At 61.4% G+C, this 56803-nt stretch carries 54 protein-coding genes and 1 pseudogene (1 of these 55 running past the window's edge); 23 read left to right on the top strand and 32 right to left on the bottom strand.

Annotated elements, in window-relative coordinates:
- Nucleotides 1-44, bottom strand: the 5' portion of a protein-coding gene (locus GYH35_RS26270) for a nitrilase-related carbon-nitrogen hydrolase (RefSeq protein WP_161829952.1). The gene continues 697 nt to the left of window position 1, outside the view; the window shows 44 of its 741 coding nt (coding positions 1-44); its start codon is at nucleotides 42-44; the stop codon falls past the left edge of the window.
- A 72-nt stretch (nucleotides 45-116) separates the two neighbouring features.
- On the bottom strand, nucleotides 117-1280 hold the full coding sequence (locus GYH35_RS26265) for a cytochrome c peroxidase (protein WP_161829951.1): 1164 nt from the start codon (nucleotides 1278-1280) through the stop codon (nucleotides 117-119).
- 157 nt (nucleotides 1281-1437) lie between these two features.
- Between GYH35_RS26265 and GYH35_RS26260 the strand changes: the two genes are divergently transcribed.
- The gene (locus tag GYH35_RS26260; RefSeq protein ID WP_161829950.1) at nucleotides 1438-1893 is read left to right on the top strand and encodes a putative toxin-antitoxin system toxin component, PIN family; all 456 of its coding nucleotides are present in this window, start codon (nucleotides 1438-1440) and stop codon (nucleotides 1891-1893) included.
- Between the two features lie 96 nt (nucleotides 1894-1989).
- On the opposite strand, the gene GYH35_RS26255 is transcribed toward GYH35_RS26260, so the two are convergent.
- Nucleotides 1990-4674 (bottom strand): kelch repeat-containing protein, encoded by a 2685-nt coding sequence (locus GYH35_RS26255; RefSeq protein ID WP_161829949.1) that lies wholly within the window; start codon nucleotides 4672-4674, stop codon nucleotides 1990-1992.
- Nucleotides 4675-4842: 168 nt separating this feature from the next.
- A complete protein-coding gene (locus GYH35_RS26250; RefSeq protein ID WP_161829948.1) occupies nucleotides 4843-6210 on the bottom strand; it encodes an MFS transporter in 1368 nt (455 codons plus the stop codon).
- A gap of 79 nt (nucleotides 6211-6289) precedes the next feature.
- On the opposite strand from GYH35_RS26250, the gene GYH35_RS26245 reads away from it, so the two are divergent.
- A complete protein-coding gene (locus tag GYH35_RS26245) occupies nucleotides 6290-7195 on the top strand; it encodes a LysR substrate-binding domain-containing protein (RefSeq protein WP_202624719.1) in 906 nt (301 codons plus the stop codon).
- A 102-nt stretch (nucleotides 7196-7297) separates the two neighbouring features.
- On the top strand, nucleotides 7298-8035 hold the full coding sequence (locus GYH35_RS26240) for an SDR family NAD(P)-dependent oxidoreductase (protein WP_161813189.1): 738 nt from the start codon (nucleotides 7298-7300) through the stop codon (nucleotides 8033-8035).
- 25 nt (nucleotides 8036-8060) lie between these two features.
- Here GYH35_RS26240 and GYH35_RS26235 read toward each other — a convergent pair whose 3' ends face one another.
- From GYH35_RS26235 to GYH35_RS26215, 5 genes are read right to left on the bottom strand one after another with little or no spacing between them, the layout of a single operon-like run.
- A complete protein-coding gene (locus tag GYH35_RS26235; RefSeq protein ID WP_161829947.1) occupies nucleotides 8061-11183 on the bottom strand; it encodes a response regulator in 3123 nt (1040 codons plus the stop codon).
- Nucleotides 11184-11197: 14 nt separating this feature from the next.
- On the bottom strand, nucleotides 11198-12376 hold the full coding sequence (locus GYH35_RS26230; protein ID WP_161829946.1) for a porin family protein: 1179 nt from the start codon (nucleotides 12374-12376) through the stop codon (nucleotides 11198-11200).
- A complete protein-coding gene (locus GYH35_RS26225) occupies nucleotides 12369-12869 on the bottom strand; it encodes a type 2 periplasmic-binding domain-containing protein (RefSeq protein ID WP_202624717.1) in 501 nt (166 codons plus the stop codon). Before GYH35_RS26225 ends, GYH35_RS26230 begins: the two co-directional genes overlap by 8 nt.
- A gap of 9 nt (nucleotides 12870-12878) precedes the next feature.
- Nucleotides 12879-13268 carry a response regulator gene (locus tag GYH35_RS26220; RefSeq protein WP_161813186.1) on the bottom strand — a complete coding sequence of 130 codons (390 nt, stop codon included), beginning with the start codon at nucleotides 13266-13268 and terminating at the stop codon, nucleotides 12879-12881.
- Nucleotides 13269-13276: 8 nt separating this feature from the next.
- The gene (locus GYH35_RS26215) at nucleotides 13277-14449 is read right to left on the bottom strand and encodes a sensor histidine kinase (RefSeq protein WP_161829945.1); all 1173 of its coding nucleotides are present in this window, start codon (nucleotides 14447-14449) and stop codon (nucleotides 13277-13279) included.
- Between the two features lie 267 nt (nucleotides 14450-14716).
- On the opposite strand from GYH35_RS26215, the gene GYH35_RS26210 reads away from it, so the two are divergent.
- From GYH35_RS26210 to GYH35_RS26200, 3 genes are read left to right on the top strand one after another with little or no spacing between them, the layout of a single operon-like run.
- Nucleotides 14717-17374: an MHYT domain-containing protein gene (locus GYH35_RS26210; protein WP_161813184.1), complete on the top strand. Its 2658-nt coding sequence runs from the start codon at nucleotides 14717-14719 to the stop codon at nucleotides 17372-17374.
- Nucleotides 17371-17817: a response regulator gene (locus GYH35_RS26205; protein ID WP_161813183.1), complete on the top strand. Its 447-nt coding sequence runs from the start codon at nucleotides 17371-17373 to the stop codon at nucleotides 17815-17817. The genes GYH35_RS26210 and GYH35_RS26205 overlap by 4 nt, the downstream gene beginning before the upstream one ends.
- Nucleotides 17810-18700: a GGDEF domain-containing response regulator gene (locus GYH35_RS26200; RefSeq protein WP_161813182.1), complete on the top strand. Its 891-nt coding sequence runs from the start codon at nucleotides 17810-17812 to the stop codon at nucleotides 18698-18700. Before GYH35_RS26205 ends, GYH35_RS26200 begins: the two co-directional genes overlap by 8 nt.
- 6 nt (nucleotides 18701-18706) lie before the next feature.
- On the opposite strand, the gene GYH35_RS26195 is transcribed toward GYH35_RS26200, so the two are convergent.
- From GYH35_RS26195 to GYH35_RS26180, 4 genes are all read right to left on the bottom strand, one after another.
- On the bottom strand, nucleotides 18707-19261 hold the full coding sequence (locus GYH35_RS26195) for a mechanosensitive ion channel family protein (RefSeq protein WP_161813181.1): 555 nt from the start codon (nucleotides 19259-19261) through the stop codon (nucleotides 18707-18709).
- A gap of 121 nt (nucleotides 19262-19382) precedes the next feature.
- Complete coding sequence (locus GYH35_RS26190) at nucleotides 19383-20438, bottom strand: pectate lyase (RefSeq protein WP_161829944.1); 1056 nt, start codon at nucleotides 20436-20438, stop codon at nucleotides 19383-19385.
- 189 nt (nucleotides 20439-20627) lie between these two features.
- Entirely contained in the window at nucleotides 20628-20966 is a 339-nt protein-coding gene (locus GYH35_RS26185; protein ID WP_161829943.1) for an antibiotic biosynthesis monooxygenase family protein, read from the bottom strand.
- Nucleotides 20963-21268: an NIPSNAP family protein gene (locus tag GYH35_RS26180; protein WP_161813178.1), complete on the bottom strand. Its 306-nt coding sequence runs from the start codon at nucleotides 21266-21268 to the stop codon at nucleotides 20963-20965. The genes GYH35_RS26185 and GYH35_RS26180 overlap by 4 nt, the downstream gene beginning before the upstream one ends.
- A 75-nt stretch (nucleotides 21269-21343) precedes the next feature.
- Here GYH35_RS26180 and GYH35_RS26175 point away from each other — a divergent pair, with 75 nt between their 5' ends.
- The 7 genes from GYH35_RS26175 to GYH35_RS26145 all read left to right on the top strand — a co-directional run bounded on the left by GYH35_RS26175 (nucleotide 21344) and on the right by GYH35_RS26145 (nucleotide 28123).
- Entirely contained in the window at nucleotides 21344-22021 is a 678-nt protein-coding gene (locus GYH35_RS26175) for an ArsR/SmtB family transcription factor (protein WP_161813177.1), read from the top strand.
- 13 nt (nucleotides 22022-22034) lie between these two features.
- Nucleotides 22035-22772, top strand: a complete 738-nt coding sequence (locus tag GYH35_RS26170) for an NADPH-dependent F420 reductase (protein ID WP_202624715.1) — start codon at nucleotides 22035-22037, stop codon at nucleotides 22770-22772.
- A 91-nt stretch (nucleotides 22773-22863) separates the two neighbouring features.
- On the top strand, nucleotides 22864-23589 hold the full coding sequence (aqpZ, locus tag GYH35_RS26165) for an aquaporin Z (RefSeq protein WP_161813176.1): 726 nt from the start codon (nucleotides 22864-22866) through the stop codon (nucleotides 23587-23589).
- An 81-nt stretch (nucleotides 23590-23670) separates the two neighbouring features.
- The gene (locus tag GYH35_RS26160) at nucleotides 23671-25692 is read left to right on the top strand and encodes a M13 family metallopeptidase (RefSeq protein ID WP_161829942.1); all 2022 of its coding nucleotides are present in this window, start codon (nucleotides 23671-23673) and stop codon (nucleotides 25690-25692) included.
- Between the two features lie 24 nt (nucleotides 25693-25716).
- Entirely contained in the window at nucleotides 25717-26745 is a 1029-nt protein-coding gene (locus tag GYH35_RS26155) for an AraC family transcriptional regulator (protein ID WP_161829941.1), read from the top strand.
- A 143-nt stretch (nucleotides 26746-26888) separates the two neighbouring features.
- Nucleotides 26889-27575, top strand: a complete 687-nt coding sequence (locus tag GYH35_RS26150) for a class I SAM-dependent methyltransferase (RefSeq protein WP_161829940.1) — start codon at nucleotides 26889-26891, stop codon at nucleotides 27573-27575.
- A 26-nt stretch (nucleotides 27576-27601) separates the two neighbouring features.
- Nucleotides 27602-28123: a hypothetical protein gene (locus GYH35_RS26145; RefSeq protein ID WP_161829939.1), complete on the top strand. Its 522-nt coding sequence runs from the start codon at nucleotides 27602-27604 to the stop codon at nucleotides 28121-28123.
- Nucleotides 28124-28191: 68 nt separating this feature from the next.
- On the opposite strand, the gene GYH35_RS26140 is transcribed toward GYH35_RS26145, so the two are convergent.
- The 3 genes from GYH35_RS26140 to GYH35_RS26130 form a co-directional block, all read right to left on the bottom strand.
- Entirely contained in the window at nucleotides 28192-28521 is a 330-nt protein-coding gene (locus GYH35_RS26140; RefSeq protein ID WP_161813171.1) for a hypothetical protein, read from the bottom strand.
- Nucleotides 28522-28554: 33 nt separating this feature from the next.
- The gene (locus tag GYH35_RS26135; protein ID WP_161829938.1) at nucleotides 28555-29088 is read right to left on the bottom strand and encodes a hypothetical protein; all 534 of its coding nucleotides are present in this window, start codon (nucleotides 29086-29088) and stop codon (nucleotides 28555-28557) included.
- A gap of 210 nt (nucleotides 29089-29298) precedes the next feature.
- On the bottom strand, nucleotides 29299-29661 hold the full coding sequence (locus GYH35_RS26130; RefSeq protein ID WP_161829937.1) for an HD domain-containing protein: 363 nt from the start codon (nucleotides 29659-29661) through the stop codon (nucleotides 29299-29301).
- A gap of 265 nt (nucleotides 29662-29926) precedes the next feature.
- On the opposite strand from GYH35_RS26130, the gene GYH35_RS26125 reads away from it, so the two are divergent.
- The gene (locus GYH35_RS26125) at nucleotides 29927-31942 is read left to right on the top strand and encodes an LTA synthase family protein (RefSeq protein WP_202624713.1); all 2016 of its coding nucleotides are present in this window, start codon (nucleotides 29927-29929) and stop codon (nucleotides 31940-31942) included.
- Between the two features lie 19 nt (nucleotides 31943-31961).
- On the opposite strand, the gene GYH35_RS26120 is transcribed toward GYH35_RS26125, so the two are convergent.
- From GYH35_RS26120 to GYH35_RS26110, 3 genes are all read right to left on the bottom strand, one after another.
- The gene (locus GYH35_RS26120; protein WP_161829936.1) at nucleotides 31962-32705 is read right to left on the bottom strand and encodes a hypothetical protein; all 744 of its coding nucleotides are present in this window, start codon (nucleotides 32703-32705) and stop codon (nucleotides 31962-31964) included.
- A 157-nt stretch (nucleotides 32706-32862) separates the two neighbouring features.
- A complete protein-coding gene (locus GYH35_RS26115) occupies nucleotides 32863-33765 on the bottom strand; it encodes a hypothetical protein (protein ID WP_161829935.1) in 903 nt (300 codons plus the stop codon).
- Between the two features lie 117 nt (nucleotides 33766-33882).
- Nucleotides 33883-35568: a bifunctional protein-serine/threonine kinase/phosphatase gene (locus tag GYH35_RS26110; protein WP_407700229.1), complete on the bottom strand. Its 1686-nt coding sequence runs from the start codon at nucleotides 35566-35568 to the stop codon at nucleotides 33883-33885.
- Between the two features lie 130 nt (nucleotides 35569-35698).
- On the opposite strand from GYH35_RS26110, the gene GYH35_RS26105 reads away from it, so the two are divergent.
- The gene (locus GYH35_RS26105; RefSeq protein ID WP_161829933.1) at nucleotides 35699-36913 is read left to right on the top strand and encodes a nitrate/nitrite transporter; all 1215 of its coding nucleotides are present in this window, start codon (nucleotides 35699-35701) and stop codon (nucleotides 36911-36913) included.
- Nucleotides 36914-36921: 8 nt separating this feature from the next.
- On the opposite strand, the gene GYH35_RS26100 is transcribed toward GYH35_RS26105, so the two are convergent.
- The 4 genes from GYH35_RS26100 to GYH35_RS26085 all read right to left on the bottom strand — a co-directional run bounded on the left by GYH35_RS26100 (nucleotide 36922) and on the right by GYH35_RS26085 (nucleotide 40142).
- The gene (locus tag GYH35_RS26100) at nucleotides 36922-37578 is read right to left on the bottom strand and encodes an outer membrane beta-barrel protein (RefSeq protein ID WP_161829932.1); all 657 of its coding nucleotides are present in this window, start codon (nucleotides 37576-37578) and stop codon (nucleotides 36922-36924) included.
- A 114-nt stretch (nucleotides 37579-37692) separates the two neighbouring features.
- The gene (gene gdhA, locus GYH35_RS26095; protein WP_161813164.1) at nucleotides 37693-39036 is read right to left on the bottom strand and encodes an NADP-specific glutamate dehydrogenase; all 1344 of its coding nucleotides are present in this window, start codon (nucleotides 39034-39036) and stop codon (nucleotides 37693-37695) included.
- Nucleotides 39037-39121: 85 nt separating this feature from the next.
- Complete coding sequence (locus GYH35_RS26090; RefSeq protein WP_161813163.1) at nucleotides 39122-39670, bottom strand: GNAT family N-acetyltransferase; 549 nt, start codon at nucleotides 39668-39670, stop codon at nucleotides 39122-39124.
- Nucleotides 39671-39680: 10 nt separating this feature from the next.
- A complete protein-coding gene (locus GYH35_RS26085; RefSeq protein WP_161829931.1) occupies nucleotides 39681-40142 on the bottom strand; it encodes a nucleoside deaminase in 462 nt (153 codons plus the stop codon).
- A 122-nt stretch (nucleotides 40143-40264) separates the two neighbouring features.
- On the opposite strand from GYH35_RS26085, the gene GYH35_RS26080 reads away from it, so the two are divergent.
- Together GYH35_RS26080 and GYH35_RS26075 are read left to right on the top strand one after the other, a co-directional pair.
- Nucleotides 40265-40744, top strand: coding sequence for a YbhB/YbcL family Raf kinase inhibitor-like protein (locus GYH35_RS26080; protein ID WP_161813161.1), 480 nt, complete (start codon nucleotides 40265-40267; stop codon nucleotides 40742-40744).
- A 161-nt stretch (nucleotides 40745-40905) separates the two neighbouring features.
- On the top strand, nucleotides 40906-41883 hold the full coding sequence (locus tag GYH35_RS26075; RefSeq protein WP_161829930.1) for a nitrilase family protein: 978 nt from the start codon (nucleotides 40906-40908) through the stop codon (nucleotides 41881-41883).
- A 49-nt stretch (nucleotides 41884-41932) separates the two neighbouring features.
- Here GYH35_RS26075 and GYH35_RS34675 read toward each other — a convergent pair whose 3' ends face one another.
- From GYH35_RS34675 to GYH35_RS26055, 4 genes are all read right to left on the bottom strand, one after another.
- Nucleotides 41933-42430: a DUF2846 domain-containing protein gene (locus GYH35_RS34675; protein ID WP_202624709.1), complete on the bottom strand. Its 498-nt coding sequence runs from the start codon at nucleotides 42428-42430 to the stop codon at nucleotides 41933-41935.
- A 7-nt stretch (nucleotides 42431-42437) separates the two neighbouring features.
- Nucleotides 42438-43064: a hypothetical protein gene (locus GYH35_RS26065; protein WP_161829929.1), complete on the bottom strand. Its 627-nt coding sequence runs from the start codon at nucleotides 43062-43064 to the stop codon at nucleotides 42438-42440.
- A 93-nt stretch (nucleotides 43065-43157) separates the two neighbouring features.
- Nucleotides 43158-45899, bottom strand: coding sequence for a rhomboid family intramembrane serine protease (locus tag GYH35_RS26060; protein ID WP_161829928.1), 2742 nt, complete (start codon nucleotides 45897-45899; stop codon nucleotides 43158-43160).
- Nucleotides 45900-46000: 101 nt separating this feature from the next.
- Complete coding sequence (locus GYH35_RS26055; protein ID WP_161829927.1) at nucleotides 46001-47155, bottom strand: tetratricopeptide repeat protein; 1155 nt, start codon at nucleotides 47153-47155, stop codon at nucleotides 46001-46003.
- A gap of 127 nt (nucleotides 47156-47282) precedes the next feature.
- On the opposite strand from GYH35_RS26055, the gene GYH35_RS26050 reads away from it, so the two are divergent.
- Entirely contained in the window at nucleotides 47283-47771 is a 489-nt protein-coding gene (locus tag GYH35_RS26050) for a hypothetical protein (protein ID WP_161829926.1), read from the top strand.
- On the opposite strand, the gene GYH35_RS26045 is transcribed toward GYH35_RS26050, so the two are convergent.
- The gene (locus GYH35_RS26045) at nucleotides 47761-48153 is read right to left on the bottom strand and encodes a hypothetical protein (protein WP_161829925.1); all 393 of its coding nucleotides are present in this window, start codon (nucleotides 48151-48153) and stop codon (nucleotides 47761-47763) included. The genes GYH35_RS26050 and GYH35_RS26045 overlap by 11 nt on opposite strands.
- Nucleotides 48154-48210: 57 nt before the next feature.
- Here GYH35_RS26045 and GYH35_RS26040 point away from each other — a divergent pair, with 57 nt between their 5' ends.
- The gene (locus GYH35_RS26040) at nucleotides 48211-50139 is read left to right on the top strand and encodes a hypothetical protein (protein WP_161829924.1); all 1929 of its coding nucleotides are present in this window, start codon (nucleotides 48211-48213) and stop codon (nucleotides 50137-50139) included.
- A gap of 114 nt (nucleotides 50140-50253) precedes the next feature.
- Here the strand turns inward: GYH35_RS26040 and GYH35_RS26035 are convergent, their stop codons facing one another.
- Both GYH35_RS26035 and vapB read right to left on the bottom strand, forming a co-directional pair.
- Nucleotides 50254-50637, bottom strand: coding sequence for a type II toxin-antitoxin system VapC family toxin (locus GYH35_RS26035; RefSeq protein ID WP_202624707.1), 384 nt, complete (start codon nucleotides 50635-50637; stop codon nucleotides 50254-50256).
- A gap of 8 nt (nucleotides 50638-50645) precedes the next feature.
- Nucleotides 50646-50954, bottom strand: a complete 309-nt coding sequence (gene vapB / locus GYH35_RS26030) for a type II toxin-antitoxin system VapB family antitoxin (RefSeq protein ID WP_202624705.1) — start codon at nucleotides 50952-50954, stop codon at nucleotides 50646-50648.
- 443 nt (nucleotides 50955-51397) lie between these two features.
- Between vapB and GYH35_RS26025 the strand changes: the two genes are divergently transcribed.
- From GYH35_RS26025 to GYH35_RS26015, 3 genes are all read left to right on the top strand, one after another.
- A complete protein-coding gene (locus GYH35_RS26025; RefSeq protein ID WP_161813152.1) occupies nucleotides 51398-52993 on the top strand; it encodes an N-6 DNA methylase in 1596 nt (531 codons plus the stop codon).
- Nucleotides 52990-53271, top strand: a complete 282-nt coding sequence (locus tag GYH35_RS26020; protein WP_161813151.1) for a hypothetical protein — start codon at nucleotides 52990-52992, stop codon at nucleotides 53269-53271. The genes GYH35_RS26025 and GYH35_RS26020 overlap by 4 nt, the downstream gene beginning before the upstream one ends.
- A 123-nt stretch (nucleotides 53272-53394) precedes the next feature.
- A complete protein-coding gene (locus GYH35_RS26015) occupies nucleotides 53395-54084 on the top strand; it encodes a hypothetical protein (RefSeq protein WP_161829923.1) in 690 nt (229 codons plus the stop codon).
- Between the two features lie 64 nt (nucleotides 54085-54148).
- On the opposite strand, the pseudogene GYH35_RS35520 reads toward GYH35_RS26015, so the two are convergent.
- Nucleotides 54149-54256, bottom strand: a pseudogene (locus GYH35_RS35520) (peptide-methionine (S)-S-oxide reductase MsrA); the annotation flags it as partial.
- Between the two features lie 240 nt (nucleotides 54257-54496).
- Between GYH35_RS35520 and GYH35_RS26010 the strand changes: the two are divergent.
- Complete coding sequence (locus GYH35_RS26010; RefSeq protein ID WP_161829922.1) at nucleotides 54497-56047, top strand: endonuclease NucS domain-containing protein; 1551 nt, start codon at nucleotides 54497-54499, stop codon at nucleotides 56045-56047.
- 94 nt (nucleotides 56048-56141) lie between these two features.
- Here the strand turns inward: GYH35_RS26010 and msrA are convergent.
- A partial coding sequence (gene msrA / locus GYH35_RS26005) for a peptide-methionine (S)-S-oxide reductase MsrA (RefSeq protein ID WP_407700228.1) occupies nucleotides 56142-56803 on the bottom strand: 662 nt, incomplete at its 5' end.

Here is a 56803-nt window from a genome sequence, read left to right as displayed (position 1 = left end):
AACGACTTGCGCTGGTCCGGCAACTCACAGACGGTGATTTTCATGGCGCACCCCTGTCAGAAAGGCCCGTTACGAAAAGACGGGCCACTGCCGGCCTTTGTTCCAGCCGGCGCTGCCTATTGCATCAACTTCATATAGGCGATCATGTCCTTCTGATCCTGCTCGGTGAGCGTCAGGCCGAGCACCGAGAAGAAACGAGCGTACTGCTGCATGACCTCTTCGAGCGTCTTCGCTGAGTTGTCGTGGAAGTAAGGTGCGGTGCGCGTCACTCCCCACAACGACGGAATCTTGAAAGCATTCAAGCTTTCGAAATCGGTGGAGCCAGTAATCAGCGCGCGGCCGGGATCGGGGCTCGACACGGTCGTGGTCGTGCCATCGGGGTTGGTAAACACGAAGTCATAAACCGGATTGCCGGCGATATTCACTTCGGACACACCGACGCTCTGGAACCGGCCGCCGCGCGCGAACGGCGGGAAGGGCCCGAACTCATTGGTCTCGTTGAGCATGGGACCGCTGTGACAGTTGGCGCACAGTCCCGACTTGAAATCGCCTTCCAGCGGCACGTCGAGGAAGAAGCGTCGGCCGCGAGTCTCGGCTGCCGTGCGCGGGGTGGGCAACTTCGGCTTGATGCCGAAATAGGCGTACTTGAATGTCGTCAGCGAACTGAAGAACTGAGGCGTGTGCTGATACGCGGCGATCAGCTCCAGGTCGCGCTGCTTCGGTTCACGACGCACTTGTGCGTGATCGAATATCGCGCCGCGAGCCTGTGCGATCAGATCGGGCTGCCGGCCGTCGTGCATCAGCACGGGATCGAGCGCCGGTGTATTCAACGTCGACGGCGCACCGCGTCTCACCACGACGCTGCGTGCTTCAGGATCGTTCGCCAGGCGGACGTTGTCCGGCAGCGGGATTCGCACAAGGAACGTTGCGTCGGCGAGCATCCGCTCGGTCCCATGACCCGCGCCGTCATCGCTGCCGTCGGCAAGGAATAGCGGATCCTTTCGATTGCGATCGTAGCGTTTGCGCGCATCGGCCGGCGACACGGTGCCTGTCTCGGGGCTGTGGCAAGTGAGACAGGTGCGGCCGTTGCCCCCGAAGGTCTCGCGTTCGAACAACTGGCGCGCCTTCAGGAAATCCAGCGGCCCGCGAAAGAACTCGAGGCCCGCGGCGTCGTGGGCGGAGATGTCTGCTACGCTTTCGGCCGGCTCGCTTGCGATGGCAAGCGCCGGCAACAGAGCCAGCGCCAACGCGAATTGCCTGGACTTGGAACGAGCCAGCATTACTTTCTCCTTGTGAAAACAGAGGTGGGACTGATGACGACGCGCGGCAGTATCGTGATTCGCCGGGCAGGGCGAATCGTCCGGAAGACGCACTCGCAGAGCCATGCCCGTTTGGGCAGACAAGCGGGTAACTATCGATAGGTGCTCGACCAATCACATGAGACTAGTGCTCGACACCAACATCGTTCTCGACTGGCTCGTCTTCGAGGACGCACGCTTGTCCGAATTGCAGCGAGCTTGGGATGAGCAACGATTGGAGCTCATTACTCACGTGCCGGCGCTGGAGGAACTGTGCCGAGTGCTCACGTACCCGCAGTTCAAACTGTCAGAAGGTGAGCAACGAGCTGTGTTGGAGATCTACGGATCGCGCGTTCGCGTGACGCCATTGCCTGACGGGGTGACGATGGAGCGCCTGGGAATGCCCACGGGCTTTCCTCGCTGCAAGGACTGCGATGACGATCACTTCCTCGCCCTCGCCTACCATCATCATGCCGACGCCATCGTCAGCAAGGATCGGGCGGTTCTCGATCTTGCGAAGCGAGCACGAAAGTTTGGTGTGACGGTGCTTAGCCCGCTGCAGTTGGCGGCGCGGCTTAGTGAGGCGAAGGTTTAGCTGCTCGTGTCGCGACCCTCGTCGCCGCAGGCTTCTTTCCTGCGGCGACGTAGGGCGAAACTGATCCTCAAGCTAGCGGTAGACCACGGTTGGTTCTCACCAGTACAGCTCCGAAGAGCTCAGCGGTGTGCCCCCGCTGCCACCTGTTATGAGAACGGCGCCGTCGGTAAGCAGCGTTGCCTGATGCCGAGAACGGGCAGTGTGCAGACTCGGCCGCGCAGACCAAGTCCCAGTCGCAGGATCGTAGATCTCGACAGCACTCAATAGTCCCGCTGTCCCGAGCCCGCCCACGAGCAGCACAGTTCCATTTGGCAGCAGTGTCGCTGAACTGTCACTGCGCGCCCATGACGTGCTACCGGTCGGAGACCACGTGTTCGACACGGGGTCGTAGATTGAGGCGGCAGAAGTGCGTCCGTTCGAAACGTCGCCTCCTGCCACGAGCACCGTCCCGTTGGGCAGCAGCGTGGCGGTGTGAGCGGTGACAGCGTCGCTCAGGCTTGCCGCCGCCGACCAGGCACCCGTCGCAGGATCGTAGATCTCCGCCGTCGCGGTAAGGGCGCGCCCACCGCCACTGGCGTGCCAGCCACCTACCACCAGCACCGTTCCATTCGGCAGCAAGGTTGCAGAGTGTTGGCAGCGGGCTGTTGCCATGGTGCCGGCCGATGACCAGGTATTGTTGACTGGATCATAGAGTGCCGCGCTTGCAAGGGTTGTGGGGTTCATGCCGCCGGCTACCAGCACTTTGCCATTGGCGAGCACGGTAGCCGTATGGCACGCCCGGGCCTCGCTCATCGGTGGCGCTGCGGTCCAGCTGTTTTGCACGGGATCGTAAAGGTCCACTGTGTTCGTAAAAGACATCAGATCCAATTCGCCGCCTGCCACCAGAACCCTGCCATCCGGTAACAGAGTCGCTGTATGGTAGCCGTGTCGTGAAGGCATATTTGCGGCCGGCGACCACGTTCGCGTCAGCGGGTTATAGATCTCCGCGCTGGTTTGTGGCGCACCGGCGTAAGCGTTGCTGTTGCCAGTCGCGAGTACAGCGCCGCTGGGCAACAGCGTGGCGGCATGGCCCGATCGGCCCCCTGCGAGAGTTCCGGCCACCGTCCATTCGTTCGTCACGATCGCGAGCGGGACGGTCTCGGTGAGGGAGTCGACAGTGGCCTCGATCGTAGTCGTGCCCAGCGATACTCCGTCGATCACACCCGAATGCGGGTCGATCGTCGCGACAGACGGTGCGCCCGAAGCCCAAGTTGCGAGACTCGTGACATTCACTGTCGTGCCGTCCGAGTAGGTTGCGTTGAGCGTCGGTTTCAGGCCGATCCCGACGCCCGTGCGCAGCGGGTTCGGGCTGAGCGCCAAGGTGATCGGCACCGCTGCTGTCACGTTCAACGTGGCGCTACCTGAAATCACGCCGGACTCCGCGACGATCGAGGTTGAGCCGACCCCCAGTGTTTGCGCGAGACCGGTTGGACTGATCGTCGCCACACTGTGTGCGCTGGAGGTCCACGAGGCGCTGCCAGTCAGGTCGATCTGCCTGCCGTCGCTGAAGGTGCCCATGGCAGTGAATTGTTGGGTCAGTCCTTTCGGGATGTCTCCGGTAGTCGAAGGAGCGATCGTGATCGCCAGCAGGCCGCTGACGAATGATACACGCGCGAGCTTGGTGGCCCCGCTGGTCAAGTACACGGTCTGCACGCCGTCGGGGAACGGGCCCGGGCCCGGCGACACCGTCAGTGCGTCGCCGCTGTTCACCGTCACGGCGGTCGTTACCGGTGTGCCGTTGATTGTGAATTCCCCCGCGGTGGAGGAAACAGACAGGCCGGCGATCTGATCCACCACCTCGGCGGGTATAGAGAAGATCGACGACGGACCGGCGTCGGCGATGTGGTACTCGAAGTTGCCGACGATGCCGTCTCCGTCTTGATCGACCCAGGCTGCAATATCAGAGGGCTGGAAATCCACGCCGAGCTGCGCATAACGCTGATTCAGATTGGCGGCGACAGCCGCGGTGTTCAAATCGCGACCCGCCGTTGCGAGCGCCGCGATGGTGGTCAGGTCCGTCAACCTGCCATTGGCGCCCAGGTCGGTTTGAAAGTTGCTGATCAGTGCGCTCAGCTCGCCGGCCTGATTGCCATTGACGAATACGCTGGAGATGGCCGCGAGAATGCGATCGCCATCCGAGCTACCGCGCAGGTCGAGCGTTCCGAACGGTTCATAGCTGCCCGCCGGAATGCCGAAGGCCGTCAACACTTCATGCTCCGCCTGAGAGCGCGCGGCGGCGAACGTCATTTGATTGTCCACGATCAGCTTCTTGATTCGCTGATAGGCCAAGGTGGTCAGAATATTGACGTTGACCGTGGTGTCGATCGACAGCTCGCTGTAGCCGTTGAGCGTGACCGGGCCGGAGGAAACGACGCCTTGAACCTCATCGAAGTAGTAGCCCGTGGCATTGATGCCCAGGTACTGGCTGGTGAACGCGGAGGTGGGCGAAAACGCGCCGAGGTCGGAGGTGACCTGATACGAATACTGCTTGCCGGTGGGAGAAAGGCTCGAGTCGAGCTCTTGGATGGTGACCGTCGACCCTGTGATCAGCGGCCCCTTCTCAGCAACGCCTCCGCTCGCGGTGTACGTGATGGGCGCCGGTTGCGGTGGGCTCGGATTCGGCGGGCTGGGACTTTGTGGGCTCGGATTCGGCGAACCACCGCCGCCCCCGCCCCCGCCGCAAGCACCTACCAACAGAGACGAAGCCGCAACCAGTGCGGCAAGCATGCGTCGAAAATTCACTTGAGATATCCGTCTCTGATTGTTTATTTGCCCGGCAGGCAACCTATCGTCTCAGTGTCGATTTGCCGGGTCAAGGCTGCGGCTCGGTTAGAAACATCTCAACAGCAGCGAGGAGCTGACGCCGGACTGCATTATGCGGGGCCGGGAGTCATGGCGGCCCCGTTCTTGTCATAACCGAGTTGACGGATCGGGCGAGTCACGTGCTTTGAATGACGCCACCACTCCGAGCGCCGTCAGCGTCAGCAGCGCCCCTATAGCCCATAGCATCCCATCGACGAACTCCGCACGCGCCTGCGCCGTTAGCCCGAGGTGATCGACCACGCGCAAATCGCCCGCGGCGATCTCGCTGAGCACTTCATTCGTGACACCGATGTGCGAAGCAAGCGCTGCCTTCACGACGTAAAGCACCACAGCGCCTGGAATGATCGCCGCGAGAATGTCGCCAAGTAAGCGGACGACGTTGAACGCACCGGCCGCCAGGCCGGCCTGCTCCGCCGGCACTGCCGTCAGGCCGATGTAATCGACCAGTCCGTACAGCGCGCCAGCGCCGCTGCCACACACTACAAGTCCGATGACCTCGAGCGTTCGCGATGTCGCTCCAGTCCATGCGATATGCATGCACCACAGGCCGGCCGCAATCATGAGGAAACCGCCGATCAACACCGCACTGATCTTGAAGATCAGGACGAGCCGACTGACGACGACCGGCATGATCAACGCAGGCAACAGCAACGCGAGCATCAGCCCGCCAACACTGCGGGGGTCGAGCCCGTCCACTGCCTGCATATGCAGCGGAGCGTAAATAAACAACGCCACCCAGACCGTCGTAAACAACAGGCACAAGAGACAACTGAGCATGAACGATCGGTTCTCGAGCAGCGCGCGCATCGGCACGTGAGCTCGTTGCGATCTGGGGCGACTGGCCAACGCGCCCGGCGAGCAACACACCACCGCGAGCGCCGCGATCATCACCGGAATCGGCAGAGCCAGCGCGGCACGCCAGCCGAACCAACTGCTGGCCGCGCCGGCCAGCAACGCGCCCAACGCGAGGCCGATGCCACCGCTGGATCCCAGATATCCAAACGCTCGCTTGCGATCCGCCTCGTTCGAGAACGCCAAGGTAAGTGCCGCCGGGGCGGTTGCCGTCAACAATGCCGCGCCGATGCCTTGAAATGCGCGACCAGCCATCAGCCACGTCACATCCCCCGCCAGCACCGCGACCGCGGCGCCGACAACGAACACGACCGCACCCCAAACAAACAATGGCCGTTGACCGCTGCGATCCGACCACGCGCCAAACGGCAGCAGCAACAATGCATAGCTGACGATGAAGCTGTTCAGCACCCATTGCAGCTGGTCGATGCCCAGCTGCAGCTCGCTTTGAACACCCGCCAGCGCGATGCTCGCCGTGGTGATGGTCATGGCGATGCCGCCCATCGTCGCGCAGGCGGCAATGAGCGTCGCGATCTTGGCTCGATCGCGATTGCAGGGCGCCTGATCCGCAACAGCGGTATCCGGAGAGCTCGGGAATGTCATAGGCTCTGCAGCCTAACGAACCGCTTTCGACGCAACGAGGACCGGACTGCAACGCCTCGTTGCAAAAACAGGACGCCCCATGACGATTGACGATTTAAACGATCTGTACTTGTTCGCACGCGTCGTCGAAGCCGGCGGCTTCGCGGCAGCGGAACGCGACACTGGCATCCCTAAATCGCGACTCAGTCGCCGTATCGCCGCGCTGGAAAAGCAGCTCGGTGTCCGGCTCATTCATCGCTCGGCGCACGCGTTCAATGTTACGGACGTGGGCCAAAGCGTTTACAAGCACGCTCGCGCCATGGCGGACGAAGCGCAGTCAGCGGTCGCAACCGTGGCGGATTCGCTCAACGAGCCGAGCGGACTGGTGCGCATGAGCTCGTCCATTCTGACGGCGGAGTTGTATCTCGCCGGCTGGCTGGGCGAGTTCATGAGCCGCTATCCGAAGGTGCGCGTGTCGCTGGAGCTGTCGAACCGGTTCGTCGATTTGCTGGCGGAGCGCATCGACCTGGCGATCCGCTTTTCCACCGAGCCGCTGGCGTCGGCCGATGTGGTCGCACGCCCGCTCGGCCTGGCGCGCATGGTGCTGGTCGCGAGCCCGGCCTTGCTCGAAAAATATGGAGTTCCCGCCGAGATCTCCGACCTGGCGAAGCTGCCTGCGTTAGGACAAGGCACGCTCGAAGCGGTGCGCCCGTGGTCGTTCAAGGGGCCGCACGGCGAAGTAGTTCTGCATCATCCGGAACCGCGCCTGGTCGTAGAGAACATCATCGCACTTCGCGAGGCGGCGATACGCGGAGCCGGCGTGATTCAACTTCCTTGGGATGCATGCAAAGCTCAACTCGAGAGCGGCGAACTGCGTGTCGTGCTCGACCAGTATCCGTCCATCGGCACTGGCGTGTATGGGCTCTATCCGAGCCGTGTCGGAATGCCAGCGGCCGTACGCGCCCTGCTGAGCTTCCTCGAAGAACGCTTTCGCTCGGTCTACTGAAGACCGGCGTTGCAAATCTGGAACGCGCCGATGCGCTGGCGCAGCTACCAGCTCGGCGACCTCGTCCTTAACGTTGTGCCATCCGAAACTTGGAGGCACAACATGAATCTCGCAGGACAAGTCGCGATAGTAACCGGCGGATCGCGCGGCATCGGCGCAGCCGTGGCGCGCCGACTGGCGAAAGACGGCGCCGCTGTCGCGCTGATCTATCAATCGAACCGCGAACAGGCGGCCGAAGTCGCTGCCGACATCCGCAAGCAAGGCGGGCGCGCAGCGATTTTCCAAGCCAATGTGATCGATGAGCACGCCGTGAACACGGCCGTACAACAAGCCGTCGCCGAGTTTGGGCCGGTCAACGTGCTAGCACACATCGCCGGCGTATTCGATGCCGCGCCGGTTGGAAACATCACGCGCGAGCTGTTCGATCAGCAGTTCCTGGTCAACACCTGGAGCGTAATCACGACGACTCAGGCGGTGCTGCCCCACTTCTCATCCAACGGTGGCAGCATCATCAATGTGTCGACCAGCCTGGTTCACGAGCCGCGCGACGGCACGGCCGTGTACTCGGCGAGTAAAGCAGCGCTGGAAACGCTCACATTTGGCTTCGCCAGTGAGCTGGGTGCTCGAGGCATTCGTGTCAACGCCGTGGCTCCGGCCATCACGCGCACGGACATGACCGCCGATATTCCCCAGCCGCATCTCGACCATGAGCGCTCGTTGACGCCGCTAGGCCGCCTGGCGGAGCCGGACGATATCGCCGATGTCGTCGCCTTCCTGGCGTCGCGCGATTCGCGCTGGGTCACAGGCCGGACGCTGCTGACGGACGGCGGACGAATGTAACAACGGCTACGAGAATCCGGCGCGACTACTTCGCGCCTGATTCGGCGAGCTTCTTGCGCAGACTGTCGATCGACGCAACCAGCTGGCGATACGTTTGTTCGGCGGACGAAACTTTATCGGCGACTCGAGACAGATCGCCCGCCGCGCCCAGGTCTTCCAGTTCCTGAAACATTCGCGCCAGCGCGTCGGCGCCGACGGTCGCGGCGTTGGCCTTGAGGCTGTGAGCGCTGCGACGGAGCGCTTTCGCGTCGCCATCCGTGAGCGCTCGGCGCAGCGCGTCCAGGAGTCGAGGTGCGCTATCGACCATCGCACCCAACACCAGGCTCGCGCCTATCGCGCCGGCTGCCGAGACCAGACGGTCAACGGCGCCCTGACGGAAGTCCATCAACGACAGATTGTTTGCTGCTACGGGGGCCGTGGTAGCCGTGGCTTCGACAGGCACCTGTTGGCGCATCAGGACTTTCGCCAGCTCGTCGAGTTGCACAGGTTTGCTGATGTAATCGTCCATGCCCGCGGCGAGACACAGCTCGCGATCGCCCGTCAACGCGTTGGCCGTCATCGCGACGATGCGTGGCTGTCGCTCCTTCGGCAACCGCTCGCGAATCTGCCGAGTCGCATCGAGACCGTCCAGTTCGGGCATCAACACATCCATGAGGATGAGGTCGTACGGCAACCGCATCGCAGCCTCCACCGCTTCGACGCCGTTCGATACGACATCCGCCGTCTGCGACAACCGTTCCAATAGCAGCTGCGCCATGCGCTGATTCACGACGTTGTCTTCGGCCAGCAGGATGCGCATCGGTCCCTGCAGCTGGGAATGATCGGCGGCCCATTGGAAGTTCAGCTGATACGGCAGTGTGGCAGCCGCTCCAGTCAGCACAGCGGCGAGCGCATCGAAAAGATGTGACTGATGCAAAGGCTTGGTCAGCACGGCCTGAATGTGCGATCCCGCCGCGCGCGCGGCTTCATGCTCCGGGCCATGACTGGCCAGCAGCAGAATCTTCATCGAATGCGCGGCATCCAGCGCGGCAATTTCCCTGGCGAGCTGGGCGCCATCCATCGTTGACAAGGTGTAATCGATGAGCGCCACGTCGAACCGCTCGCCGTTGCGAATCAGATCCAAGGCCTGCTCGGGCGAGGAAACATCCGCAACAGGCATGCCCCACGAGTCGCAGTACTGACGCAATACCCCGCGAGTCGTTTCGTTTTCTTTCACGATGAGCACGCGACGCCCCGTCAGTTGCTCCGGATCCATCGCACCGGGCCGGGTCGGCATGAGATCGGCAGACGCGGCTTCGAGCGGCAGCGTCACGATGAAGGTCGAGCCGACCCCAACGGTGCTCTCCACCTGGATGTCGCCGTTCATGGCCTCGGCCAGCCGTTTGCAAATCGCGAGCCCGAGCCCCGTGCCGCCGTAGACGCGAGTCGTGGAGACATCGACCTGGCTGAACACTTCGAACAACCGGTGCCGGCGCTCCGCCGGAATGCCAATGCCTGTATCTCGGATTGCGAGTCGCACGACGTAACGACCGCTCCGCTCCTGCACGCCGCCGATCTCGGCGACGACTTCGCCGTGCGCGGTGAACTTCACCGCATTCGACAGCAGATTGACCAGGATCTGACGAATGCGCGCCGCGTCGCCGACGAAATAATTGGGCAGCTGCGGATCGTAGTCGTACGCCAGTTCCAGGCCCTTTTCCTGGGCACGACTGGCCAGCAGATCCAACGACTCCTCCACACATACGCGCAGATTGAATCCCTGCTGCTCCAGCTCGAGACGCCCCGCTTCGATCTTCGAGAAGTCCAGAATGTCGTTGATCAGATCGAGCAGCACACCGCCGCTCAAGCGCGCCATTTCGACGTACTCGCGCTGGCGCTCGTCGAGTCGCGTGTCCTTGAGCAGACTGGTGGCGCCGATGATGGCGTTCAGCGGCGTGCGAATCTCGTGGCTCATGGTCGCGAGGAAGCTCGATTTCGCCGCGCTCGCCGACTCCGCTTGATTCAAACGTTCCAGCCTGGTGGCCAGCAGCGCTGCACTGTGGCGGAGGACATCGACCTCATCCGAGAAGCGCGAATCGATTCGATCCTCGCCCAACAGCCCGCGCGCCTCCGCGAACCTTTGTTCCGCGACCACAGGCAGTGCTCGCGTGACACGGACCAGTCGACGCAACACCGGCCAGGCCACGAGCAGCAACGCCAGCGAGGACAGCGTCAGACCGACGGCAATCGCCAGCGTCATCCTGCCGGTATCCGCGCGAATACGCGCCTGCGCCGCTGTGTCGTCGACGATGAACAGAGCCTCGGGACCACGGCTATTGCCGACCAGGCGCGCCGGCAATGTATGTATCTGCACGAGATAACTGCGCTCGTCCGCGACTTTCGTCACCCTGGCGTTCGGCGCCGGCGCCGATTGCTCATAGTTCAACTCGTTCAGCACGGGCGCCAGCGTCGGAGCATTCGTGAGCACGCGCAGATGCCGTCCCCACAGCTGCGGCAAGGACTCGTCTCTGGAAGTGTCGCCGGTCTCCATCAGCGCGACATCGGCGCCGGCGACACGCCGGAACACTTGCAGCTGATCCGACGCAAGCTGACTGACGATCACCGAGATCTCGCGGCCGTCGCGATCGAACGCCGGCACGAAAGCGTGCAGCACACACTCCCGGACGCAGGTGAGCCGGGTCAGCGGCCGATGGGTCTCCCGTAGATCGCGCAGAATGTCCGCAATCTTGAAAGGCTGCGCGGCTCCCGAGCCACTGCCGAGCCACTGAGCAATCGGCTTGCCCTCCGCGGTGTAGTACTCGATCCGAGTCAGCGCCGACAGCAAACCCGCCGTCGGCGACAGATCGGCCAGGTCGCTCGACTGCAGCTCGCGGGTGCTGGTCACTGCCGCCATGTTGGTGGCAAGACGGGTCAGCTCGTCGCCGGCGCGCTCCAGCAAAGCGTCCAGCGCCATGCCGAAGCGATCCATCTCCTCCTGGCGATTGCGCTCGTTCTGTTCCTGCAGACTGTGGTAGCCGAGGTAACCCAGAAAGGGATACGTCGTGCCGAGCAGGATGATCAACAGCAGCAGCGCCTTCCACATCAAGCTCAGGCGCGGCCGCATGCGCCGGGACGATTCGGGGGGTGGCGGCGCCGGGGCGGTGGCCATTGGATGCACGCCGCTCAGAATTTATAACCCGCCATCAACATGAGCATGGACCAGCGTTGATCGCGCACCGGCGGCGGATTCTCCAGCGGCTGCAGCGTTGCCGTGCCGTTGATCCAGTGGTGCTCGGCCCAGAAGCCCCAATGTTCGCCGGGGCGCCAGTTGACGCCGACCGTGAAGTCATGACTGAACCGCGAGCGGCGGTCGACGCCGGGATTGGCCGCCGCGAAGTCATGGCCGCTGCGATCGTGACGATCGCTGTAGAAGCCGTCCATTCTCGCCATCAGCGTCCAGTCGGAGCGCACACGATACTCGGCCTGGAGATATCCGCTATCCGCCGCAACACGTTGATGCAAGAACGGAGCGCCCATGAATGTCAGCCGGTTGTCATTGTCGACCAGCACGTACTCGGCGGTGACAGTGAAGCGCTCGGCGTTGTAACGCGCCGAGAAAACATTCAGGTCCACATCGAAGCGGCCGACCAGATCGATCTCCGGCGCGGTCGACAAACGGAACTGGCCGGAGAAACGGCTATAGGCGAGCTGCCACTTGCCGCCGTCGATGGAATCCATGATCTGAACGTTCCAGGAATCGCCGATTCGAAGATCGAAGGGCACGGTCAAGGAGACCAGCAAGCGCTCGTCGGACTTGCGCACGTCCCGCTCGGCATTGAGAGTCCCCGTGAACGACAGCTCATGCACCCCGATGACGGCGCCTCCATAAACCTGCGCGCCCGGCGATGTGAAGATCAGGCTCCGTTGATTCTGATTGTCGCTGTAGACGGAAGGCAGCAGGATGCTCGGCCGCGTGAACACCACGTCGCGCGTCTCATTATAGAAGCCAAGAGCGTTCTTCACTTTGCCGGCTCGCAAGCCCGCCTGGATGCTCGCCTCCGAGACCAGGCGATAGTCGGCCACGGCGTAGTCCAATCGCAATGAGCCATCGTCGCTGATGCCCGCATCGCGGATCGCCGCCTGGGCTGCGAACGTCAAGTTCGGCTGCACTTGCACCGCTGCATTGATGCCCGCCTCGTAGTAGTCGAAGCTGCCGTCGGTGCTGTCGCCAAAGAAATCGTTGTGCCGACTCAGCACGAAGCCTTGGGCCGCGTAGCCGTGCACTTGATAGTCGATAGCGGCCGCCGAGCCGCTGAAACAAATCGCGGCGAATACGGCTGCGATGCGCAATGGGTTACTCATGGGCGGGCGCCGCCAGCAGCACGATTTGCCAGCGCGGCGGCATCGGGCGAGCTCGCGACGAGGTCTCGCGCTTACGCACGAATCCGATCGCGCCGGGCGTGGAGCGCACCAGCTCGATCATCTCGCTTTCCGAGCGCACCACGGTCGGAGCAAAGCCGGTGCCAGTGAAAACCATGCGATCCCAGGCCCGACGCAACACGTAGGAGTACATGCCGAGGCGTTCTCGATAGAACCGATCGCTGAGCGGATTGTCATCGGGCAGCACGAACACGCGAACCGGCGTGCCATCCGGCCATTCGCGCACTCGCATCGTGAACACGGCACGCAACAGGCTGCGGTCCAATGTTATTTCCGCCAGCGAGGGACTGACGATGACGTCGACCGCGAACGAGTTGTTCTGAGGACTCGCCGCGGACGACACGAGCAACAGCAGCGCCACCGCGAGATAGCGCAGGCGTTGCAGCATCGATGTGGTGTGGACGGTGAATTTCACGAAAACGCTCTATCCCTGAGAAACGCGCATCCCGGGGTCCAGATGCTGGCCGATGGTGGCGGCGAATGAGGCTGGATCGACCGGCTTGACGAGGCAGCCGTCAAAGTCCGCAGCCAGCGCCTGCCGCTGCTCCTGACTCATCGAGGCCGCGGTGAACGCCAGCACCGGCACTTTGCGCCATTCACTGCTCGCTCGCAGTGCCTGCACCAGTTGCGGACCTTCGATCACGGGTAAGTCCAGGTCACAAAGAATCAGCTGCGCAGTGTTCTCCAGCGCCAGGCGCATGCCATTGCCGCCATCGGTCGCGCTGCTGACGATGTAGCCGGCGTCGCGCAGCAGATACTCGGCCAGCGCCAGGCTCATTTCATTGTCTTCGATGATGAGGATGTGCGCGCTCATGGAAAACGTCATGCGGGCAGCGTGAAACGAAACTCCGCGCCGCGGCCTTTCTCGGCCTCGACCCAGATCGTGCCGCCATGCCGCTCGATCAGCCGCTTCGCCAGGGCCAGCCCCATCCCAAGCCCTTCGAACTCCTCTTCGGTGTGCATGCGCTGAAAGAATCCGAACAAGCGGCGCGCGTACTTGGGATCGAAGCCCACGCCGTTGTCCTTGATGGAGTAAACCATGTGATGCCCTTGGCGCTTGCCGCTCACCTCGATGCGCGGCTGCGCTGCGTGACGGGTGAACTTGAACGCGTTCGCCAACAGGTTGTGCCACACGAGACGCAACAGCTCGAAATCCGCATCGGCCGCGGGCAGCTCTTCGAGCACCACTTCGACCTGACGATCGGGCGCCGCGGCCCGCAGCTCTGCGACGATCTTGCCGATCATTGCCGCGATATCCACATTCTGTCGATGCAGCGGATGCTGGCTGATGGTATCGAACCGCGTGAGCAGCTCGGCCCGCAACGCAAGCTTCGCCGCGCCGGTGCCAATATGATTGAGCAGACCCGCCGCCCGCGCCGGCAAGTGCTCGGCATGATCTGTCACGAGAATCTTCGACATCTGCTCGAGCATCCGCAGCGGCGCGCGGAAATCATGAGAGATGACATGCGCATGCTGCTCGAGCGCGACTTTGCTACGCCGCAGTTCGTCACGCAGTTCCGCCGAGCTTGCCTCGAGCAAAGTGATCAGCACCCCGCCGATGCCGCCCGAGTCGTCGGGCACCGGCACGAAACAAAACGTCGTCACCGTCGGCTCGCTGCCCCCGTCACGATCGAATGAGACCGATTGATTCTCCAGCCGCGCCGGCTCGCCGCGAGCAGCTCGCTCGAAACAGGCATGCATCGCTGGCCACGACTGCGCCCAGCTGTGGGCGAAGTCCACGCCGAGCGCGTCGGCACGGATGAGCGACACCTGCGAATAGGCGTCGTTATAAATCTGCGTACGTTGCCCGCCCCATGCAATGCATGCGGGCGCGGGGAAGCCGAGACAGATGCCGAGTGCGGTTCGCAAACTCAGCGGCCACTTCTCGATCGTCCCCAACGCATGGCCTGTCCAGTCTTTTGCGTTGATCGCCTCATCCATCGCGCTCCCCGAAATCATCGGGCGCGCAACGGCGCGATCTTCCAGCCGCTTCATCGTGACACTCGCTGTTGCTGCTCACGTGTCGCAGCAACGACGACGTGGGGTCGGATCATCGGAGATTCGTTGCGGTGTGTCTAGTTGCAAACGCCGAGGGCGATGCGCGGTCAACGGCGCAAACCGTGGTTAATACCTACGCGCGGGTCCTTTGCGTTCTGACTATGACAAATACAAAATCGCGACGGACCGAGGGTTGGTTGCGGCGACAAACGGGGTCTATCCCAAGTCAAATCAAAGCCGCAACGACAAACAGAAGGACCGACCATGTCGTCATCTGCAACGGCACTGAGCGGCTCGTACGATTATTTGCTGGTCGCTCTTTCCGTCGTCATCGCGATCCTGGCCTCCTACGCCGCGCTCGATTTCGCCGCGCGAGTCACGGCCGCGCGGGGCTCGATGCGGCTACTGCGCCTCACCGGCGGCGCAGTCTCGATGGGCGTGGGCATCTGGTCCATGCACTACGTCGGCATGCTGGCCTTCCAGCTGCCGATCCCGGTGCGTTATGACTGGCCGACGGTGCTGCTGTCGCTGCTCGCTGCCATGCTGGCCTCGGCGGTGGCGTTATTCGTCGTAAGCCGGCAGCGAATGGGCGTGCCCCGCGCCGTGCTCGGCAGCATCTTGATGGGCAGCGGCATCGCCACCATGCACTACGTCGGCATGGAAGCGATGCGCATGGCCGCCTATCACACCTATTCCCCGGGCCTGGTCGGGCTCTCGGTGCTGCTGGCCATCGTCATCTCCTTCGTGGCGCTGTGGCTCACATTCCATCTGCGCACCGATGCCACTGCCTGGAGCAAGAAGAAGCTCATCGCGGCGCTGGTCATGGGCGCGGCGATTCCAGTCATGCACTACACCGGCATGGCGGCAGTGACTTTCACGCCGTCCACGATGCATTTTCACGATCTTTCGCATGCAGTGAGCGTGTCGGCGCTAGGCACCGTCGGCATCGTGTTCGTCACGCTACTGGTGCTCGGCATGGTCCCGCTGACCAACCTGAAGATCGATATGCTGTCGCACACGCGCCAGCTGACGGTGCGTCATTTCCTGTTTCTGGGAGTGCTCGGCCTGCTGGCCGTGCTGGGCGCGGTACTGGTCGAGCAGGAGGGGCGACAGCTCCGGCAACACGCGCGCCTGATCAGCACCGCCGGGCAACAGAGCATCTTGAGTCAGGAGCTCACCAAGGAAGTGCTGCTGCTTGCCACTCTGCCCGAGGGAGCGGCCAGGGAGCCGGTCATCGCTCGCATCAAGGAAGCCGTGCGCAAATGGCGCAGTTCGCACGAAGCGTTGAAACAAAGCGATCCCGTTTTCGGCGCCTCGGGCACGAACAGCGCTGAAGTGATGCAAATGTTCGGCTGGCTCGACGCGCCTTATCGCGCCATGCTCGAGTCGCTGCGCAGTCTCACAACGGCCGGCAATTCACGGGCGGCCATGGACGGTTCCAAGCTGGTCGAACAGATCCTGGCGCACGAACAATCCTATCTGAGGATCATGAGCGAGATCGCGCGCCAGTACGAGCGCGAATCCCTCGCCCGTCAGAATCTGCGGGATCGAGTCTATGTCGGCCTGATCATCTGTCTGCTCGGCGTCTTGATCCTGCAAGGATTCGTGGTGTTGCGGCCCGCGCTGGTGCGCATCGAGCACGGCATCGGCGAGTTGGAACAGACGACCCAGGCGCTGCATCGGCAGGTGTCGTTCAAGGAGTTGCTGCAGTCGGTGGCGGTCGCGGCTAACGAAGCAACCTCCATCGAGGCGGCCATGCAGTTCGCGCTGGATCGAATCTGCGCACACACCGGCTGGCCGGTGGGACACGTCTATTTCTATACGCCGGGCTCGGGCAAGGAATTGGTCTCCAGCTCGCTATGGCACATCGAGCGCGACGAGCGGTTCGCTTCGCTTTGCGACGCGACCCAAAGCACTCGCTTGTATAGCGGCATGGGCGTGCCGGGGCGCGTGGTCAAGAGCGGCAAGCCGGCCTGGATCCGCGACTTGCTGGTGGAAAGCGAGTTCACGGAGAAGATGGCTGCCGCGGATCTCGACGTACGCGGCGCCTTCGGCTTTCCGGTGTTGGTCCAGGGCGAAGTGGTCGCGGTGCTGGAGTTCTTCTCGCACAAGGTCGAGGAGCCGGACGAAGAGTTGCTGAACGTGATGGCCAATGTCGGTGCGCAACTCGGCCAGGTTGTCGAGCGCACCCGCGCTCAGCAGCAGATCGCACGCAATGCCGAGGATCTGGCGCGCTCGAACGCCGAGCTCGAGCAATTCGCGTACGTGGCTTCGCATGACCTGCAGGAGCCGTTGCGCATGGTCGCGAGCTTCACTCAGCTGCTCGCTCGAAAGTATCAGGGCAAGCTGGATTCCGACGCGGACGAATACATCCGCTATGCCGTCGACGGCGCGCAGCGGATGCAGACACTCATTCTCGATCTGCTGTCGTACGCAAAACTGTCGATGAAAGGCCAGTCGCCTCAACCCATCGATGCGGCTTCGCTCTGCGCCAGCGCCATCAATCAGCTGCGCCAGTCCATCCAGGACAAGAACGCCGTCGTCACTGTCGATCCGCTGCCGACGGTGCTCGGCTACAGCACTCAGCTCACTCAGCTGTTCCAGAATCTCATCGGCAACGCGCTCAAGTACTGCAACCGGCCGCGGCCCGAAGTGCACGTCAGCGCCACGTCCGCGGGCGATCACTGGGTCTTCTCGGTTCGCGACAACGGCATCGGCATCGAACCGCAGTATTTCGAGCGCATCTTTCAAATGTTCAAGCGGCTGCACACGCGCGAGCAATACTCCGGCACCGGCATCGGGCTCGCGCTATGTCACAAGATCGTGGCACGGCATCGCGGCCGCATCTGGGTGGAATCCCAACCCGGCTTCGGCTCCAACTTCCAATTCACCATCCCGCGCGCAGAAGGTGCGATCACATGATCACCAGAGCCATCGAAATCCTGCTCGTGGAGGACAACCCGGGCGACGCACGGCTGACCCTGGAAGCATTCAAGGAAGGCAAGGTCATCAACAACGTCACCGTCGTGCGCGACGGCGTGGAGGCCATGGCATACCTGCGCAGACAGCAGCCGTACAGCGAGGCGAAGCATCCGGACATCATCCTCCTGGATCTCAACCTGCCGAGGAAGGACGGGCGCGAAGTGCTGGCCGAGATCAAATCGGACGAACATCTGCGGCAGATTCCGGTCGTCGTGCTGACGACTTCCACGGCGGAGGAGGACATCGCACGCGCATACAGCAGCCACGCCAATTGTTACATCAGCAAGCCGGTGGACCTGGAACAGTTCCTGCGGGTCGCAAGCTCGATCGAAAGCTTCTGGCTCAACTTCGTCAAACTGCCGCACGGAGCAGTCGATGTTTGACCGGCCGATCCGTTTATTACTGGTCGAGGACAATCCGGGCGACGCCCTGTTGTTCACCGAAACCATCAAGGAAACACGCGCCTTTCAATTCGAAGTAGCTCATCGCGCCTGCGTCGACCACGCGCTGGCGTTTCTCGCCCAGGGCACGCCGGACATGATCGTTCTCGACCTGGGCCTGCCCGATGCCGGCGGCGTGGAGGCCGTCCGCAAAGTCCAGCTCGCCGCGCCCGCAGTGCCGTTGGTCGTGCTGACCGGGCTCGATGACGAAGCATCCGCCATTCAGGCGCTGCATGCGGGAGCTCAGGACTATCTGATCAAAGGTCAGCTGAACACCAGTCTGTTGGTGCGAGCGCTGCGCTACGCGCTCGAGCGTCATGGGCTGCAGATGGCGCTGCGTAAGGAATCGACGATCGATGAGCTCACCGGCCTGGCCAATCGCCGCGGCTTTCTGATGCTTGCCGAACAGCACGCCATGCTGGCGAGACGCACCGGCGAGCATTTCGTCGTCGCGTTCATCGACATGGACCGGTTGAAGCCCATCAACGATACGCTGGGCCATCAAGCCGGCGATGCGGCCATCGCCGAGATCGCCGAGGTGCTGCGAATTTGCTTCAGAGGCTCGGACATCCTCGGCCGTCTCGGCGGCGATGAATTCGCCGTATTGCTGCCGGCGACGGCGGAAAACAGCGAAACATCGATTCGCCAGCGTCTGACCGAGGAACTGCAGACCCGCAATGCCAGACCCGAGCGGCGCTATGCCCTGTGCATCAGCGTCGGCATCGTCGCCACCGATCCGCAACACACCTTATCCGTCGAAGAGATGCTCGCTCAGGCGGATGCGCTGATGTATGTGGAAAAGCAGCGAGGACGAGCGGGCCGCTGAAGCGCATCAGCCGCCCGGGCGAAAGCGCCGCACGGCGCGCTGGAAGAACAGGCTGTTCGGGATCTGCAACGTCGGACCGGGCTGGCCGTCGTCGGCGCCGTCTTCCTGCAGCGTCGTGTAGATCAGATTGATATCGATGACGCGGCCCTTCAGACCCAGCTTCTCGCCGTTCTCCAGCACCTCGATGCGATCGTAGAGCCGGAACGGACGCGTGGCGAAGATCAGCACCGAACAGAAAAGGTTGGAGAGCACGCTCCACACGGCGAAGAACGCCACCGCGGCCACGGCAGCAAAACCCGTGAAGGCCGCCCACAGCACCGAAGCGGACACGCCCAGCCGTTCCAGCACGAGCAGCAGCGCCGCGCCGTAAATCAGAAAGGCCGAGATCCGCCGCCCGATGGTGAGCATCTCGGCCGGCACATTGTGCTCGCCCAGCCGACGCATCACCCGCCGCGCCAGCCGCTGCAGCAGCAACGCGACCAGAACGATCAACAACACCTGGAAAACAGGAACGATCTCGCCCAGCCATTCCCGGCCCCACGACGGCCAGTGCTCACTCATCGCTCGAAACTACCTTCACAACTTGAACGTGCCCGCGAATCGCGGGACCGTGAAGAATACGACAGCAAGGCCGGCCCCGCATCATTGCGTGACCGGCCGGCTGCTTCGAGCGGCGAGGTAGCTACGGGATCGGGCAGGATCCCGCGCAGGCGCTCGTATTCATCTGACTCGGCGGCAACAGCGTGACGTCACCCTGGCCGACCTGGCAGTTCGGCGTGTTGAACTCCACACCGAGCGCCGAAGTGCTGCCCTGCCCCTTCACGACGCCCTTGTACACCTGACAGATCTTGGTCTTGCTGGTGCCGCTGTTGTTCAACGTCAGGTTGCGGATGGTCGCGACATCGCCGAAGTTGCTGTTGATGCCGACGATCGTCGACACGTCGCGCGTGATCACATTGTTGACGAAGATGCGCCGCGGCCCGCCATTGCCCGTGCAATCGCCACACGAGCGCACCAGCTTGCCGGCATTGGCGACAAAGAAGTTGCTGATGCGCATCTCGCCGCGGCCGTTGAACTGGAATGTTTTATCCGAGCCCTTGTAGGCAGCACCGCAAGTGATGTTCATGACCGTCCCGGCGGGGCCGAGCGCCGTCGCGGCATCCTCGCCAATGTCTTCCCACCACACGCGCTCCAGCGTGCAGTTGCCGAGACAATGAATGCCGTCCGCCGCGAGCGGCCCAATGATCACATTCCTGATCGTGCCGCCCTCTTGAACGTCGAACACCGCGGGCTGCCCTTCGCTCTGGCTGCCGCCCGATAAGTTGTAACGTTTGTTTCCACCATCGAAGACCGTTCCCGCCGGCACCACATGGGTCGCGGTGAGCTGCACGGTTTCGGTGTAGGTGGGCATCGCGCAACCCGGGTAGTAACCGAGATTCGGCGTCGGCGGGTCAGTCGGCGGCGGATCGGTCGGCACCGTGCCGGCAGGCACCGAGCACTCGTTCACACCGCCCCCGATCCGACCACCGAACGTCGCCTCCGAACAGACGAAGCTGCCGCTCAACACTTTATAAAAGAACTGATCGGCGCGGCCGAACGCGACATTGGTCGATGCCGGCACCGAGCATGGCTTGTTCTCGCTGCATATGGTGGTGTAACCGCTCGGCCGATTCGCGGCAGTTACGACCGTGCTCAGCGCCATTGCCCCTAAAGCAAACAAAGCGTATCCGTACTTCATAGCACTTCCCCCTGGGAACGAATCCTTCCACCCAAGACGTTGTGACGTCTGCATTGTTTGTAATGCCCACGCCTGCGAAGAAATTGCCTCGCGAGCGTAGACACCGGTGTCATTATGCTGCCGCGAGCGGCGCGATCACAATCGTTGTCAGGGATATATAGATTCAAACAGGGACGGATCGAAGCGCGTTCAGCTGCCGCGCGAATCGTCCGGCGCTTCATCTCTATTGTGCATGCCATAGTCACGCACAACTGCCGCTACGCGCAGCCGATAGTCGGCAAAGATCGACTCGCGACCGGCGGCCTGCGCAGAACGGTGGGGCGGCAGGTTACGCCATTGGCGGACTGCTTCTTCATCGCGCCAGAAGGACAGCGACAGGATGCGACCGGAATCGCTGAGGCTTTGAAATCGTTCGATCGAAATGAAGCCATCGATGCCGTCGAGCAAGGGGCGCAGGCTGGCCGCCGTGTCCAGATAGGCAGTCATCTGCCCGGGCGCCGGCACGACTTCGAAGATCACCGCAATCATTTTTCGACGCTCTCCAGAAACGTTCGCTCTTCGCGCAGGATGAAACGGCGCTGCTGCGCGAACTCGAAGTTGGCGCAGCCTTCGGGATCGGCCTTCAACCGTGCTCGATAGGTTTCATACGAGGCCAGGCTGTCGAAGCCAATCAATCCCCAGGCAACGTAGTTCGTGCCTTCGTGCGGCAGGAAGTAGCCCAGGAGATTGCCGCCGCAGCGAGGGATGATGCGCCCCCAGTTCTCTGCGTACTCTCGGAAGGCGGCGCGTTGGAACGGGTCGATTTCGTAGCGAATAAAGCAGGTGATCATAGTGCTCTAGCCTTCTACCGTGGCAGCGCTACGATAGTGCTCCAGCGTCGAGGACGCTTCGATCGGGATCGAACCATGTACGAAGGACCCAACATTGCGCGGGTCGCCGCCGTCATCGGCGAGCGCGGAAGGGCTCAGGTTCTCGGTGCGCTCATGGACGGTCGCGCGCTGACCGCCACGGAGCTTGCCGATGCAGTCGGCGTAACTCGCTCGACCATGAGTTCCCATTTATCCCGACTGCAACAGGCTCAACTGATCGCCGCCGAGAGTCAGGGCCGCCATCGTTACTTCCGGATCGCCAACGCCGACGTCGCGGAGTTGCTGGAAGGAATGATGGGCCTGGCGCAACTCACCTCGCCGCAGCAAACATTTGGTCCGCGCGACCCGGCGCTTCGCAAAGCGCGATTGTGTTACGACCATCTGGCGGGCGAGCTCGGCGTCCTCATCTATGACGGACTGGAACGACAGGGCAGCTTCGTGCATCGGAGCGACGGCCTGACGATGAACGATTCGGGCTGGTCGCTCCTGAGCAAGCTTGGAATGTCCGTCGCACGCCTGCCGCAGACGCGCCGTCCGCTATGCCGGGCCTGTGTGGATTGGAGCGAACGACGCCATCATCTGGCTGGCGCGCTCGGCGCTGCGCTGGCCGCCCGGTTGATGGAGCTACGCTGGGCAAAACGTGTGCCCCACTCACGGGCTCTGCACGTGACCGCTCAGGGTGAAAAATCCATTCGTGAGATATTTGCTCGCTGAACAGGAGCCCGCCATGAACCTATCCGGTATCGACGCCAGCCGCCGGCGGTTGTTGAAGCTCGCGGCTGCGGCCGCCCTGGTTGGATCCGGAGCCCTGCCTGCTCATGCGGCCGTTGTAACGAACAAGCGCATCGGCGTCATCGGCTCCGGCAAGGTCGGCAGCGCCCTCGGCGGCAGCTGGATCAAGAGTGGACACGAGGTGATGTTCTCATCGCGCCATCTCGATCACGACAAACAACTCGCGGCCAGCCTCGGCGCCAAAGCCCGCGCCGGCTCGCCGGCCGAAGCCGTTGCCTTCGGCCACGCTGTATTGATCGCCGTTCCCTATGGCGCCCTGCCGGAACTGGCTAAAAGCCTCGGTAGCGCACTCCAGGGCAGAATCGCGATCGATGCCTGCAATCCCTTCCCTGCCCGGGACGGCGAGATTGCGAATCGTGCTCGCGAGCAAGGCGCCGGCCTCACCTCCGCCGAATTGCTGCCAGGCGCCCGCCTGGTTCGCGCGTTCAACGCCATTGGCGCCGCTCGCATGGCCACCGCTATCGAATCGCCCGGCAAGGTGGGCATGCCCATGGCCGGCAATGACGAACAAGCCATCGCCCTCGCCAAGCAACTGATCCGCGATGTGGGTTTCGAGCCCGTGCTGATCGGCGGCCTGGATATGGGTAAGTACCTCATGCCAGGAACACCGCTGGCAGGCGAACATACGCCCGCTGAAATTCGCGACATCGTCGCGAAGTTGCAAGCTCCGTAGACTAATATTGCCGGGCCTGCCCCGAATGCTGGTGTGCGAGTCCGCTCGCACCTTTTACGATGGCGCTAATAACAATCAGGAGTGGTCTCGTATGTTTGCCAAGCTCATGGCTGAGTTCGTTGGCACTTTCTGGCTGGTGCTCGGCGGCTGCGGCAGCGCCGTGCTGGCCGCGGCCTTTCCCGAGCTGGGGATCGGACTGGCCGGCGTCTCGCTCGCCTTCGGTCTGACCGTCCTGACCGGCGCCTATGCGCTGGGCCCGATCTCGGGCGGTCATTTCAACCCCGCGGTGACGGTCGGGCTCTGGGCCGGCGGCCGATTCCCGGCAAACCAGGTTGTTTCATACATCGTGGCGCAGGTGGTGGGCGCGATCGTCGGCGCCGGCGTGTTGTATGTCATCGCCAGCGGCTCGCCGGATTTCAGTCTCGCCGGCGGCTTCGCCAGCAACGGCTATGGCGAACACTCGCCCGGCGGCTATTCCATGATGGCGGGCGCGGTCAGCGAAGTCGTGATGACCTTCATGTTCCTGATCGTCATTCTCGGCGCAACTCACAAACGCGCGCCGGTCGGTTTCGCCGGCATCGCCATCGGCCTGGCGTTGACGCTCATTCATCTCATCAGCATTCCGGTCACCAACACTTCGGTGAACCCGGCGCGCAGCACCGGTCCCGCGCTGTTCGTCGGTGACTGGGCGCTCGGCCAACTGTGGCTGTTCTGGGTGATGCCCATCATCGGCGCCGCGCTCGCGGGCGTTGTGTACAAGACGATCTTCGAAGCAGAGGAAGTCAGCAAGCCGCCGATCACCGGCCGCCCCGCATGACGGCGCGAGCAACGGGCGCAATTGTTTGAGATGAGCGCGTGACGTAGGCTTCATGCTGTCCTTTCGTCAGGGAAGAACAGCATGAAGTGGTCATCGGCAGTGGGCATTCTGGTGTTGATCGCCGGCTCGGCCTACGCCGCCGAGGGCGGACCCCAAGGCGTCCAGCTCGGCGATATCGATCGCAAGGCCGAACCTTGCAATGACTTTTTCGCGTACGCCAATGGAGCCTGGCGTGCGCAGAACCCGATCCCCGCATCCATGCCGCGCTGGAGCCGGCGCTGGGCGGCGGGCGAAGCAAACAAAGATCGACTCAAGATCATTCTCGAAGCCGCCGCCGCAACCAAAGCGCAGCAAGGCAGCATCGATCAGCTCACCGGCGATTTCTATGCGAGCTGCATGGACGAGGCCCGCATCGATCGCCTCGGCATCGAGCCGCTCAAGCCGCAGCTCACGGAGATCGCCAGCATCCGCGACAACGCGGGCGTACAGCGCGAGATCCAGCGCTTGCATGCGATGAACGTTTCCATGCCCTTCAACGTCTATGGCTGGTCCGACGACCGCAATCCAAATGATGTGATCGTGCAGATCGACGCGAGCGGCCTCGGCCTGCCGGACCGCGACTACTACTTCAAGAAAGAGCCGCGCTTCGAGGAAGCCCGCGCCAAATATCTCGAACACGTGCAGAAGATGTTCGAGCTGGCCGGCCACACCGCCGGCGACGCCAAGGTCGCAGCCCGGACAGTGATGCGCATGGAAACGTCCCTGGCACAGCATTCACTCGACAACGTAGCCCTGCGCGATCCGAAGTCCACCGATCACAAAATGACCTTCGCTCAGCTGCAGCAGCTGACACCGCACTTCGACTGGCAGCAGTACTACTCGACCAGCCAGCTGCCGCGCGGCGAGCTCAATGTGGCCGAGCCGGAGTTCATGAAAGAAGTGGATCGTCAGCTCGCCGCGACGCCGCTCGCCGACTGGAAGACGTATCTCACCTGGCATCTGTTGCATTCCGCGGCGCCGTCGCTTTCCAAGCCGTTCGTGCAGGAACACTTCGCGTTCAACTCGGCCTACCTGGAAGGCGCCAAAGAGATGAAGCCGCGTTGGAAACAATGCGCCGAGTCGGCGGATGCATTGTTGGGCGAGGCTGTCGGCAAGATCTACGTCGAGAAGTACTTCCCGCCTCAGGCGAAAGCGCGCGTGCAGGAGATGGTGCAGAACCTGCGCCTTGCGATGGGCGAGACCATCGAAGGCCTGCAATGGATGACGCCGGCCACCAAGCAGCGCGCGCTCGAAAAGCTCGCGACGTTCAATCCGAAGGTCGGCTATCCGGACAAGTGGCTCGATTACAGCGCCGTCCCCATCAGCCGCGACAGCTACTGGAACAACGTGATCGCCGGACGGCAGTTCAACATTCGTGACAACTGGTCGACCATTGGCAAGCCGCTGGATCGCGGCCGCTGGGGCATGACCCCGCCGACTTCCGATGCGTACTACAGCCCGGCGCTCAATGAGATCGTCTTTCCCGCCGGCATTTTACAGCCGCCCGCATTCGACCTGGCCGCGAGCGATGCCGTCAACTATGGCGCCATCGGCGTCGTGATCGGCCACGAGATCAGCCACGGCTTCGACGATCAAGGCGCCCAGTACGATGCCCAGGGCCGGCTGCACAATTGGTGGAGCGACGCCGATCTCAAAGCGTTTCAAACGCGCACCGCCTGTGTCGTGAAACAGTTCGACGGTTATTTCATCGAGCCGGGCATTCATCACAACGGCAGGCTGGTGCTCGGCGAAAGCATCGGCGATCTGGCCGGCGCGCGCATCGCCTATCGCGCGCTCGAGATCTCCCGCCGGGGCAAGCCGCCGCTGCCTACGATCGACGGCTTCACTCCCGAACAGCAGTTCTTCATCGCATGGGGCCAGTTCCGCGGCGATGAAATCCGTCCGGAGTTCGCGCGCTCCATGGTGCAAGGAGATCCGCACCCCATCGCCAAGTATCGCGTGATCGGCCCGCTGTCCAACCTGCCCGAGTTCCAACAGGCATTCCAATGCAAAGCCGACGCACCGATGGTGCGCGCCGCCGAACAGCGATGTGAGGTTTGGTGAGCAGGCAAGTTACACTCTTGCCGAATGAACGATCTTTCACTGTTCGACCTGACCAACATCGCTATCGCCGGCTTCGCCGCCGTCAGCGCGGTATTGCTGCTGCTCGCCTATGTCGCGCTCATCGACGTGCCCGGCAAGTCGATCTATTCCATCGCCTCGTGCGCGGCGCTGGTTGCCGCGCTGGCCACGATCGAGGTCGGGCACCTCGTGTACTTCACGGGTGGCGGACAACCGCTCGCGCACTTCTATTACAAGCTGGCGCTCTTCATGGTGCCGCCGGCGTTCTACTCGTTCGGACGCTGGGCCATTCTGCCCACCGAGACCTTTCGCCCCTTCCAGCTGCTGCATTTCCTGCCCATCCCAGCGCTGTTCCTGCTGCCGCTGAAGATTGCGCTGCCCCTCCTGTTCACGCTCGGCGCCGGCTACTCGCTGTGGCTGGGCAATCTGGTCTATGGACTGCGCGACCAGCGCAAGCAGTTCCGCTTCGAATTCCTCTACTTCGCGGTCATGTCGGTGCTGGCCGTCATCGTGCTCGGGCTCGGCTTTGCGATTCCGTACGTCGATCACGACTACTTCTATTACTTCTACAACAACGCCGTCGCCCTCGGAGTGGCCATCATGCTCGTCGCGCTGGTGGGCAATCCCAATCTGATCGGCGACCTGACCGAAGCCGCACGCGTCAAATATGGCTCCTCGACCCTGCGAGAGGTCGACGTGGATGCCTCCCTGGCGAAGCTCAACCAGGTCATGATCGACGGCAAGGCGTATCAGAACGAGAGCCTGAGCCTGGCCTCCCTGGCCGAGGCGGTCGGGCTGTCGGGCCATCAGCTGTCGGAGCTGATCAACACGCGGCTCGGCATTGGGTTCTCCCGATATGTTCGGGAGTGCCGCGTGAACGCCGCGAAGACTTTACTTATTTCTGCGCCCAGCCGTTCCATCCTGTCGATCAGCATGGACACGGGATTCCGCTCGCAGTCGGCGTTCTACGCGGCCTTCAAGGAGGCCACTGGCCAGTCGCCGGGCGACTATCGGCGCTCCCAGACTCCTCCATGATCTTTCTGGAAGTCGCTAAATCGTTGATTCGAAAGCTACCGGAATATTTTTGATCCGCACTGATCTTTGCGGAAGCCGGCGCCTGCCATAGCGATCGATGCTCGGGTCGTGGTCAACGTCGCCACGCCATTCGCACCCGAGCCATGCTGGCTACCCTTTCTCTGCCTCGGCATTCGATCAAGGCCTACACGAAGCTTGGCCTGCATGTGTACGACCCGTTGATCGTGAACCTGGTCGCCCCGCGCGTCTGGGGCTGCGATCCGGAGGTCCTGGTCGAACACTATCGTCGGCACGTTACGTTCAATCATGCGGACATCGGCGTCGGCACCGGTTTCTTTCTGGACCGCTGCGGCTTCGAATCTCCCAACCCCAGACTCGCGCTGATCGATCTGCAACCGAACTGCCTGGCGCACACCGCCCGCCGGCTGTCGCGCTATCGCCCGAGCACTTATCTGCGAGATGTGCTCGACCCGATGACGGGCCTTCCTGGCGGTCCGTTCGACTCGGTCGCGCTCGGCGGCATCATCCATTGCCTCGCTGGCGACCTGCCGTTCAAGAGCCGCGTCTTCGACAACATCCGCCCGCTCACCCGGCCGGGAACCAAGATCTTCGGCTACACACTGGTTTATGACGGTGTCCCGTTGCGAATCAGCCGGCGTCTCGTTCACCCGCTGCTCAGTCGTCTGCGCGTCATCGACAACACCAACGATCGCTCTAGCGATCTGCATGCCGCACTGTCGGCGCGCTTCATCGATTGCAACGTCGAATTGATCGGCTGCATGGCGCTGTTCAGCGCCGTGGTGCCGACTGCTGCCTCCACTCGCCAATAACTCTCGTCACTACAGGGATCTCAATCATGAGCAAGCAAGTTCATTTCACCTGCACTTCCGGCGATCTTTCCTGCAGCGCGCAGCGCGCCTGGGACAAGGTTTGTTTCTACGAGCACATCGAGATTCAACCTTCGCTGCTTCTACGCACCGTGCTGCCGGTGCCCCAGCGAACCAGCGGCGCTTATCGAGCGGTCGGCGATATCTCCCGCTGCATGTACAGCGACGGCGGGTATCTCACGAAGCAGATCCGTCAGATCGCTTCCGGCCGGCGCATCGACTTCGACATCGTCGAACAATCGATCCGTTACGCCACACGCATTCTGCTGAAAGGCGGCACGATCCAGATCGAGCCGCGCGAGGACGGCACGTGTTCCGTGCACATGCTGACGCGTTACGAGCTACGCGGGGCGGCCCGCTTCATCCCGCGCTTCTTTATCGATCACGTTATTTCCGCCATGCATCGGATCGTGATCACTGACATGCAGGCCCGGCTTGCGCCGCAGTCTTCTACTGCTCCATCCGCGATCGAATGTCGGAGTGCGGCTTAGGCCATCGATCCAGCATCCGTTCGGGAAGCGCAGGGCCAGCTCGATTGCGGCTGACCCTGCGCGGATGCTCAGTTTTTGAGCTCGAGACCGCAGCTGATGGTGCCCACGTTCAATTCTGCTGGATCGATCGAGAGATTCAGCAAGTATCGGCCCGGCTTCTCGATCATGGTCAACAGAACCGGAACACAGCGATTCACAGGATATCGATTGTCGCCGTTCGTATTATCGACCCACGTCAGCGTTGTTGGCGTCGATTCGCCCTGAAGAATGCCGGTGAGCGTGATCAGCCGTGCGCCCAAGTCGAACTTGCTCACGCTGTCGAAGACATAGCTGGTAGGTGCGGCTACGGCCGAGGACGTAGCGGCAAGCAGAGCCAGCGCGAACAATGATCGCGTCATTACACGTTCTCCATGAATTGCAGTGTTGGAATGTTAAGGAGTCGTGAGCTGCCACGCGGACAGCTCGAGATTCGATACGCTGATGGCGGTGGGATCGCTTGGGTCGTCGACGGGATCGTATCCAAGCAACGATCTTGCCGGCGGCGCATTCGTGCCGATGCATGTCACCTCGCCCGCCCCCGCTCCGACGCCATCGCCGTCGGCATCGCCGTAAGTCATCATCACTCGCCAGGTGGTAGCGGACGAGTCATCGCAGTCCGCCAATGTGGCCTGAGGCGCGGTTGTGCCATAGCCCGCCGGCAACGCGTCGCCCGAACAAACTTCGCCGCTGGCCGCGAGGCTGAAGCCGTCGGCGTCCGCATCTCGGGAAACATAGGGCAGGATCCGCCACAGCGACGCGTCGCTGTCGTTGCAATCGACGTCGCTCGCAGCAACAGCCGACGCGGAATGAGATGAAGGAAGAGCGCTGCCAGCGCATAGCTGGCCGCTGGAACTCGCGCGATGTCCGTCTGCATCGCTGTCCACTGACTGATAGCTGAGGTTCTGCCAGCGGCTAGCGTCATTCACGGCGCAATCCTGCGCATCCGCCACGCCGTCCCTGTCTGCATCGCGAGGACGTTTCCCGCCTCCACCGCCGCAACCTGCAAGGAAAGCAAACAGCAGCAATAAGTATCCGTTTCTCACAAGCGGTTTCCGTCCTCGAGCACGACCATGAAATATTAACACACGTCTGCGGTCGTGCCAGGTACAGGAAGTTATGTAATAGCGGACCGCCGATCATTCACCCCGTAGGGCAACGATAGCCGCCCTGAGATTGCGGCGAGCTGGCGCTTCGTAGCGATCTCGGAACAGAGTCGTGCTGTAGATGGTTGAACGCGCCAGAAACGATTCGAGGATTTCCGCGCGCTTGCTTCGGAACAGGGGACCGGGCGCCCAGCGATATTCCTGACGAACGTCGGACTCGAAGCGCGCGTAAGCAGCTTCATCCACGCCGAGTATCGACAGATCGATGTCGACGACGAGCTTGGAATCGTCGAGCTCGGCGGGAGCCTCATGGCGCGTGGCGAGGATGTGAGCTCGAACGCGCGTGATCGATGTGCGCGCCCGTGTGGTAATGGCGATGCTTCTGCGAATAAGCATCCAGCAGCTGTTCGAACGACTCGTTGGTTTCCGGCAACGCGAACGCCGCCATCAATCGATGCCATCTGTCGCGGTTCATGGGAAAAGCATGCCTGTCTCGCGCCCGCTCAACCAGTCCTGAGCGTTTCCCTGATTTTGTGACACGGAGCATCAATTGCTCCCGCTGACAGAGTATGGTGTCCGACGAAGCGACGACAGATCGCGGACCAGCACTTTCGGGTTTGCATACAACGCGTGGCCAACGCGTCGGGGCGGATTTAAAACAATGAGTACTCTCGTCCAGCCGCGAGTCGCGCTGGCGATCGCCAACCTGCGTTCCATGCAGTGGCCGATTCGACGACTCGGACCGTATTCGTGCGTGCTCGGCTTCATTCTGATCGGTTCGGCAGCGCTGGCCTTGTCCAGAGCCGTGCTGATCGGCTGGCAATGGGATCGCGTCGATGTGACCGATTCGCTGTGGAGCATGCTGCTGCAGGGACTGCGCAGCGACCTGATCACGTTAGGCCTGTTTGCCGCGCCCATGGTCGTGCTGCTGCCGTTGTTTGTGGCGGCGAACCGGCTGAGCTGGTGGTCCCGCCTGTCCAGCGTCTGGCTGAGCGTCAGCCTGATCGCGATTCTGTTGCTGGAGTTCGCGACCCCGCAATTCCTGTACGAATACGACAGCCGCCCGAATCGCCTGTTCGTCGAATATCTGGTTTATCCGCGTGAAGTCTCCGCCATGTTGTGGACCGGCTATAAAGGCACGCTGGCGCTGGTCGCACTGGGCCTGACCGCGGCGGGCTGGCTGACCGTACGTCACTTCAATCGATACCGCGATACCGTCGATCCCTGGCGTACTCGCACCGTGCTGCTGGTGTGGCCCATCGTTGTGATCGTGCTGTTCGTGATGATCCGCTCCAGCTTTCAGCACCGGCCGGCCAATCTCGCGACCTTCGCCTTTTGCGACGACGCCATGGTCAACAGCCTGGTGACCAACTCGGCCTACTCGGTGCTCTCGGCGGTCTATGGCTTGAAGAACGAAGCTCAGAGCGAGATCTACGGCAACATGCCGGCGCAGGAAATCGTCTCGCGCGTGCGCAAAGGCATGGCCGCGGGCCCGGCCAGCTTCACCTCCGACCAATTCCCGACGCTGCACAAGCAGGTCGCCAGCGTACGTCGCGAACGGCCGCTCAATCTGGTCATCGTGCTCGAGGAAAGCCTGGGCGCGGGATTCGTGGAGGAGCTCGGCGGCGTACCGATCACACCTCATCTCAACGGCCTGGCGAATCAAGGCATCTGGTTCGACCAGTTATATGCTACGGGCACTCGTTCCGTGCGAGGCATCGAAGCCATCGTGGCGGGTTTCCCGCCGACGCCCGCGCTCAGCGTCGTCAAGCTCGACAAATCACAACGCGGCTTCGAGACGCTGGCGTCAGTGCTGCGGCGGGCCGGTTATCGCAGTGAATTCGTCTATGGCGGCGAATCGCACTTCGACAACATGCGCGGCTTCTTTCTCGGCAACGGCTTTCATGACATCGTCGATCGCAAGGACATGGTCGCGCCCAAATTCGTCGGCAGCTGGGGCGCATCGGATGAAGATCTGTTCGACAAGGCGCACCAACGTCTGCAAGCGCTGCACGAGTCCCGGCAACCCTATTTCCTGCTGGTCTTCTCCTCGAGCAATCACACGCCCTTTGAATTCCCGGACGGGCGCATCGAATTGCACGAGCAGCCCAAACAGACCGTGCACAACGCGGTCAAATACGCCGACCATGCGCTCGGTGGATTCCTGAAACAGGCGCGCGCCAGCAAATATTGGGCGGACACGCTGGTGATGGTCGTGGCCGACCACGACACGCGCGTTTATGGCGACGAACTGGTGCCGGTCAACAAGTTTCACATCCCCGGCGTGATCCTTGGCGCCGACACGCAGCCGCGCCGTATCGCATCCACCGTGAGCCAGATCGATCTCGCACCGACGCTGTTGTCGCTCATGGGCATCGACAGCGAGCATCCCTTTCCGGGCCGCGACCTCACCCGGACGCTGGCGGAGTTCGGCAATCAGCCGCCGCTCCCGGCGCCTCGCGCCATGATGCAATTCGATCAGAACTTCGCGTGGCTGCAGGACAACCAGGTCACCGTGCTGCTGCCCGACGGCGACGTTCGATACTTCACCTACGACCGACGCACCAAATCGCTCGACCCCACGTCGACCCAGAGTCCCGAGATGGCGCGGAATGCACTGGCGAACGTGCTGATGCCGTCGTGGCTGTATCGAGAGCAGTTGTATCGGGTCAGATGAAGAAGACGGCGCTCGCGTCCTAACGCTCACGCGCGGTCACAGTGCACACACGGTCCAACACCAGAGAGGCTTGTTCGTAGGACAAGCCGTGACGGTCCTGGATCGAAAGGATGGCGTTGAGCGGGAACCGATCCTGACGGACCTTCTCGCGAAGGCTCTGCCGCTCCTGCTCGCTCATCCCTTCGACGACTCGCGCCGCCTGCGCACCACTCACCATCGGCCAGGTGCGCACAATCGACTTTTGCTCGATCTGCTCCTGCACCGGACACGGATGGACCGGTATGAATTTCTCGCCGACTTTCCGCAGATAGATGTGCCGCTCCGGCCAGCGCTTCGGCGTGGGTAAATCACAACCGCTGGCAAACGACGCCTCATAGCGGATCGCCATGAAATGCGTGCCCCCCATGTGAGAGGTATCGACGCCGCCGTGGATGTAGTCATCGAGGGACCCGACCTGGTACTGGGCATGGTCGGGAATGGGCTCCATCGACAGAAAGCCGAAGCGGTGCTCCTCGCCGCTGGCGTCCCAGCAGGCGAGCGAACCTTCCGGATAGAGCTTTGCCATGACCGACCAGTCGCCGGTTTCGAAGCCGCGTCGGCTGGCCTGCTTGATGTCATTGACGATTCGCTCGAGGGAGGCCCGTTCGGCGGGCGTCAAGGAAGCTTCCGGCTTCGTCGCTTCCGACTTGCCGCACGCGCAGACGAGGACGAGCATGCTGCCCATGACAAGAGTAACCGTGAGGCGAGCGAGCGCGCGGTTCATTTGAATCCCTGGCTGCATGGCGACTTTCGCCACGACCAGAGTCTGGACTCGGGCTCGACGCCCGGCTTCCACATTGATCAATCAGGACAATTCGGCTTCCGGAAAGATCACTCCGGAGCGGTGAGGAAGCGGGATTGCCCCGCTTCCCCCAGACTTACTACTCGATGAAGGTCCACTCCACCGGATGACCGATGGAGGTGCCGTCGATCAGCTCGACTTCCCAGTGGATGCGGTACTGACCCGCTGCCTCGGGAAGTTGCAAATGCGCGTCGGGACAAATGATCGTCGGCCGGTTCTGCAAGTTCGGCGGCGCGAGATTGCAACTGCCGGGGAAGCTCATCGGCAAAGGCTGTCCATCGAGACTCGCCGTCGCATGCGCAATCTGGCTGCCGGCCGGCAACACCAGGGCGACGTCGAAGCGCTGACCGCTGACGAAGGTGCTCTTGCCGGGCGAGATCACCAGGTCGCTGGTCATTCCGTCCGAGTACGTGGACTCGATTTCCACCCGCATCGAGTACGAGTGGCCATTCAGTTCGCCATATACAAACGCCGAGTGGTAATCGAAGCTATGCAGGTTCGGCGCGGCGCTGGGCAGCGCGTCCGTTGCTGGCTGCTGGCCTGTGGAGTCACGGAATTCGAACTCGAACCGCTCTACCGTGGCGCCATTGGGCAACGGCTGGTTCGTGTAACTCATGACCCGGAATTCGGGTGGAGATTCGCCGCCAATGGCCGCGACCGACGCAGCACGGGAGACCATCCCAAAGGGAGCCTCGGCGGCACTCTGAAAAACGAGGGAACCGACCACCAGCTTCATGGTTGCGTCGGGCATATGGTAGCCACCGGAGTAAGGACTGACGGCTTGATCCGGAGTATGGATGTCGTATTTGTACTCGCCCGTGACGAGTTGACCCTCCGTCACTTGCCCGCCGAGCACATTGTCCGGATCGTAAAGGCCCTGCACCCGGCCCTTGATCTCGACAGTAACAAACTCTCCCGCCGATGCCGCGCCGGCTGCGGTGAGCAGCGATGCGGCCAATAGAAACTTCGCAGTGTTCTTCATGACTCTCCCTTTCAATATCGCCAACATTGGCGCATGACCTATCCGTGTTGGGCGGCAAAGTACGCGCCGCGGCGATGCTCAGTCAACCGAAGAACCGTGACAGATTTGTGAGCGCCGTCACGCCAGCGCGATCAACAGCGCGATGAGCAGGATCAAGCTGACGATTTGCCAGAATCGCACGGGATTGCTTTCGTAGAGCGACACCTTGGCGAGCGACTGCGGGGCCGCCCGCATCGAGCCGTGTTCCAGCTCGAAAGCAAACTCGACGGCGTCCGCATATCGATCGCGACGATCCACAGCGACAGCGCGCGCCAGACAATGATCGAGCCAGGCGGGAAGGTCCGGCCGATGTTTGCTGAGCGGCGCAGGCCGGCCGAACCTGGGCTGCGCGAACGCTTCGACTTCTCCGTAGGGATAGGCGCCGCCGGAGAACATGCGATAGACCGTGACTCCCAGCGCAAAGATATCGGAGCTCTCGTCGGCCGGCGCTCCTGCGAACAGCTCGGGCGCCATGTAACTGCGCGTGCCCGGCGCCTCGAACGACTCGGGCTCTTCGAACTGGCGCAGTCTCGCCACGCCCAGGTCGATGAGCTTCAAGCCGCCGTTCGCTTCCAGGATCACATTGTCCGGCTTCACATCCCGATGCACGATGCCGGCCCGATGCAGCGACGCCAGCGCCTTGGTGAGCTTGATGGCAACATCCAGGCCCATCGCAAGCGACACCTGCGGACGGCGCAGCAGCCGACGCTCCAATGTTTCTCCCTCGTAGTACGGCAGCACGCCATACAAACAAGTCCGGCGCTCGTCCGCGGGATCGAGCATCTCGGTGACGAACGGGCTCCGGACGTGACTCGCGATCCACATTTCTCGTAACAGCGCCGAGCGCAGCAGGTCTTCGAGACCGGGCCGAGGCTTGGGGAACTTGAGAATCACATTGCGACGAGCGCGCCGATCCGTCGCACGAAACACTCGCATGTACATGCCATCGGCCAGCATGTCGCCGAGCTCGTAATCGTCAATCACTTCGCCGGTGCTCGGCGTGCTTCTCAGCGGCCACGCAGCGTTCGCGATCTCTAGATCTGCAAACTGCGTTTCAGGCAGCGCGAGCACATCGAGCACCAGAACGGTTGCGTTATCTGCGGCGGGATGACTCACCGCCTGCTCAACGATTTGTATCGCTGTTTCTTGTGGCGCCGCGCGTCTCGCGAGGGCAGCCAGAATTTCCGAGCGCGACAATCGACCATGCACACCGTCACTACAAATGAGATAGCGGTCGTGTACTTGCAGCGTCTCGATCGCATGATCCGCGCACAGCCTGCCTTCCACGCCCATCGCGCGGGTCAGCACGCTCGACGTGCCGGGCGCGCCCAATGTGTGATCGGTCGTGAGCAGCGAGAGCTCGTTGTCACGCAATCGGTAGACGCGCGAGTCCCCAAGATGAAGCAAATGGGCCCGACGCCCGCACAGAACCAGTGCACTCAACGTGCAGGCCATGCCGTTGAGCTCCGGATCGGACCGGCCCATGGAATAGATCCAACGATTGACGGCATCCGCCGCTTTCGCGCTTATTCGTGGAACACCCACTGTGATCGGTTGCTCGATACAACCTTCGATAAAACCACGGACCGCAAGCTCGGCCGCGGTACGCCCGCCCTTGGCTCCGCCCATGCCATCCGCGAGCGCAGCGATGGCGCCGATCCCCGGCTGCCTCAGCCGCTGCCCCACATGACACGCCGCGAAATCTTCATTCTCCGCTCGGCCACCTTGGTGCGTGCAACTGCCGACACCGATATGCAGGCCCACATATGGTGCAGCTGTCCGCTCGGAGGGCGACACAGACGCCGCCGCGCCTGAGGACTGCTCCAGGCCCGAGACTTGCACAACGGGTGTTGCTTCATTCGATGACGAGACGCGGGTCTGTTCAGGGGGCATTTTGATCAGTCGGGATTTCTTCAAGGCGGGACACTTTCCCACGCTGCTGGCGGCCTTCTTCTACTTTGACATGAGCTTCATGGTCTGGGTGCTTTTCGGAGCGCTCGCCGTACAAATGTCAGCAGACATCGGCCTGAACGCTGCGCAGAAGGGCTTCATGGTAGCGCTGCCCGTGCTTGCCGGCGCACTGCTGCGTGTGGTGTTCGGCATTCTCGTCGATCGTTTGCGTCCGCGGCGAGCGGGCATCATCGGACAGCTGATCGTCATCGCGGGCTTGAGCATCGCCTGGCTCGTGGGAATTGAGAGTTACACGGGCACGCTCGCTCTCGGTGTGATTCTCGGCGTCGCAGGCGCCTCCTTCGCCGTCGCCTTGCCACTCGCGTCGCGCTGGTATCCGCCACAGTATCAAGGCGTCGCCCTGGGCATCGCGGGCGCTGGAAACTCCGGCACTGTGTTCGCTTCGTTGTTCGCACCGGGCCTGGCGGCGCTGCTCGGATGGAACAATGTGCTCGGCCTTGCCGTCATTCCGCTGGCAGTGGCGTTTGCGGTTTATTTCTTCGCCGCGAAGGACAGCCCCACGACGCCGCCGCCGAAGAAATGGTCGGAATACCTGGCGACGTTGCGCATGAGCGACGCGTGGTGGTTCATGTTTTTTTACGCCGTGACGTTCGGCGGATTCGTCGGCCTCGCCTCCTCGCTGTCGATTTATTTCAACACCGAATATGGACTCGACGCGGTCAAGGCCGGATTCTTCACGGCCGGCTGCGTTTTCGTCGGCTCCATGGTGCGTCCGATCGGCGGCGCGCTTGCCGATCGCATCGGCGGCATCAAGACGCTCTCCATCATGTATTCAGTGGCGGCGCTGATGCTGATCGTCGTGAGCTTCGGGCCCCGCAGCGTGTACACCGCACTGGCGCTGTTCGTCACTGCCATGCTCGCGTTCGGCATGGGCAATGGCTCGGTGTTTCAGCTGGTGCCGCAGCGGTTCCGTCACGAGATCGGCATCATGACCGGCCTGGTCGGCATGACCGGCGGCGTCGGCGGATTCTTTCTGGCCTCGAGCCTCGGTCTTTCCAAGCAGCTCACCGGCAGTTATCAGACCGGCTTTCTCGCCTTCGCGTCGCTTGCACTGCTGGCGCTCGTGAGCCTCACGAGCATCAAGCGCCGCTGGCGCACGACGTGGGGCGCGGTGGGAGTGGCGGCGGCGAGGATCTAGGTCCCGGCTCAGTACACGCTGAAGCGATACAACGTGCCGATGGTCCACAAGTGGACGGGCTCGCCGCCCACGGCGTAACGCGTCCAGCCCAGCGTTGCGCTGAACTCCTCGAACAGGGCGAGCTCCATGCCAGCGCCGAAGAAAACATCCGAGTCGCGACGCGAGGAACGAGAGTCTTCGCCCCAAGCGCTCGTCGTCTGGGTATGCGACTGCCAGTAATACTTGCCGCCACGCAACTCCATCGCGAACCGCTCGCCGAGCGGCACTTTCAACTGCATCCCGATATCGACGCCGCGGATTGTTTGCTGACTGCCGCTTTCGGGAATCTGGAAGCTGTCGCGGATCGCTTCGGCAAGCCTCGATTCAACTTTGCCAAGATCGGTGTAGCCGAGGTGAACGGCCAGGTAATCGGTAAATCGGTAGCCGGTGAACACGCGCCAGCCGATGCGGCTCTTCTCACCGAACGTGGCGGAGGTATCGAGACTGAAGGTGCTCAGCTCGCTGGAAAGCTGGGCGGAATCGCCCTTGCCCTGCGCCCAGCCCAGCTGTGTCCCGAACGACCAGGGTGAAGTGGCATCGTCCGCGGACGCCGTTGCCGCTACCAGACATCCGAGTGGAATCAAGAGCGTACGAAGTAACATTCTGAGCGCAGGCACGCCACTCATGACTCCCCCACTCCCTCCGGCCTAACTTGCCGGCGAGCATACTTGAATGGCGGGTGAATCAGAACCTGATTCAGCTCGAGGTCCTTCAGCCGAAGAACCTCGAGCTTTGAAGCATCAGATAATGCCGAACGCCAGCATGGCCTGAGCGACTCGCCGGAAGCCGACGATGTTTGCACCGATCAGATAATTGCCGGGGCTGCCGAACTCCTTGGCGGTTTCGAAGCAATCCTGGTGAATGTTCTTCATGATCTCGTGCAAGCGGCGCTCGGTGTGCTCGAACGTCCAGGCATCGCGGCTCGCGTTCTGCTGCATTTCCAGCGCCGAGGTCGCCACGCCGCCCGCGTTGGCCGCCTTGCCGGGGCCATAAGCGATGCCCGCGCCGATGAACGTCCGCACGCCGCCCGGTGTGGTTGGCATGTTGGCGCCTTCGCCGACCGCGACACAGCCGTTGCGGACCAGCGTTTTCGCCGATGTTTCATCGAGCTCGTTCTGAGTCGCGCAAGGCAGCGCCACGTCGCACGGAATATCCCAAATGACGCCGCCCTGAACGTAGCTGGCATCGCGGTGCGCGGTGTAGTCGCTGATGCGGCGTCGCTCGACTTCTTTCAACTGCTTCAACAATGTCAGGTCGATGCCGCGCGGATCGTGAATGATGCCGTTCGAGTCCGAGCAGGCGATGACCTTCGCGCCGAGCTGCTGCAGTTTCTCGATCGCGTAAATGGCGACGTTTCCAGAACCGGACACCGTGCAGCGCTTGCCTTCGATGGAATCGCCGCGCGACTTGAGCATCTCTTCCACGAAGTACACCGTGCCGTAGCCGGTCGCCTCACGCCGCACCAGCGCGCCGCCCCACTCCGGGCTCTTGCCGGTCAGTACGCCGGACTCGTAGCGATTGGTGATGCGCTTGTACTGGCCGAACAAATAGCCGATCTCGCGTGCTCCGACGCCGATGTCTCCTGCCGGCACATCGGTGTACTCGCCGAGGTAGTGACACAACGTGGTCATGAAGCTCTGGCAGAAGCGCATGATCTCGCTGTCGGAGCGCCCCTTCGGATCGAAATCCGAGCCGCCCTTGGCGCCGCCGATCGGCAGGCCCGTGAGCGCGTTTTTGAAGATCTGCTCGAAGCCGAGGAACTTGATGATTCCCAGATACACCGAGGGATGAAAGCGCAGGCCGCCCTTGTATGGGCCCAGCGCGCTGTTGAATCCGACGCGGAAGCCTCGCGCGATCTGCACGACACCGCGGTCGTCCTGCCAGGGCACTCGGAAAATCAGCTGCCGCTCGGGCTCGCAGATGCGTTCGATGATCTTCTGATCGGCGTATTCGGGGTATTTGGCGAGGACCGGGCCCAGACACTCCAGCACCTCGCGAACAGCCTGATGGAATTCTGCTTCGCCGGGATTACGTCGTTCGACTTGTCGATAGATATGCTCGATCTGCTCGCTCGGGGTCACCATTCACTCCACGTTCGCCCGCGACATTGCGAGCAGCGCCCTTTCGCCTTTGAAAGGGGCCGGCGACCATATCAAACCGCGGCGGGAATTAAAAAGGGTCCGGCCGGGCGAGCCGATACAGGCAATGCAGGCGCAGAGCGCTGTCGATGGGCAGGCCCGGATGCTCGAAAACGCCGTCCGGCCGCATGCCCAGCCGCTCCATCACGGCACGGGATCTGCGGTTGTGCACGGTCGTGAACGCAACAATTTCCGGAAGATCCAGCACTTCGAAGCCGATCCGCAGTGCTGCTTTCGCCGCCTCGGCAGCGAAGCCCTTGCCCCAGTGCTCGAATCCGAGACGCCACAGAATCTCGACACTCGGTGAAAACGGTAGCTCCGCGGACGGGATGTGGAGACCCACGACTCCAACAAATGCCTGAGTCGCCTTGGACTCGACCGCCCAGGGGCCCCAGCCCTGCTTTGCAATGAGCGCTTCACAGCGATCCGCCATCTCGTCGCTTTGCGCACGAGTCAGCGTGGCCGGGAAGAACTCCATGACTCTAGGGTCCGCATTGAGAGCGGCCAAGGGCGCACGATCGGCAGGTTGCCACTGCCGCAAACGCAAGCGCTCGGTTTGTACCTCGACGATCTCAGTCACCGGACGACGCCTAAGCTTTACTCTTCCAAGCTTCGTAGAGATCCACGCGCGACTCCAGACGAACCGGCGTGTAGGTGATTTTCATCGATTGCTCCGCGAAGGGCTTCGCCAGATCGGCGTAGACCGCCGCGGTGGACAAGCCGTGGGGCGCGCCGTCTTCGTTCGAGTACGCATATGTGATCTCAGCGATGCCGGCCAAACGCATCGCTGCCATGCACATCGGGCACGGATGACCGCTGGCGAAAACCGCGCAGCCCGCAAGATTCGGCGAGCCGAGCTTCTGACTGGCCGCGCGGATCGCAATCAGCTCCGCGTGTGCAGTGGGATCGTTCGTACCGATCACCTCGTTCACGCCGGTCGCCAGGATTTTTCCGTCCTTCACGACGACTGCGCCGAAGGGCCGGCCGCCGCGCTCGACATTCGAATACGCGAGCTCGAGCGCCGCACGGAGGAAAGGGTGTTCAAGACTCATGGCCGTGCACCTACGCTGTCGCTTGTATCTCAACAATGTAGCGCAATTCCGACCTCCGCGACTTCCGCCACGACCGGGCGTAGACTCTGGCGCGGAGGCTGGCAAGCGTGTTGGAGCTGCTCATGGCACTGACCATTACCTCACCCGCATTCGGCAATAGCGGGTCCATCGATGTGCGCCACACCTGCGAGGGAACGGACACATCACCCGAGCTGCAGTGGACAGGCGAACCACCGGAGACCAGGAGCTTCGCCGTCATCGTCGACGATCCCGATGCGCCCGATCCGAAAGCACCCAAGATGACCTGGGTGCATTGGGTCATTTATAACATTCCGGCGACGATGCACGCGCTACCGGAGAATTCCGGCAAGCAAGGCTTGCCATCGGGCGCGAAGGATGGCGCCAACGACTGGAAGCGCGGCGGCTACGGCGGGCCTTGCCCGCCGATCGGGACTCATCGATATTTTTTCAAGCTCTACGCGCTCGACACTGTGCTTCCCGATCTTGGTCGCCCCACCAAGTCGCAGCTGCTGGATGCAATGCAGGGGCACGTGCTTGCCGAAGCCCAGCTCATCGGCACCTATAAAAAGAAGAATCCATGACCTATGCAGGACTGACAGGTGTCTGTTTGCAGGCCCCTGCTGACGGTGCGGAAGGGAGATGCGCTGCCGTCGGTCCGAGCGGTCCGCGACTTCCTGGTGGCGAACTTGCCCAAAGCGCTGAGCTTGCAGCCGTAACCTCTCTCCATGATGCGCTACCGACCATGACGAACAATCTGAAAATCGCCACCGCCCAGTTCGAAGCTCGCAGTGGCGACAAGAACTTCAATCTGCGCGTGATCGACGAGCTTTCCGGCAAGGCGGCTTCGGCAGGCGCGGACGTCGTTGCTTTCCATGAATGTTCCGTTACCGGCTACAGCTTTGCTCGCTCCTTGTCGAAGGAGCAGATGTGGGAACTGGCGGAAGCTGTCCCGGACGGTACGAGTACGGCTGCACTCGTCGAAAGCGCGCGCCGTCATCGCATCCACATACTGGCAGGGCTGTTCGAGCGCGGCGATGACGGCGAGATCTACAAGGCGCAGGTCTGCGTCGATGCGAACGGCATCAAGGCGAAGTTTCGTAAGCTCCACCCGTTCATCAACCCGCATATCAAGCCTGGCACCGAGTACACCGTGTTCGAGCTCGGCGGCTGGAAATGCGGCATCCTGATCTGCTACGACAACAACATCATCGAGAACGTGCGCGCGACTGCACTGCTAGGCGCGGAAATCATTTTCATGCCGCACGTGACGATGTGTACGCCATCGACGCGCCCCGGCGCCGGTTTCGTGAACCCGCAACGGTGGGCAAATCGAGAGGTCGATCCGACTTCGCTGCGCGCCGAGTTCGACGGCCTCAAGGGGCGTGCATGGCTGATGAAATGGTTGCCGGCGCGCGCGTACGACAACGGCGTGTATGTCGTCTTCTCGAACGCCATCGGCATGGACGACGACCAGCTCAAGAACGGCTGCTCGATGGTCGTCGATCCCTTCGGCGATGTCGTGGCCGAGTGCCGCGCGCTCGGAAACGACCTTGCGATCGCGACGTGCGTGCACGACAAGATCGCGAAATCCGGCGGTCATCGCTACCGCGAGGCGCGCCGGCCGGAACTGTATCGGCACATCCTCGGCGCTGATCATGACTCGCGACAGCAGGTCGCGTGGATGCCAGCGCTATCCGCGCCAAGCAATCGGGATCGCTGAGGCGATCGGGAACCCACCGCAGAAAGGATCTCCGCGGTGGGCTGGCTCGCTACTTCCCTGCCTTCGGCGCGCCCGAATCCTTCAACTTTGCTTTCATCGAATTGAAGGTCGCTTCATCGGACGGCGCGAGATTCGGGCGGCCGGCCAGGAAGCCCATCGAGATCGAGCCCTGGATGTAATAGGTCTCGCCAGGATCGACTTCGATATTCAACACGTCCTTCGCTTCGGAATGAACGGTGAACTCGTGCGCACCGGCGGGCAGATTGGCGACGAAGTAGCTGCCGCTGGAGAGCTTGCCGAGCTCGGTCTGGCCTTCGCGTACTTTGAAACTAATGGCCATTCCCGCGAACTTGCTTTCGCGAAAGAAGACAATCGTGCCCGTGCCGCCGCTGCCAGCGTTCGCTGCCGGAGCGCTCGCGGGTGCCGGTGCAGGCGCGGGCGCCGCGGCTGGCGCTGCCGGGGCCTGACTCTTTTTCTCCGGCGCGCTGCCGCCGGTGCTGGCACAACCCGCCAGGGCCAGCACGACCAACGATGTTACAACTGCCAAACCATTCCTAATCCGATTCATTGTTACTGATCTCCGTTGACGACTCCGTGATGGCAGGCTGCGAGACCTCCCCCGTTCCCACCTCCAAAACCGAAGGCAACACCGTGTCCGCTGTCACCTTCGCATACACATCGGTACCCGCGGGCAGAACCAGATTCTTGCCAACGACAAACAGCGCCGGGATGCCGAGCGTGACACCCAGTCCCGTCGCGAGCGCCAGCCGGTTCTCACCATTACCCGCAGTGAACGAACGCAGCTTTACTTCATGCTCGCCGATGCTGAGCGCGCGCGTGGCCAGAATCAGCTCGCCGGCCTTGCCCGACATGCCCGGCTTGGCTGCGTGAACCACTTCACCGATCGCGGGCGAGCCCGCGGGCACTACGATGGATTCATCGATGGCGATCGGCTGCGCCACTTCGAGTTTGAAGCGGTCGCCACGCTTGTGAGTATGAGAAGCGACCGTTTCCAGCAGCCTCAGATGAACTTCCGTGCCGGCGGCCAACGTGTACAGGCGTTCGGGCTGCGGCTGTTCGCCGAGCGCCGCGTTCGGATTGATATAAATCAATGAGAACGCACACATCACCCAGCAGATGCTGTGCACGCCACGGCTAACGCCAGCACGTGCAGCCGGCATCCGATGAGCCCCCATTCCTTGCTCCCGATCTTTCTTGTTATCGACCCGCGCGCAGAGGATTCGCAATTCCTCGAGGGTTGTCAATATCAGACCTCAATTGCCGAACTGAGCGGCGTTGGGTCCAGAGCTCACGTGTTCGTTACACATTTCGATGGAATATTTGCCCATCCACGCTTGCGGAAGCACGCGATCGCCGAGCTCGGACACTACTGCGCGATATGTCTCGGCATCCCTTGCGCGACACGCCATCCAGGCATACACGTTTCGCAGCCAGTCGCTGTCTGGATAGCGATCCAACATGTCCTCGTAGCCTTCTTTCACTTTCGGCCACTTCGCGATCGTCTCGAGGAACAGATCGACCTCGTCGCCCTCGAGCCCGGCCAATGTGGTGTACAGCCTCGCGTACATCTCACGCCGTCTCTCGGCGGGCACTTTATCTTCGACATGCTCGATGAAGTCGTCGATCTCCACATATGAGCCGCCCCACTTCGGCAAGAGCGCCCGGAGCATCGCCCGATGCGGTGGGTAGTATTCGGGAAAGTCTTGCAGACTGAAGTCGACGAGCTGCTGCAGACCCTTGCGGTCTTCGGACCGATCGACACCGAGCGCAATTGCGAGCGGATAGTACGCCGGGCTCTGTTGTGACTTGTCGGCTGCATCCTTCAAGGCGGCGTCGGCCATCTCGAGCCGCAGCGCGTACTCGGCCCATGCTTGCGGCGACACCTCTTTTGCATAACCGTGTCCGCGCGCCTGCCAGGCCCAACTTTGGAACAGGAGCGCTTCGATCAGGTCGGGCCCGTCCGACAGCGGAAACGCCCGCCGCCATTTCGCGAGCAGCGAAAGCGTCGGCGCAGGGGTGCTGGCTTCCTTGAACAACGAACCCAGTCCGGCGATCGCAGCTTCCACCCGGCTGCCGCCATCGTCGAAGCTCACCAGCTCGCCGTCGTTTGGATGCAGCATGGCGTCGAGCGACGCGAAATCCTCGGTCTCGAAGGCGCGTTGGGCATCGCAGCCGGCGGCATGTCGTGCCGCATAGCCATCGGTTATCTTGCCCTTGATCGGGCCGACCTCCTCGCTCACGCACTTCCATGTGAATCGAGCAGGAAGATTGCGCAGCAGGCTGACGAAACGGCTCTGCGACAAGGCATGCGAAGGATCGCTCAGCGCTCGAAGCTCGTGTCTGTTCAATCTCGCCGCTGCCTGATCCGCAGAACGCAAGTAGTACGCCGCGTCGCTAAAGTCCGCAGCGCGCTCGGTCTTTGCGGCGTCCAGCAGTGCCGATGCCCACTCATATCGGCGGCGCGTGAACTCTGTCACGTCGGCCGAGAATTCCTTGAGTGCGGCTTCTCGCGGCACGGGCTCCGCCTTCAATCGTTCGTGAGCGTCGCGCCAGAAAACGAATACCTCAGGCTCGAATCGCTGGGCGAAGTGGCTCGAGCTCATCACGCCCGACACCGCAGCGGCCTGCAGCTCCGCGTGTTTCTGCAAGGCTTTGGCTTGCCCTTCGATAAACCAGCGATGCGTCGTCCAGTACTGGGCCGGTACGGGACGGTTGGTGGCCATGACTTGCATTTGCCAGAAGCCGCTCCCGATCGCGAGCACCACGAACCCTGTCGCGCCCGCAACTCGCAGAGGCTTCAGCGCGATACGTTCATCGTCTTGAACGGGACGAGCGAGCAGCGCTCCAAGAGCGAATCCCGCCAAGAGCCCGCCGACGTGGGCGGCGTTGTCGATCCCTTCGCTCATGAACCCGCTGACGAGATTGAAGAGAATGAAGGCCGACGTTGCGAGCCCGTGTCTCCAGACGATGCTTGGAGGAATGTACGTGCGACTGCGCAGGAAGAATGCAAGGCAGGCGCCGAGGACGCCGAAGACCGCACCCGATGCGCCGATGCTAAGGATAAAGGGATGCCACGCAACGCTGCTGAGGCTGGCGATGATCCCGGCGCCCGCATAGATCGCAGCGAACAGCCCATTTCCGTACAGACGCTCGGTCAACCGACCGATGCCCCACAGCACCCACATATTGAGCAGCAGATGGATAAAACCGGCGTGCAGGAACAGCGCCGACACCAATCGCCAGACCTGACCATCCGTCGTGAGCGGCGTCGTGTTCGCGCCCCATTGGGTCAGCGTCTCCAGGTTTGCGTTCCAGAACCCCGATCCAGAAAACAACAACGCGACGAACACCGCGACATTCGACAGGATCAGCATGCCCGTGACAAAGGCATGCGGCGTCATTCTGTTCAGCTCATGATTGAACTCGCGCCATTCGGCGGCTGATGCGCTCAGCGCGGAGACCCGGGTCGCCGGCAATTTGTCGAAGATGGCCTGCCTCGCGGCTGCATCTTCGACCAGGCATCGAATGTTCCGTCGCCGGCCGCTCTGAAATCGCGCCTCGAAGCTCACCGAACAGTCGTCCATCTGCACATGGCTGACATCGGCCATGCTCACGCGCAGCTCTGTCTCCAGCGCAACGCCCATCCAGTTTCTCTGCCATCCGACGATCGCCAGATCCGCGCCTTCGAACCGGATGACGCCGCTGCCGAACAGAACCGAGCGGGAAAGCACGCCCTGTCCCCAGCCGACGATGCCGTCGCCCGGCGTAAAGCGGACGGCGAACTCCTGTGAGTCGCGGAATGCAACGGCCTCGGGCACGGCCGATTCGCGTTTCGACAATTCGGCCAGCAGGTTGCGCAGATTCTGAGGATGCGACCAACCGTCAATCGTGTGCCGCAGATCCTGCAGCTGTTCGGTCGAGTACTTCGAAAAGTCGATCTGGCCGTCTTTGGGCGAAACGGGAACGCCGCCGGGGCCAGTGTCGTTTGCTGCCATGTGGGCACCCAGAGTAGCTGCTCGCGACGGGGATTCAACCTAAAGTTGATCCGGGAGTCGAGTACCGGTTAACAAAATCCAACGGCCCATCACAGGAAACGTCACGGGGAACCTCGATCGTTCTTGTCCGCTTGGGCACGCGATTGCAGCTCATCCAGTGTTGCAACCGCCTGCATGTACAGGTCCTCATCGTGCTCGCGCTCCGCCAGCTCCAGCCGCTGCTGAAAGTGGCGTCTGGCGCGCTCGCTGTCACCCTGCTCCTGCGCAAGCACGCCCAACTGAAAGAGGACGTCGAATTCCCTTTCAACCCGTTTGTGCAGGTGGGCGATCTCGAGGCAGCGCGAAAGGTATTGGCCAGCGGCTTCCAGCTCGCCCAGCTTGTAGCTGTTCTGCGCGAGATTGTTCAGCACGCCGCTCAGCGCACCGTCATGGCTGCCCAGCGCTCGTTCAGCATCGGCGAGCAGGGCCTGGTTATTGGCTTTCGCCGCCTCGAACTGCCCCGCCTCATGCAACCAGTATCCCAGGCTCTCGCGCAGTCCGAACCGTTGCAGCTGGTCGAGGCTCGTGACCCTGTCCATCCATTCGACGGCGCCGCGGGCGTGGACGACCGCGTTATCCGGAAGCTTCAACTTCTCCGCCGCCGCGAGCAGATCGTGATGAAGATAGAACACCTCCTCATCGGTCAGCGCCCGGTTCATCGCATGAATATCGAGGCTTCTTTCGCCCAGGACGAGCTGATCGACATGATTGCCGCGCTTGGCCTCGACCAGCGACAGCATGCTGTACAGCCGGCTCATTTCCGGCGACTGTTGGCCGATCCGCATCGCCACCGCTTCGAGCGCCCATAAATCGGCGATCATCCGCGAGGCGTTGAACGTCCCGGTCGGATCGAGAATCGTCCGTCGCAGCGGCTCGAATTTCTTCGCAAACTTCGCAGTTGCCCGTGCCGCCTTCTCGGCCTCGGCGATCTGCATCCTCGAGCAGTCTCCCAGACGCTCCATTTCCATTCTGTCTTCCGCGGCCGCGGGCGGCTCTAACAGACACCGCTGCACGAACCTGCCATTGATCTTCATCTGATAAACCCCCGTGACGAAAGCACGCGGGGCGGGATCCGGCTCGTTCGCCAGAGAATGCCCGGATAACAGCAGACAGATGCAGAACGCGCTTGCGGCCCTGAACATATCGATACTCCGGGATGTTGGTCTAGACTTCATTGTCACAGGCATCCGACGCGCGGAGAGTACCGCGACCTGCATATTCCTGCAGCCGGGGACCGACGGCCACTTGATGCAGTTCTCAGTACTGCATGCCGGTTTACTGGAGAATCCGGGCCACGATCGACGGAGCATACAAACGTGCGAGGCACCCTGAAGATCCGTGGCAATGGCACGGCCTTACCGCATCATGAAACAAAAGAAATCAAAGCCCACGAAAACCAAGCGGCCGACGCTGAAAACCCGCAAGCCGATCGACGAGCTCACCGCCAGCGACTTGAGCGCGTTTCCGATTTGGGAATACGCGCTCGATGAAGAGGAGGCCGAGGATCGGGACGAAACCTGGGTGCGGCCGGTCGATGCGCAGGTGGTACGCAAAGGCCAGTACTCGCTTACTGTGGCCGCCGAATTTCGCACACCAACAGGCACAACCTTTCCGGGCTTCATCGGAGTAACGACCGCTGAAGGCCTCGAGATCTATGGCGCTGTGCTGCTGCCAGAGGCCAAATACGTTGTGGTGGACCCCAGCAACGCGGCAGACCGCCGAGCAGCCGCCAAATCGCTGGGGACGTCGACCAAAGAGCTTTTCCCGCTGACATACACGCTGCGCGTGCGTGTCGGTAGAGAAAAGGAGCTTCGTACCGGTCTCATCCAATAGAGTCTCTGGACAATGCTTTCATGATCCGGCCTTGAGGATATTGGCCGACTCGCCCGTCTAACAATGGCATGTAGTACGCGGGTGAACCAGAATGAGAAAGCGACAGCCCTGGCCGAAACTGCTTCGTGCCCTCCTGTTCAATATTCTGCTCATGCCCGGCTCCCAGGCCATCGCCGCCGATCTTCCGGTAGCCAACTTGCAGGCTCGTGCATTTACCGAGGCGGATGCCATCGAGATGACGAACCTCGGGGACCCGGATTACTGGCATCACAATCAGTCGGTCGGCCGGGTTGCGCACTTCTCGCCGGACCAGACGCAGCTGGTCATCGTGCTTCGGCGGGGCAACCTTAGCGAAGGCGTCACGGAATACTCGCTGCTCCATTACCGTTCCAAGGACCTGCTGCAAGTACCCGCGCCGCAGCCGGACGTGATATTGCGCATGTCGTCCCGCTCGAATCGGGAAGTGTTCGCTTCTCCCCGTTGGCTGGCGGACAACCGTACGCTGCTGTTTCTCGGCGAACGGCCCGGCGAGGAGCGTCAGGTCTTCAGCGTCGACATTCACACACGCACACTCAAACAGCTCACACATTCCAGAACCGGCGTATCGAGCTATAGCGCCAGCGCCGATGGCGCGAGCGTCCTGTACATGGCCGAGGAACCGCAATCGGATATATGGAACGACCGGACGCGACGTCGCGGCATCGTCGTAGAAGAGCAGTCTCTGGCAGAGCTCATGGCGGGCCGGCTTCTACCCGATCCGAACCGAGGCGGTGAGCTTTACTATCTGGCGGCGGGCGCCTCCGCCGACGGCACAGATCGCGCAAAACGCATCGAAGTACCGGACGGGCTCGATGAGGACTTTACGCCCCTGCTCTCACCGGACGGGCGTCACGCGCTGCTGCGAGTCTTCGCCAGCTCGGCTCCGGAGAAATGGCGCGCCTACACGGATCCTCTGATCGCGCACTCGATGAGCAGCGTGCAGTTCATCATCATCGATACGCAAACAGGTGCGGTGCGCACCCGGGTCGATGCTCCGCAGCTGCGTGCCGATGGCGGCATTGATGGGAAATGGGCGGCGGACAGCACCTCGGCTCTGGTCACGCTGCTGTATTTGCCCATCGACGGCGTGAGTGCGCAGGAGCGGCAGCGACGCTTGTCGGGGCCCTTCACTGCGGAAATAGATTTGTCTGGAGCAGTGCGGGCGCTCGCGCCGGAACAGATTCTGCACATGGCAAGAATAGAACGATGGGAGAGCTCGACCAACGTCGCCACGTTGATACGCCAAACCGCAGATGGCCTGCAACGGACGTTCTTCAAAAAACAGAAGAGCGGCTGGCGCGCGATTGAGCCGCCCTCGACTTGGCGCAGCCCCGCGGAGGTCAGCTTGCGGGAAGGCATGAACCAGCCGCCGCGCATTGTCGTGCTTGACCCGAGCACCAAACAGGAGCTGACACTGCTGGAGCTGAATCCGCAATTCAAAAATCTCAAGCTCGCCCGGCAGGAGGAGATCCAGTGGCAGGCCAGCGACGGAACGCACGTGCGCGGGGGACTTTATTACCCGCCAGATTACGTGCGCGGCAAGCGCTACCCGCTTGTGATTCAAACTCACGGATGGATGCCGGAGCTGTTTGCAGTTGACGGCATTTTCGTCAGCGCTTTCGCCGCGCAGGCGCTGGCGAACAAGGACATGCTGGTGTTGCAGGCCTGGGATTTCCCCGCCAAAGACAACGCTGCAGCCTGGCAGCAGTGGGTATCGACCAAAGTTAACACGCCAGGTATGCACCAACTGGAACAGTCGATCTACGAAGGCGCGATCGATCACCTGGATAAGGCCGGCCTCATCGACCGTAACAAGGTGGGCATAATCGGCTTCAGCTTTACGTGCTGGTCGGTGAAGTACGCTTTGTCACATTCGCGCCCAGGCTACCGCTTCGCCGCCGCCGCCGTATCCGACGGATACGATGGCAGCTATTTCAGCTATGTCGCGTACGCCAACAAGCCCGATCGAGCCCAGCTGTTCGAACGCGTCATTGGCGACAAGCCTTACGAGTCCGGATTCCAGACCTGGCTGAAGAACAGCCCAAGTTTCAACATTGACAAGGTGGATACTCCATTGCGAATGCTGCCGCTGGGTAATCCGGAGAGCCTGCTAAACGACTGGGAGTGGTTCACCCTGCTGCGGCGAATGAACAAGCCTGTAGAGCTGGTGATGGTTGAAGATGGCACGCACACGCTCGTCAAACCCTGGGATCGCATGGTGGTGAGCGGCGGCAATGTCGACTGGTTCGATTTCTGGCTCAACGGCCGCAAAGATCCGGCGGCCGAGAAAGCCGAACAGTATGAGCGTTGGGAAGGAATGCGGCCCTGAAGTTCAGCCTGGCAATAGCATTTTGAGAATAACTTTCGCAGACTTTTGGCGGCGTAAGCGCGTGAGCCCCAGTTGTACCGATGCCACGCACTACGTGCCTCGACACCTCAGAACCTAGCTCCACACCTCAGACTTGAGACCCGGCACATGCGCAAAGTGCCTGAGATTGTTCGTCACCAGAGTCATGCGTTGTGAAACCGCGTGGGCCGCGATGAGCAGATCCATATTGCCGATTGGCTTACCAGCCTGCTCCAGAGCAGAGCGAATTCGTGCGTAGTGGGCACAAACACCGTCTGTCCAATCGAGAATCGCGAGACGCTCCAGGAATCCTTCCACCAGTTCGACGAGTTGCGGACGGCCTGCCTTCTCAGCCCCAAACCGCAGTTCTGCAGCTGTCATTACGGAGACGCACAAAGAATCGGCATGCTTCTGGAATTTCTCAGCCAGTGCGGCAGGACGACGCCTGATGATGTAGCTGGAGATATCCGTGTCCAGCATGAACCCAGTCATAAAGGCTCACGCGACTGCGGCGGGAGATCGCCGCGATCGGCCAGGAAGTCATCGGGCACCTCAGTCTGAAGTGCGAAGAAAGACGACCAGTCGGGTCGTACAGGTGAAAGCACCAGTGCGTCTCCCTGCTTACGGATGCGTACTTCTTTGACGTTCTCCGGGAACTTCAGCTCCTGGGGTAACCGCACAGCTTGATTACTTCCGTTACGGAATATCGATGCGCGCTTGGTGGCAATTCCAGCGGCCGACTTCGGCATGACGGCTCGCGACACCACTTTGCGTTTATGGGACGAGGGACGCTTCATGCTCAAACCTCGAACTTAGGCGTGCTCAGCATATGCGCGACATATGCTTTGGTCAAGAAATGACAGATTAGTAGGCAACTGATCACCACAGGTCACCGTTGAAATTGCCACCACACGTCGTCCTTAGACAGGAGATGTAAACTATCATAATCACAGCGTGACTGGATAGAGTCACGCCGTGATTGACAACAAAACAGAGTAGGGGCATCTTCCGCGTCTAAGTGAGACGCCAAACTTCTCAACCCGTCGCTCTCCCGTCTTCAAGGATCAACCATATCCTTGAGTCGGTGAAATCGCGCCTGTCCCCGCAAGAGGGGCTCCAGCTCATTGGGCAAATCGCCGTTTGGCGCCACCTGTCGCGCCGACATCTGCATGAAGAAGATTCTGGTGATCGGAGCGCCCCATTAAGAGGAGTCAGGCATGCACAGGAGTGCTTCCGAGCGTTGGCGACCGCCACGGATGATAACGTCGGCAAGCTCTTCAGTACTCGGATGGCCATTCTCAATGAGTTACGGGATCTGGAACTGAGCGAACTGAGCCATCGCGTGGTCGACACTCTCGACCATCTCGGCGCCGCCTGGTTGGCCGATGAGCTTGCTCGCGCCTGGATTCCGCTAAATCGTCAAACACAGGTGCTAAGTCCCGAGCTCTCGGATCTGATTCTACGAATAGCCAGACACGTACAGAAAGCAGAAGGCGTGACATTCCTCGGCGCGTCGTCGGAAGCCGTCGCAGTTGCCGCCATGCGGCGGGGAGTGGTACCCAAGCTGGTGTCTCCGTATCAAGCGACGCTGACATTGATCTGCGCCCTATTGCGAGACGTACAAGCGCTGGTGGAAGAGCGACACCCTTTCGAGCAGCCTTACGAATCGCCACTAGATCGAACGACTCCCACGATTGCCATACCTTCCCGGCTCGGCCGCATCGAGGCCGATCATGAAGCGCGCTACGCAGCACGCAGCCCCCTGGGAGCAGCGACTGATGAAGCTCTCTATGTGGAACATCTTTTACGACACACATCCGGTGTCGCAATCGTGCTCGTCTCCGCACGCTTTCTATTTGCTCGCGGGCCCGAGGCTGAACTGCGCCGGGCGTTGGTTGAGAACGGCAGGCTGAAAGCCGTCATCTCGTTCCCAGCGGGACTACTGGAACCAAACTATGTTCCGTTTTCATTGCTCTTACTAGATAAGAAACAAAGCGACAACCACACCGTTTTCTGCGCCGGCGACCCGTACGTTGGCAAGGACCCAGGAAAGCAGCGCGCGACCCCACGCCGCTTCGTGAATCAATCGCAACTGCTTGCAAATATCCAGCACCCGACCTCACCACTGAGCCGTGAGGTTTCGAGCACCGAAATCGCCAGTCGAGATTTCGACCTTACGGTGCGCAAATATGTCAGCACGCAGGCGCAAGAAGCACTGAAGAAAGCCGCCGGGAATCGGCCTCGCATGCCGCTGGGAGAATTGGTCGAGATAATCAAGCCGCAGGCGCTGCCCTCGCAGAGTGACGCCGGCATCGAGATCGGTGAAATGCACCCCGCCGAGCTTCCGATTCACGGCTTTGTTACACGCGGCGCGCGCATGCGCTACGTCGACGCAGAGAGCCTGCGTCGTAACGCCCGACAGGTCCTCAATCGAGGAGATCTGCTACTGGCTGTCAAGGGAGTGATTGGACCAAGCGCTATCGCCATGCCGGAGACGACCATCGTCCCGTCGCAGGCATTCGTCATCCTGCGCCTGCGAGAAACCTCTCTCATCGAAAGACCGACCGCTTTACTGATGTATTTGCGCTCGCCTCTGTTTCAATCGCTGTTACAGGCGGTGGTGACAGGCACAACCATTCCGAATATCTCCCTCGCGGATCTCGGGCAACTCCCAGTGATCATCCCGACCCGAGAGCAGCAGCAGCACCTGCATACGTTGTTCGAACATCAGGCCCGGCTGCAAGACCAAATCAACGAGCTACGCCAGAGCCAGAATGATGCTGCGGTTGAGACGTGGAACGGTCTTGGACTGTCTCCCGAGGACCTCCGCACGTGACCAGAAAGTCGACGGATCCGTTTGGCGGCGATCACTGGACCACGGTTGCTCTGCGCATTCTCAACGACAATCGCGAGCGCACTATCGGCAGGCGCTTCTTCGGCGTGGCCAGCACCCTCGTGTTCGTTACCACCGTCTTCCATCCCGCCAACATCTCCTTCGTCGTCAAGCTGTCCATGGTCGTGGCCATCGAAGCAGCCATCGGCCTGCTTGCCATCCTCATGATCAAGCTCGAACGTCGGACGCCACGTAGGCTTTCTGACAAATCAGCCGCGTGAAAGGGCCACTCACAAACGATGAGAGCTCAGGCCGGATGAGCAAAGCCACGTTGTGACTAGCGAACCTTGCGAGTCGACTGCACCAGTAGTTAGATCAAGTCGAAAACAAAAGAGGGCGAGAGCATGCCCAAGAGAGACTACATTACCGAGATCCTGGCTCGGAAGGGACGCCACCACAAGCGTGGGTCGCGCTGGCAGCACGCTGCGAGACGGCTTCTTGAACTAAGCTACGCCTTCAAGCACATAGATACTCCGAATCAAGCGCCGAAGCGTGCGCGCGATGAGCTGTTTCGATACATGCCAGTTGCGCACGTAGCCGCGTTCAAGGGCTTCTGCCGACTCGCATACGCTGACTTGATCAACTTCGGAGATCCATTCCTGACGAACGCCCGCGCACTGAAGGATCTGCGCTTCTCAATTGAACCTGTGTTGGCCGTTGAAGGTGGTTTTGCCAGCGGCGGCGAGTTGATTGCGCATTTACTGCCACACAAGAGCGCATCTGATGTTCAGAGGAACTTCAGCACTCTGTTGGGCGAAGATTTTATGAAGAAACTCGAATCCGAGAGTTTCACGCCGCACGACTCCGACGAGCCATTCCCAATGGCGGAGATCAGCGAGGCAATATGGCGAGGATTACATCGGATTTTTGAGATGCGCCATATCATCTGTCATGAGCTCGCCACCAAGGTTCATTTCTCACCAAGAGAAATCAAAGAAGTAACTCAACAATGTGTGGTTTTTGTAATCGTAACCGAGCAACTCCTGACAAGGACGCTGGCCGAGACAGCGAATCGACCGGCAAACTCAAGATGACCGCAACCAACCACTGGCGGATTCGCTCACGATCACCCAGTCCCTCCGCAGTTTCACTGCATTGCTATGCCGATCCCTGTGCTTCTTCCGGAATTTCAAACGCAACCCCACATCTCCCAATCCCACAGTACCCATCCGGATTCTTCGCCAGATACTGCTGGATGTAAATTTCTATTGGTCGATGGCTGTTCTTTGACGACTAACACCAGCAGTGTTCGGACAATGAATTGAATATTTACAATAATCTCCCTCAAAATTTTGGCGACGGGCACGGCGCAGTGACTAGACGATGTAGAGCTTCTGATTCAATCAGGGTGGGTCAGTTATATGATCCAGCTCTGCAGCGCCTCTCGTGAAAGTCGGCGTACAAGTGTAATAGATTAGGCAAATCAGCAGCACGGAGGGAAGGCCATTGGCGGATCATCTGGAATCGAGAATAAGAGACTATCTCGCCGATCATCTGGAATTGCTGGAGAGCAATCTGACGCTGATATCAAGGGAGTACAAACTCGACAATGAATTTGGCACAGGCGGCTTCATCGACATTCTAGCTCGCGATGCGTTCGGTCACTTCGTGGTGATAGAGATCAAGCGTAGTGATCAGGCCGCGCGTGCGGCTATTCACGAACTGCAGAAGTATGTTGCCCTATTGCGCGCGGATCAGGGCCTGCGACCGGACCAGGTGCGCGCCATACTTGTATCCACCCACTGGCATGAGCTGGCGGTACCGTTCTCCGAGTATTTGAAGATCAGTGACGTTCCGACCGAAGGCTTCATCCTCGTGGCCGAGCAGTCAGGCGTCGTGACCTCTGCAACCGTATATCGTGCCAATGAGCTTGCCCAACCGTTGATCGCCAGCTGCTGCCAGGACCTCATTCTGTTCACAGACGTCGCGACGCGTGATGCCAACTACCCTCGGGTTATCAGCGCCGCACAACGCGCCGGGCTTTCGGACTTTTTTATCTTGAGCCTGGACTATCGGGGTGACAATCAGAAGGTCATCTTTCCCCACGGCATCTATCTAGTCTTCTCGAGTCCTTTTCAGACGATGTCAGCCCGAGAAATCCGTGCCACGAAACGCAGGATTTCGTGGGACGCGGAGATCGAGCCCGCGGATGAGAATTTTCTGGTCGAGTTTCGAAGGAAACTCGGCTTTATGGGCGACAGTAACGAGATCGGCAATCCGGAGAAGTTGGCGACCATACTGTCAAGCGGCTGGCAAGTCGCAGTGGCTCATCGCGCTGGTCGCTACTCGACCAACCAACAGCTTCTCTCCAACCGCGACCTCGTGATCGCAGCAACCCGACAGGAAGGCGGCGCCGCGTACTATCTCACGAGTACCGCGTCGCCGAAGTATAGCCCGAGCTGGTTGAAGCTGAAGCAAAGCGCGCGGGATGTGCTAGTCGGCGATGATCATTGGGGCGCTGTTTTTAGAGGGATCTTGGCGGAAGTAGCCAGGACTCGCCCGAACGCCACGGTATCAGTCAACATCTACAATCCAGCCCGCATCGTCCTCGGACTCGCCAAGCTGTTTCGCTACAAAGACATGAGTTACTTGCCAAAGCTGCAGGTAGTGGTCGAGGACTCGGCCGAGATCCATTTGTATCACGGCGAACTTGCCTGGAATGGACAGGCCGTAACGATGTCCGCTCAGCAGTGGCTGACGCGAGCCTTCGGATCAGCTAATGATTTCCTGTTCAAGCAACATTTCGGTCTCGTTCACGAGGATGAAGCGGCGGCCCGGCAGCTGTTGGGACTCGCGTCATTCGTCGTCGAGATCGCCAATGTGGGCGGGACGAACCAGAAGATATCGCTTCTTGAGAGCAGCAACGGCCGATTGCGGCGAACGGCGCCGCAGAACCTTCCCACGGGATCAATCGCTCAGTTTGTCGAGACCAACGGGCAGTTCGGCTTCAGCCTGCTGGAGGAATTGAGCAACGTCAGTACGGGCTGGGTAGACTAGCTCTCCGCTGCGGCGATTCATCGTAAGATCGTTTCTTAAAACCCACGCAGCAACCTAGTACGGAGCACGGAGAGATTCTCAAGTTATCCGACGATTATGCCTTCGCTGTCTCTGACTCCTCTGGCAAAGAAAAGCTAACCCCACACCCCCCAATCCCACAGTACCCATCCGGATTCTTCGCCAGATACTGCTGGTGATAATCCTCCGCATAATAAAACTCCGGCGCATCGAGGATCTCGGTTGTGATCTTTCCGTGGCCCGCCTTGGTCAACCGCTCCTGATAAGCAGCGAGACTTTTCTCGGCAGCCGCCTTCTGCTCGGCGTCGTACACATAGATGCCGGAGCGGTACTGCGTGCCGACGTCGTTGCCCTGGCGCATGCCCTGGGTCGGGTCGTGCGATTCCCAGAAGGTTTTCAGCAATGTTTCATAGCTGACCTTGTTCGGGTCGTAGACGACGCGGACGACTTCGTTGTGAGCGGTGTAGCCGGAGCACACTTCTTCATAGGTCGGGTTCGGCGTGGCGCCGGCGGCGTAGCCGACGGACGTGCTGTAGACGCCCGGGACTTGCCAGAACTTGCGTTCGGCGCCCCAGAAGCAGCCCAAACCGAACAGGGCGAGCTTGGCGCCCGCCGGGAACGGCGGAACGATGCGATTGCCGTTCACGAAGTGCTTTTCGGGGACGCGCAGCGCGGTGGTGCGGCCGGGGAGGATGTCGGCGGCGTCTGGCAGGACGGCTTTTTTACGGAACGAGTACA

This window comes from Steroidobacter agaridevorans (assembly GCF_009932555.1).
GTDB classification, from domain to species: domain Bacteria; phylum Pseudomonadota; class Gammaproteobacteria; order Steroidobacterales; family Steroidobacteraceae; genus Steroidobacter; species Steroidobacter agaridevorans.
This window is presented reverse-complemented; position numbering and strand designations above follow the sequence as displayed.

What these genes read in the sequence shown, in the direction of transcription:
- GYH35_RS26205 (WP_161813183.1), top strand. Translation starts at nt 17,371, where the DNA reads ATGATCACCAGAGCCATCGAAATCCTGCTCGTGGAGGACAACCCGGGC.
- GYH35_RS26170 (WP_202624715.1), top strand. Translation starts at nt 22,035, where the DNA reads ATGAACCTATCCGGTATCGACGCCAGCCGCCGGCGGTTGTTGAAGCTC.
- GYH35_RS26160 (WP_161829942.1), top strand. Translation starts at nt 23,671, where the DNA reads ATGAAGTGGTCATCGGCAGTGGGCATTCTGGTGTTGATCGCCGGCTCG.
- GYH35_RS26120 (WP_161829936.1), bottom strand. Translation starts at nt 32,705, where the DNA reads ATGAACCGCGCGCTCGCTCGCCTCACGGTTACTCTTGTCATGGGCAGC.
- GYH35_RS26220 (WP_161813186.1), bottom strand. Translation starts at nt 13,268, where the DNA reads ATGAGCGCGCACATCCTCATCATCGAAGACAATGAAATGAGCCTGGCG.
- GYH35_RS26080 (WP_161813161.1), top strand. Translation starts at nt 40,265, where the DNA reads ATGGCACTGACCATTACCTCACCCGCATTCGGCAATAGCGGGTCCATC.
- GYH35_RS26185 (WP_161829943.1), bottom strand. Translation starts at nt 20,966, where the DNA reads ATGATTGCGGTGATCTTCGAAGTCGTGCCGGCGCCCGGGCAGATGACT.
- GYH35_RS26230 (WP_161829946.1), bottom strand. Translation starts at nt 12,376, where the DNA reads ATGAGTAACCCATTGCGCATCGCAGCCGTATTCGCCGCGATTTGTTTC.
- GYH35_RS26260 (WP_161829950.1), top strand. Translation starts at nt 1,438, where the DNA reads ATGAGACTAGTGCTCGACACCAACATCGTTCTCGACTGGCTCGTCTTC.
- GYH35_RS26035 (WP_202624707.1), bottom strand. Translation starts at nt 50,637, where the DNA reads ATGCTGGACACGGATATCTCCAGCTACATCATCAGGCGTCGTCCTGCC.
- GYH35_RS26240 (WP_161813189.1), top strand. Translation starts at nt 7,298, where the DNA reads ATGAATCTCGCAGGACAAGTCGCGATAGTAACCGGCGGATCGCGCGGC.
- GYH35_RS26130 (WP_161829937.1), bottom strand. Translation starts at nt 29,661, where the DNA reads ATGCTTATTCGCAGAAGCATCGCCATTACCACACGGGCGCGCACATCG.
- GYH35_RS26040 (WP_161829924.1), top strand. Translation starts at nt 48,211, where the DNA reads ATGTCGTCCCGCTCGAATCGGGAAGTGTTCGCTTCTCCCCGTTGGCTG.
- GYH35_RS26215 (WP_161829945.1), bottom strand. Translation starts at nt 14,449, where the DNA reads ATGAAGCGGCTGGAAGATCGCGCCGTTGCGCGCCCGATGATTTCGGGG.
- GYH35_RS26060 (WP_161829928.1), bottom strand. Translation starts at nt 45,899, where the DNA reads ATGGCAGCAAACGACACTGGCCCCGGCGGCGTTCCCGTTTCGCCCAAA.
- GYH35_RS26180 (WP_161813178.1), bottom strand. Translation starts at nt 21,268, where the DNA reads ATGATCACCTGCTTTATTCGCTACGAAATCGACCCGTTCCAACGCGCC.
- aqpZ (WP_161813176.1), top strand. Translation starts at nt 22,864, where the DNA reads ATGTTTGCCAAGCTCATGGCTGAGTTCGTTGGCACTTTCTGGCTGGTG.
- GYH35_RS26195 (WP_161813181.1), bottom strand. Translation starts at nt 19,261, where the DNA reads ATGAGTGAGCACTGGCCGTCGTGGGGCCGGGAATGGCTGGGCGAGATC.
- vapB (WP_202624705.1), bottom strand. Translation starts at nt 50,954, where the DNA reads ATGAAGCGTCCCTCGTCCCATAAACGCAAAGTGGTGTCGCGAGCCGTC.
- GYH35_RS26245 (WP_202624719.1), top strand. Translation starts at nt 6,290, where the DNA reads ATGACGATTGACGATTTAAACGATCTGTACTTGTTCGCACGCGTCGTC.
- GYH35_RS26045 (WP_161829925.1), bottom strand. Translation starts at nt 48,153, where the DNA reads ATGGAGCAGCGAGTATTCCGTGACGCCTTCGCTAAGGTTGCCCCGCCG.
- GYH35_RS26050 (WP_161829926.1), top strand. Translation starts at nt 47,283, where the DNA reads ATGGCACGGCCTTACCGCATCATGAAACAAAAGAAATCAAAGCCCACG.
- GYH35_RS26150 (WP_161829940.1), top strand. Translation starts at nt 26,889, where the DNA reads ATGCTGGCTACCCTTTCTCTGCCTCGGCATTCGATCAAGGCCTACACG.
- GYH35_RS26140 (WP_161813171.1), bottom strand. Translation starts at nt 28,521, where the DNA reads ATGACGCGATCATTGTTCGCGCTGGCTCTGCTTGCCGCTACGTCCTCG.
- GYH35_RS26250 (WP_161829948.1), bottom strand. Translation starts at nt 6,210, where the DNA reads ATGACATTCCCGAGCTCTCCGGATACCGCTGTTGCGGATCAGGCGCCC.
- GYH35_RS26155 (WP_161829941.1), top strand. Translation starts at nt 25,717, where the DNA reads ATGAACGATCTTTCACTGTTCGACCTGACCAACATCGCTATCGCCGGC.
- GYH35_RS26125 (WP_202624713.1), top strand. Translation starts at nt 29,927, where the DNA reads ATGAGTACTCTCGTCCAGCCGCGAGTCGCGCTGGCGATCGCCAACCTG.
- GYH35_RS26145 (WP_161829939.1), top strand. Translation starts at nt 27,602, where the DNA reads ATGAGCAAGCAAGTTCATTTCACCTGCACTTCCGGCGATCTTTCCTGC.
- GYH35_RS26085 (WP_161829931.1), bottom strand. Translation starts at nt 40,142, where the DNA reads ATGAGTCTTGAACACCCTTTCCTCCGTGCGGCGCTCGAGCTCGCGTAT.
- GYH35_RS26065 (WP_161829929.1), bottom strand. Translation starts at nt 43,064, where the DNA reads ATGCCGGCTGCACGTGCTGGCGTTAGCCGTGGCGTGCACAGCATCTGC.
- GYH35_RS26115 (WP_161829935.1), bottom strand. Translation starts at nt 33,765, where the DNA reads ATGAAGAACACTGCGAAGTTTCTATTGGCCGCATCGCTGCTCACCGCA.
- GYH35_RS26075 (WP_161829930.1), top strand. Translation starts at nt 40,906, where the DNA reads ATGACGAACAATCTGAAAATCGCCACCGCCCAGTTCGAAGCTCGCAGT.
- GYH35_RS26200 (WP_161813182.1), top strand. Translation starts at nt 17,810, where the DNA reads ATGTTTGACCGGCCGATCCGTTTATTACTGGTCGAGGACAATCCGGGC.
- GYH35_RS26235 (WP_161829947.1), bottom strand. Translation starts at nt 11,183, where the DNA reads ATGGCCACCGCCCCGGCGCCGCCACCCCCCGAATCGTCCCGGCGCATG.
- GYH35_RS26055 (WP_161829927.1), bottom strand. Translation starts at nt 47,155, where the DNA reads ATGCAGGTCGCGGTACTCTCCGCGCGTCGGATGCCTGTGACAATGAAG.
- GYH35_RS26265 (WP_161829951.1), bottom strand. Translation starts at nt 1,280, where the DNA reads ATGCTGGCTCGTTCCAAGTCCAGGCAATTCGCGTTGGCGCTGGCTCTG.
- GYH35_RS26175 (WP_161813177.1), top strand. Translation starts at nt 21,344, where the DNA reads ATGTACGAAGGACCCAACATTGCGCGGGTCGCCGCCGTCATCGGCGAG.
- GYH35_RS26190 (WP_161829944.1), bottom strand. Translation starts at nt 20,438, where the DNA reads ATGAAGTACGGATACGCTTTGTTTGCTTTAGGGGCAATGGCGCTGAGC.
- GYH35_RS26015 (WP_161829923.1), top strand. Translation starts at nt 53,395, where the DNA reads ATGCCCAAGAGAGACTACATTACCGAGATCCTGGCTCGGAAGGGACGC.
- GYH35_RS26210 (WP_161813184.1), top strand. Translation starts at nt 14,717, where the DNA reads ATGTCGTCATCTGCAACGGCACTGAGCGGCTCGTACGATTATTTGCTG.
- gdhA (WP_161813164.1), bottom strand. Translation starts at nt 39,036, where the DNA reads ATGGTGACCCCGAGCGAGCAGATCGAGCATATCTATCGACAAGTCGAA.
- GYH35_RS26100 (WP_161829932.1), bottom strand. Translation starts at nt 37,578, where the DNA reads ATGAGTGGCGTGCCTGCGCTCAGAATGTTACTTCGTACGCTCTTGATT.